The following is a 57,671-nucleotide window of genomic DNA, read 5'->3' as shown; positions in this document are numbered from 1 at the left end:
TTCATCCTTGAAAAAATTAAAACTGGATGTGAAGGTTCAAACGTTTGGCATTCCTGACCGACTTGAAGGAACGCTATCCTCAGAAGGCCGTGAGATCCTCATTCGGGCGGCATCCGGCTCTACACCAACTGAAGAAAAGGGCCTCAACGCTCCGCTTTATCACGCCGGTTTAGGATATCCTGATGATTTCTCCGCTGACGCCAAGGGGAAAATCGCTTTGATTTCAAGAGGAGACCTGACATTTTATGAGAAAGCCAGGAATGCCGAGACAGCCGGCGCAACGGCTGTGATCATTTACAATAATAAGGAAAGCCTTGTGCCTGTCACCCCAAATCTATCAGGAAATACAGTCAGCATTCCTGTCGTCGGAATTAAGAAAGAAGACGGTGAAACTCTTATCCAGCAAAAAGAAGCAACCTTACAACTAAAAGCATTCTCAAACCAAACCTCTCAGAACATCATCGGTATCAAAAAACCAAAGAACATCAAAAATCCTGATATTGTCTACGTTACAGCCCATTATGACAGTGTTCCTTTCTCGCCCGGCGCAAATGACAACGGATCAGGCACATCTGTCATGCTGGAAATGGCACGCGTCTTGAAAAGCATTCCTTCTGACAAGGAAATCCGTTTTATCGCCTTTGGCGCTGAAGAGCTCGGCCTGCTCGGCTCCTCTCATTATGTAGATCATCTATCAGAAAAAGAGTTGAAACGAAGCGAAGTGAACTTCAACTTAGACATGGTGGGTACAAGCTGGGAGAATGCGTCTGAGCTGTATGTCAACACATTGGACGGACAATCTAACGATGTTTGGGAATCCAGCCATACGGCCGCTGAAAAAATTGGATTCAACAGCCTGTCTCTGACACAGGGAGGCTCATCCGATCACGTGCCGTTCCATGAAGCCGGCATAGATTCCGCTAACTTTATTTGGGGAGATCCGGAAACAGAAGAAGTGGAGCCGTGGTACCATACCCCTGAAGACTCTATCGAACATATCAGCAAAGAACGCCTTCAGCAGGCTGGCGACCTTGTGACAGCCTCTGTCTATGAAGCTGTGAAAAAAGAGAAAAAACCAACCGGCAAGAAGGCACATATCAAGGCAAAAGCCTCTGATATTTATGAAGATATCAAATAAAAAAAGACGGCACATTGCTGCCGTCTTTTCTAATCCACTTCTTTCTTAATCCCCAGCATTTTTTCATCTAAATAGTGGGCAATCTCCGCCGCTTCCTTCAGTTCATCGGTTAAATGTTTAGGGACGTCGTTGTTCAGTTTATAGTAGATTTTATGCTCCAAGCTCGCCCAGAAATCCATGGCGATGGTGCGGATTTGAATTTCTGCTTTGACGTATTCCACTCTGTTCGTTAAGTTCACAGGCATTTCAATAATCAAATGCAGGCTTCGGTAGCCGTTCGGTTTCGGATTCTGAATATAATCCTTTACCTTTACGATCCGCAAATCCTCATGCTGCTTCAGGACGTTCACGACATTATAAATATCAGAAATAAAGGAACAAATGATACGCACACCGGCAATATCGTTGATATGTTCCTTCATTTCCTGTGTCGTAATCTCGCAGCCCTTTCTCATGAGTTTATTTACGATGCTTTCAAAGCTTTTCACACGTGATTTTGTATGCTCAATCGGATTGTGGCCGTGAATTAAATTATATTCCTGACTGATAATCGAAAACTTTGTATCAAGTGCATCTAGTGCAAATTTATAAACTAACAGTTCGTTTTTCCAGTCTTCCATGACGGTTTTTAAATCGTCCATATGTGTTACAGATAAATCCATTTTCGTCATCTCCTTTAACGGATCTTTATCCGCTGTCCATGTACTAGACGTGCCTGCCTGCTGCTAGGTTCTATGAATTTTTTTACAAAATCCTGTCGAATGTAACAAAAAAAGACCGCACGAAAAAGCGGTCTTCTTTCTTACCGGAAATAGCTGATCAATAATCCAATTGACAGCAGGAATCCGAAAAATGTATTGGTTTGCGCTGTGGATTTCATCGCCACAATCATATTCATTGGCAATTCTTTTTTGACGAAGCCTTTCACCGCCTGAACTGGTTTAGGCACGCTCAAAAAGACGACAAACAGCCATGGGCTTGCAGCTCCTGTAATGACCAAGCCGACAACCCAAATATAAGCGACAGCAAACGACGCAGCCAGCAGAGTGACGGCTCCTTTATGTCCCATCAGGATCGCCAATGTTTTGCGTCCGCCTTTTTTATCCTCTTCGATATCACGAATATTGTTCGACAGGTTGATCGCGCCGACAAGAATCGCAATCGGAATCGAAATGAAAATGCTCTGCTTATTGATCATGTCTGTCTGAATAAAAAATGAAATCAGCACAAACACCGAACCCATGCAAATGCCTGAGAATAACTCACCGAACGGTGTATATGCAATCGGCAGAGGCCCGCCTGTATACAGGTAACCGATCGCCATTCCCACGAGGCCGATGACAGCCAGCCACCAGCTGCTGCTCATGCAAATATACACACCGAGCAAAATGGCAATGCCGTATGAAGCGAGAGCTAATTGCAGAATCGTTTTGGGCTTCATACCATGTCTGACAATTGCGCCGCCGATTCCGACAGATTCAGCTGTATCTAACCCGCGTTTAAAATCGTAGTATTCATTGAATAAGTTCGTCGCGATCTGGATCCATAAGCAAGAAAACAGCATAGCCAGAAACAGCAGCAAATCAACCTTCACATAAAACATCGCCAAAACTGTTCCGAGAAGCACAGGAACAAACGACGCCGTTAATGTATGCGGTCGCGTTAATTGCCACAGGATCTGCCCCATACTTTCTTTTTCCGGCGCTGTCTGACCCTCACCCTTATTTGTTTGGTTCATCTTCCTCTTCCTTTCTATTAAAAGGCTTACTTTTTTTCAGCCGGCCACTTGATGAAACTTGCGTTTTGCTTCCTTATCTATCATAATGACTTCTCCACCATTTCACAAGATACCTTAAGCGGGCGTTTTCCTTCTTATTATACGCTTTCTGCCCTGATTTCATTAGAGTTCTGCCTGCGCCTTTACAAACAGGAGCGGAAAAATTTTTTTAAATCATTTACGCTTTTTAAAAGTTAAAAAGTTCTCTTCATAACATTTATTCTTTCCTTTATAATGAATCAGTCAGAGAAACTTCATTCATACTCTTTCAAAGATAAAAATTCACTTCTGAAGGCAGAAGCCGATATATAAATTTGAGGGATATTAGGGAAAATATGAAACTTTTTGCGCATCCGCTCGTCATATACTCATGTAATTGTCGAAAAAACGGGAAGGGAATTTGAATATGCTGCAATTGATGAAACAGCTGTATGAAAAACCCGCTGTCAAGTGGACATGTCATACAGGCTTTTATTTGTTGATACTGCTTGTTTTGTTTTTTATGTATGGTTTTCACACCGCGAATACCGGTTCTTATATTTATAACGATTTCTAATTGGAGAGAGAATAACAATGAAACTTTTAGATGCTATTCAAACACATGCGGAAACTTATCCGCAAACCGAAGCCTTCCGCTCTCAAGGCCAGTCGCTCACATATCAGGAACTTTGGGCGCTGTCTGACCGTGCGGCTGCCGCGATCAAAAAACGCGTTTCTGGAGAAAAGGGTTCTCCTGTTCTGGTGTACGGACATATGGAACCGCACATGATTGTCTCCTTTTTAGGAAGCGTCAAGGCGGGACACCCTTATATCCCGGTTGACTTGTCCATTCCGTCCGAGCGGATTGCGAAAATTATTGAAAGCTCGGGCGCTGAATTGCTGATTCATGTATCTGGTCTTCCTGTTGATATTGACAGCGGGCTGATTCAGACAGTTTCAGCGGAAGAACTGCTGGAAAACGAAGGCACTGTCAGCCGTGATCAATGGGTGACGGGACACGAAACGTATTATATCATTTACACTTCCGGAAGCACGGGCAATCCGAAAGGCGTGCAGATTTCTGCCGCGAACCTTCAAAGCTTCACAGACTGGATTTGCGCGGACTTCCCGATCAACGGAGGAAAAACGTTTTTAAACCAAGCGCCGTTTTCATTTGATTTATCCGTCATGGATCTTTATCCGTGCCTTCAGTCAGGCGGTACTTTACACTGTGTGACAAAGGACGCCGTGAATAAGCCGAAGATCTTATTCGAAGAGCTCAAAAAGTCCGGGCTGAATATATGGACATCGACGCCATCCTTTGTGCAAATGTGCCTGATGGACCCTGGATTTTCACAAGATCTGCTTCCTGAGGCGGACACATTTATGTTTTGCGGAGAGGTTCTCCCGGTTTCTGTAGCCGAAGCGCTGCTTGAGCGTTTCCCGAAAGCGAGAATCTTTAATACGTACGGTCCGACTGAGGCGACAGTCGCTGTTACGTCCGTTGAAATTACAAGTGACCTCATCAGCCGGCATGAATCTCTGCCAGTCGGCTTCGCCAAACCGGATATGAACATTTTGATTATGGATGAACAGGGGAATCAGCTCCCGGATGGAGAAAAAGGCGAAATCGTCATTGCAGGCCCGAGTGTAAGCCGCGGCTATCTCGGTGAGCCTGAGCTGACAGATAAAGCATTCTTCTCTTATGAAGGCCAATGGGCATACCGAACTGGCGATGCTGGTTATACACAAGATGGTCAGATTTTCTGCCAAGGCCGCTTGGATTTCCAGATTAAACTTCACGGGTACCGAATGGAGCTGGAGGAAATTGAGTTTCATGTGAGACAGTCTCAGTACGTGCGCTCAGCTGTTGTGATTCCGTATCAGCCAAACGGAACTGTCGAATATCTGATAGCTGCAATTGTGCCTGAGGAGCACGAATTCCAGAAGGAGTTCCAGCTGACGAGTGCGATTAAAAAAGAGCTTGCCGCTTTCCTTCCGGCTTATATGATTCCGAGAAAGTTCATTTATCAGGATCACATTCAAATGACGGCTAACGGCAAAATTGACCGGAAACGCATCCGCGAAGAGGTTCTTGTATGACGCCTTACAGCTCGTTTTTATTCTTTATATTGCTTGGCATTCTTCTTCTGCCGACCATTATTCTCGGCCTGAACGGGAAAAGATTCCAGGCATACAACATGTTTATATCCATCCTTATATTGGCTCTGATTTTCTCGCATGACTTACACGGCGTCATCGCCCTGTGTCTGTTTACCATATGGCAGGTGCTCCTGATCAGCGGCTACCTGGCGTACCGGCAGAAAGCGAACAGCGGCTTTGTCTTTTGCTCGGCTGTTATCGCGTCTATTCTGCCTTTATTCTTGTCAAAAATATGGCCGTTTCTTTCTCATCCGCAGCCGCATCATACGCCGCATAACCTGATCAGCTTTTTAGGGATTTCGTATTTAACCTTTAAGGGCGTTCAGCTGATTATGGAAGCGAGAGACGGGCTGCTGAAGGAACAGCTTCCGCTTCACCGCCTGCTGTATTTCATCCTGTTTTTCCCAACGATTTCTTCCGGTCCGATTGACAGGTACCGCAGATTCGTCAAGGATGAGCAGAAGGCATGGACAAAAGAGGAATATGCCGATCTGCTGTATACGGGGATTCACAAGATTTTCATTGGATTCCTTTACAAGTTCATTATCGGCTATGCGATCAACACGTATTTCATCATGAACCTTCCCGCGATCACGCACAATAAGATCATCGGGAATCTGCTATATATGTACGGCTACAGCATGTATTTATTCTTTGATTTTGCCGGCTACACGATGTTTGCCGTCGGGGTCAGCTATATTATGGGGATTAAATCGCCGGAAAACTTTAATAAACCGTTTATCAGCAAAAATATTAAAGATTTCTGGAACCGCTGGCATATGTCTCTGTCATTTTGGTTCAGAGACTATGTATTTATGAGATTTGTATTTTGGATGACAAAGAAAAAGTGGATCAAAAACCGTATGGCCGTCTCAAACATCGGGTATTTCCTGCTGTTTATGCTGATGGGGGTGTGGCACGGCCTTGCGCCGCAATATATCATCTACGGCCTCTATCACGCCGTCCTGATGACGTGTTACAACTTTTTCGAGAAGTGGAATAAGAAATATAAATGGCTCCCGTCCAACCGCTGGACAACGATTCTCGCTATTGTGATCACGTTCCATTTTGTGTGCTTTGGGTTTTATATTTTCTCAGGAAAGCTATTTCATCACCATCATTAAAGGAGATTAGAAAACTATGGATTTTAAACAAGAGGTATTAGACGTTTTAGCAGAGGTTTGCCAGGATGACATCGTAAAGGAAAACCCTGATATTGAAATTTTTGAAGAAGGTTTGCTTGATTCTTTTGGAACAGTAGAATTGCTGCTTGCGATTGAAAACCGTTTTGATATTCTGGTGCCTATCACTGAATTCGACCGGGATGTATGGAATACGCCTAATCACATTGTAAACCAGCTGTCTGAGTTGAAATAATGAAAAAGCGTTTTTTCGGTCCAATTATTTTGGCGTTTATTTTATTCGCAGGCGCCATCGCAGTTCCATCTTCATGGCTGACAGGCTTCATCACCGATAAGCGGGTGAAAGAATCAGCAACAGCCTTGAATCCGAGTATGTTTCAAGGGCTATATTTACAAGATCAAATGCTCAAAGATCCGACATATCTTCCGATTTACGGGTCTTCTGAGCTTTCCCGGCTGGACGAGTTCCACCCATCTAATTATTTTAAAGTAAACAATGAGGGATTTACGCCTTACCTTGTCGGCAAAGGCGGGTCCCAGTCATTGATACATTCCTTAAACTTCGCTGCCCATATGGATCAGCTGAAGGGCAAAAAAATTGTTTTCATCGTTTCTCCGCAGTGGTTTATTAAGCGCGGGTCTGATGAACAGCATTTTGCGCCGAACTATTCCGCGCTTCAAGGGCTGGATTTGGCTTTTAACGAGCAGATCGACCCTGACGTCAAAAAGAAAATGATGAAGCGTATGCTGCGCTTCAAAGCTGTTCAAAACGATGCTGTACTTTCCGAGCTTTATAAGGCGATGGTGAATGGCCAGACATGGAAAGTGAACGCGCTGAAGCCGGCGGCAAAAGTATATTACAAGATGCTAGAAAAGAAAGACCTTTATTATTCAGCGACGGAAACCACGGGACCAAAGCGGTATATCTCACAATCCGTGAAGGATAAGTCATGGTCTGAATTAAATAAACTGGCCGATGAATCAGGCAAACGCCACTCCGGGTCTAACGATTTTCACATCGACAATCCTGTTTATAAAAAGCTGAAGCCGAAAGTGCCTAAGCTGAAAGGGAAAAACAAAGGCAGATCGTATGCGAAGTCACCGGAATACGGCGATTTTGAGCTGATGCTTAGTATCCTGAAAGACGCGGGCGCAGAGCCTATGTTTGTCACCATCCCTGTTAACGGAAAATGGTATGACTACACAGGCTTCCCGAAAAAAGGGCGCACAGACTATTATGAAAAGGTCAATAAACAGATTAAAGCGAAGGGCTTCCAAGTCGCTGATTTTTCAGGTCATGAATATGACCCTTATTTTATGAAAGATACCATCCACATCGGCTGGAAAGGCTGGGTATATGTGGATAAGGCAATTGATGAATTCTATAAAACCGGAAAGGTTACTTCATCGTGAGCATCTATTAGGACGCGGCTGCATATTTCCTGCTAAGATTTGAAATAGTAAAGGAATCACAGCCAGCTTGATAAGAGGTGTTACATCAATGAAGATGACAGGCAATACGGTTTTGATCACAGGCGGTTCAGCAGGCATCGGGCTTGAACTGGCCAAACGGCTGCTTGAGCTCGGGAATGAAGTGATCATTTGCGGACGCAGCGAAACGCGTCTTGCAGAAGCGAAAAAACAGCTCCCAGCCCTCCATACAAAACAATGCGATGTCGCTGACCGCACGGAGCGTGAGGCATTGTTTGAATGGGCCCAGAAGGAATTTCCAAAGCTGAACGTTCTCGTTAACAATGCGGGCATTCAAAAGGAAATTGACTTTAAAAAAGGGACTGAGGAACTCTTTGTGGACGGGGATGAAATAGAGCTGAATATCCAAGCGCCTGTCCATTTATCAGCTCTTTTTACGCCTCACTTGATGAATCAGCCGGAAGCGGCAATTGTTCAGGTAACGTCCGGGCTCGCGTTTAACCCGTTAGCTGTTTATCCGGTGTACTGTGCAACAAAAGCGGCGCTCCACTCCTTCTCACTCACGCTCAGATACCAGCTTCGTGATACAAGCGTTGAAGTGATCGAGATGGCGCCGCCTATGGTTGACACGGGTTTAAATCAAAAATCACGCGATAAGCAAGGTCTGTCGTACCGCGGCATTACACCTGAAGAATATGTTCAATATTTCTTAGACGGCTTAAAAGAAGGCAAACAAGAGATTACAAATGAACGTGTCGAAGGTCTGCGGAATGCGGTCCGTGCCGATTACGACAGAGTATTTGAACAAATGAATGCGCAGGAGAATTAATTTCTCCTGCTTTTTCTTATAAATTTTTTACAAATTTGAGCAAACCTATTGCGATTATTTGGTGAAGGTATACAATAGAATATAAAATATTTTCAAATAAGTTTGATAATATAAACAATTTAACAACAGGGAGATTGACCATGACTAAACAAACGATTCGAGTTGAATTAACATCAGCCAAAAAACCGAAACCAGATCCACATCAGCTTTCTTTCGGAAGAGTGTTTACAGACCACATGTTTGTAATGGACTACGCATCTGATAAAGGCTGGTACGATCCGAGAATCATTCCTTATCAAGCCGTTTCAATGGACCCGGCCGCAATGGTATATCACTATGGCCAAACGGTGTTTGAAGGCTTAAAGGCTTACGTCACAGAGGATGACCATGTTCTGCTTTTCAGACCGGAAAAAAATATGGAGCGCCTGAATAAATCAAATGACCGCATCTGTATTCCGCAAATTGATGAAGAACAGGTTCTTGAGGGTTTAAAACAGCTGATCGCTATTGATAAAGACTGGATTCCGAATGCGGAGGGCACGTCCCTTTACATCCGTCCATTCATTATCGCAACCGAACCTTTCCTTGGTGTCGCGGCATCTCATACGTATAAGCTCTTTATCATCCTTTCTCCGGTCGGCTCATATTACAAAGAAGGCATTAAGCCTGTCAAAATTGCTGTGGAAAGTGAATTTGTCCGTGCGGTAAAAGGCGGAACGGGAGATGCGAAAACCGCAGGAAACTACGCTTCAAGCTTAAAAGCGCAGCAGGTTGCAGAAGAGAAAGGATTTTCTCAGGTTCTCTGGCTGGACGGCATTGAGAAAAAATACATCGAAGAAGTCGGCAGCATGAACATCTTCTTTAAAATCAACGGTGAAATTGTGACACCGATGCTGAACGGCAGCATTCTGGAGGGCATCACGCGCAATTCCGTCATCACCTTGCTTAAGCATTGGGGGCTTCCGGTATCAGAACGAAGAATCGCCGTTGATGAAGTCATCCAAGCCCATAAAGACGGCGTTCTTGAAGAAGCCTTCGGAACGGGTACGGCTGCTGTTATTTCTCCAGTCGGCGAACTGATCTGGAATGACGAAACACTGATGATCAACAACGGTGAAACGGGAGAAATCTCTAAAAAGCTGTATGACACGATCACAGGCATTCAAAAGGGTACAGTTCCTGATGAATTTGGATGGACGACTGAAGTCGCAACGCTCACTGAAAGCAAATAAACAAAAAACCGGCCCAAAACGGGCCGGTTTTTTTATGCTTCAATTTTGTTAAAGAACTGCGGCAGATGTGCTTTGTGCGCCTCCAGCATTTCGTCTAAGATCTGTTTGGCCACTGTGTCGGATGGTACGAGAGGATTAATCGTCATGGCAAGCAGCGCTGTTTGGTAGTCGCCTGTGACAGCCGCTTCCGCCGCGACACGCTCAAATGATTTGATTTGCTGGACGAGACCGCGGACAGATACTGGCAGATCGCCTACGGCGATTGGCTTAGGGCCGTTTTTCGTCATCACGCAGTTTACTTCAACAGCGGAATCATCTGGAATGCTTGCAATCGCACCGTTATTGACCGTGTTCACCGGCTGAATGTCGTGTTTATCATTGTAAATGGAGCTGATGAGGTTGCACGCTGCATCGCTGTAGTAAGCACCTCCGCGTTTTTCAAGCTGCGGCGGCTTGATCGCCAAATTTGGATCTTTATAAAGCTCGAACAGCTCTTGCTCTACCTTTTGCACTACTTCAGCACGGGTGCCTTCCGTTTGTGATGCTTCAAGCTCGTGCTCGAACATTTCTTTTGTTTTGAAATAGTAGCGGTGGTAGCCGCAAGGGATCATGTCGAGTGCTTTTAAGAATTCTGGCTCCCACTCAGCGCCGGAGATGTTTTTCATTGTCATCGCGTTTTTCGGATCACCCATCGCTTCAATGACTTTATCCTTCACGCTGACACCGTCTAAGAAGACGTCCATTCCGAACACCATATGATTCAATCCGGCAAATTGAACCTCTACCCGGTCAACATCTACATCGAGCGCTTTCGCTACGCCCATTTTGATGCCGATCGGGACATTGCAGAGACCGACGACTTTCTTCAGGTTGGAGTAGCGAAGCAAGGCCTCCGTCACCATACCTGCCGGATTTGTGAAATTGACAAGCCATGCGTTCGGACAAAGCTCCTCGATGTCCTTCGCAATCTCTAGGATGACCGGAATGGTGCGCAATCCTTTAAAGAGTCCTCCCGGGCCGTTTGTTTCCTGGCCGATGACGCCATATTTTAATGGAATGCGCTCATCCTTGGCTCTCGCCTGCAGCAGTCCGACCCGGAATTGAGTCGTCACAAAGTCTGCATCTTTCAGCGCTTCCCTCCTGTCCAAAGTGAGGTGAATGTCGATCGGGACACCGGCTTTTTCAACCATCCGCTTGGCGAGCGTGCCGACAATGTTCAATTTTTCCTCGCCTTCAGGAATATCAACGAGCCATAATTCACGTACAGGCAGCTCCTTGTACCGTTTGATTAAACCTTCCACAAGCTCCGGTGTATAGCTTGAGCCTCCGCCAATCGTTACAATTTTCAATCCTTTTGTCATATGCTTGCTCCCCCTTGCACGGTGATTTTTTCATATAGCTCAATGAATTCAGCCGCCAAATCCTTGACTGTCATGGCATTCATTAAATGATCCTGAGCGTGGACCATCAGCAGTGTCATTTCTGTTTTTTCTCCGCCTGCTTCACTTTGGATCAGTTCTGTCTGATAATGATGGGCTTTTGATAATTCATCCGCAGCTTCTTGAAGCTTACTCCGCGCCTCTTCGCTGTCGCCGTTTTTCGCGGCGGCGATCGCTTCCATTGCGGAGCTCCTTCCGTTTCCTCCGTGAAGAATGATTTGAAAAATAATTTGCTCCATTTTCTCATTCACGCGACTCACTCCTTTCTTTACAAAGCCGCCTCTTTGTCGTCTGAAACAGCAGGCGTTTGAACGAGCTCTAATTCGTTTTCTTCTTTCAGCTTCTGTTTATCCCACATTCTGAAGAACGGGTAGTAGACAACAAAGGAAACGGCAATATTAATGGCTTGCATGACCGCGCCTGATATTTTGCCTCCTGTCGCCAAGTAGCCTGAAAAGATCGGCGGCATGGTCCACGGGACTGCGATACCCGCAGGTTTGGCGACAAGTCCGGTGCTCATTCCGATGTATGTGAGTGTCAGTGTGATAAGCGGCGTGACGATAAACGGAATCAAGAGCATCGGGTTCATGACGATCGGCATTCCAAAAATGATCGGTTCGTTAATATTGAAGACCGCCGGGCCGATCGCAAGCTTTCCGAGCTGCTTCATTTGTTTGCTTCGGGCGCGAAGGAACATCGTGACAACCAGTGCAAGAGTGGCACCGCTTCCGCCGATATTGATCCAGATATCGAAAAATTGCTGGGTGAAAATCTTAGGCAGCTCCTCACCGGCTTGGAACGCGATCCGGTTGGCATCCATGGCGCCGTACCAAATCGGTGCCATGACGCCGCCGACAATGTTGGCGCCGTGAAGACCGCAGGCCCATAAAAGCATTTTGACGGCTTCTGCGATAAGGCTGCCCCCGAGGCTTCCGCCAAGAATGGAGAGCGGTGTTCCCAGTAAAACGCTTACAATATTATGAAGGCTTTCAAACGGCGTCGCTTCAACAATCAGTCGTGCTGCCCAAATCAGGAAGATGACGGCAAAGCCGGGGATTAAAGCGACAAATGACTTGCTGACCGCCGGCGGAACACCATCCGGCATTTTAAAAACCATATTGCGCTGGATAATGAGACGGTAAATCTCTGTTGACACCATCGCGATAATCATGGCGACAAACAGGCCTTTACTTCCCATCAGCGAAAGCGGAATACCGCCGCTGACCATTATCTCTTTCGTCGAGCCATCCGGCGTAAACGGCACTTGATACGGTGTCGCTAAGAGGAAAGCCGCAAGGGAGATGGCACCAGCTGACAAGGCATCGACCCCATATTTCTCCGCCAGCCTGTAGGCGATGCCGAATGCGGCGACAAGCCCCATAATTTCAAAGGTGGCATCAACCGGGTAAGCGAGCTTCTCAGACCAGGCGCTGCCGAACGTTTTTGCCATAAAATCGGCATATCCGGGAATCGGGAGGTTGCCGATGATGAGGAAAAAGGAGCCGATGATAATAAGCGGCATTGTTAAAATGATACCGTCACGGAGCGCCTGCAAATGACGCTGCCCCGCAATTCTTCCCGCTATAGGCATGACCTTCTCTTCTAACAACTGATTGACTTTATTCACATAGCCCGCCCCTCTCTATGACGCGTTTCCAAGCTGTTCAGCCGATTTCAGCACTTCCGCTCCGTTGCACGTCCCATAATGGACTGTGTTAATGACGTCTACCGGAACACCCTTTGATTCTCCTAGTTTTTTCAGCTGAGGAAGCATGTAACGGACTTGCGGGCCGAGGAGCAATACATCCGCTTTATCGATATGATTTTGTACAGAATCACCTGATACTGCCCAAATGGTATAGTCTTTTCCTTGTTCCTGCGCGCTTTTTTCCATCTTGCTGACGAGTAAGCTTGTTGACATGCCTGCTGCACAAACGAGTAATATATTCATATAAAAGACCCCCTAAGAGTTTGATAGAATTTGTATGTCCTGCTGTTGATAACATCATATTATGAAATCGCTTTCATAAACACTCAAGGTTTTTCCGCAGGAAACGGAAAAAAGGTATATCCAGGCTGTCAGTTTATCGTTTTTTGTCAAACACATCGGAGAGCTCTTGGTACGTGCGGCTTTTTAACAGCTGGCTTACCGCTGCCGGATCATCCAAAATACTGCCGAGCAGTTTATACATGCTTTGCAAATCCGCTTTGTTTTCCTTTTCGACACAAAGCAGGCAAACAAATTGAACCCGTTTATTCTCCCAGTCTATCGGCTTTTTGAGCGTACAGACGGCCCAAAATGTCGTTTGCGTCTGCGGGACGAGCGGGTGCGGAATGGCCACGAGGTTGCCGAAGCACGTTGGCGACATCTCTTCTCTATCAAATATAGAATCTATGATTTCCTTATTCGCATAGCCGCCGTCCACTGCTTTCTGACCTAAAAATTGAATCACCTCTTCTTTCGAACGCAGATCCTTCTGGAAAAAAACGAGATCCTTTTTGAGATAGCTGACAGCTTTTTCTTTCTCATCATTCAGGATGGATTCTATTTTTGTAAAATCGGTTCCGCCTAAGATGGTGTTTACCTTTAGTACAGGCACAGGGAGTTCTTTTTTGATCGGAATGGTGCTGACCACAAAATCAATCGATTCATAAGACAACTGGTCAAGACTGTAATATTCAGCCGTGCCGAGAATATCGATCCGTTTGCCGAAGTGGGAGCGAAGTTTTTCCCTCAGAAGCTGGGCACTTCCCGCACCTGACGCACAAACGATGATGCAGCGCTTAGGCGGGCTTTCTGTTTTCTTCCGTTCAATTGCGGCGCCGAAGTGCAGCGCTAAATAACCGACTTCATTTTCATGAATATCGATGCCCGTTTTTTCTTTTATGACGATTCCGGCGATGATTCCGGCCTCAAAGGCGAGAGGATAATTTTCTTTGATCGCTGCCAGCATCGGATTTCTCAGATTCATGCCATACCGGTTGCGGGTGATCGCGGGTTTTACATGCAGTGCCAAGCCAATTTTCAGCTCTTGATCATGCAGGATGCCGAGCTTTAATTCTCGGTCGACCGCTTCGATCATGGCGGCAGTCAGCCGATCTGTTTCTTCATCGATTGAAAATTCGCCTTCTCCGCACTGCGGCTGTGTCATTCGTTTCGTGCCGAGAAGATGCATGGCGATATAAGCCGTTTCATTTTCCGGAAACGTGACGCTAAGGGCTGATTCCAGTTCTTTCACAATTGCTTCAGCAGCCTGGTATTCTTTTTGATGCAGAATGTGATCCATATCTTCCGGGAAAAGAGAAACATAGTGTTCCGTTCTGATCCGCTTACAGGCGATGGCGATATGAATGATGAGGTTATTCAATCCAAGGTTAGACAGAGGAATCCGGTCGTTTTTAATCTTTCTCATAATCACAGAATGGATGATCTCAATTTCTTCCTTTGGCAAAATATCAGCCTTTTCATTCAGAAAATCAATTTCTGTTTCTCTTTCATCAACAATGTACTCCGCCATACAGTACCTCATCTGCACCTCGTCTCCGCGCAGCTTGAAGCCGTAATTCGGGCGTGTTTCCATGACAATGCGGTAAGGAAGCAGCCGTTTCTTCACTTCCTTTAAATCGGTTTGGAGTGTAGATTTTGAGATAAAAAGTTCTTCGGCCAGCTCATCCAGCTTGAGATAATGATCCGCCAGCAGCAGCCGTTTCATGAGATATGTAATCCTCTCCTCGGGAAATACCGGCAGCCCCTTTTTCTGCTGAAACACGTCTTGCAGCAGCGTTCTAAAGGTCTGCTCGTCATGAATGCGCAGCTTGTATCCCGAGCCTCTTACCGATTGAACCAAAGCGCCATGGCCGCTTATCACATCTTGGAGTTCCTTTATATCATTGCGGACCGTCCGCGTCGTCACATGTAAATGTGCGGCAAATACCGAGCTTGTCACCGGAACTTCAGCCGCCATCAATAAGCGCAGAATTTCACGAAGTCGCCCATGCAGCATGAGAAAAACCTCCTATCAAGATAGATGCAGGAATTACATAAGTAGGCAGAAAGGATGTGGTGAAGGGAAAGCGAAATGTATATAAATTCTATAATGGGGAGAAATGCAAGTCAATGAACATCGGGAGGACAAGAGGGAAAACAGACCCATAAAAAAACAGCCGGGATCAGCCGGCTGTTCGGGATGCGGACATGTTCTTTTGTTTAGACGCCTTGCGGTCCTTCATGATTTTTCGAACAACCGGGTAAATGACCGGCGCCCATTTGATAACGGTTTTGATCATTTTTTTCAAAGCTCCGATTCTCCCTTCTTTTTTCTCAACCATTCCCCTGATTCCCCTTTGTTTAAACATGCTAACGCGACACGTACCTGTTTCCCGTCACCCAGAAACGCCACGGATAATCGCGCGCCTCTCCGCTGTTGTCGATGCCGATGCGCGGGCCGGTTGACATGTCTTCCGGTGTGTACCCGCTTTCAATGTAAAGCGGCTGTTCCGTGATCCAGCGTCCGTAGTCATTCATCGTGACGCCAAGCGCTTTCGTTAACTTTCCGGGACCATTTGTCCATTCTCTCGGACGCCGGCCCGGCCTTCTTTCCTCCATTAACAGCTGGCCTTCATGAGGCTCAATCGCCCTGATCAATACCGCTTGCGGAACATCCTCTTCTGCGGCAACGACGTTCAGCAATGTATGGGTGTGCATCACATACGTATACACACGGCCAGCTTCACCAAACATAATCTCAGTCCGCTTCGTCCGGCGGTTGTTAAAGCTGTGGGCTGCTCTGTCCCCGGCTCCCATATAGGCCTCTGTTTCCACAATAAAACCTGAAGCTGTCCCTTCATCCGTTTCCTTTACCAAAAGACAGCCGAGAAGAGAAGGAGCCAGTTCTAGGGCCGTTTTTTGATAAAACGTGATGGGCAGCGGATTTCTTTTTCTGGTCACGAATGTCGTACTCTCCTTTTTTCGTTTTGGTAATTGTACCATTCCCGAAGCAGCTAAAAAAAAACTTCAGTTTTAAAATTCTTCCATTAAGGGAATATTGTTACCGTTCAAAAAGGAGGCTCAACCAATGAAAGATGATCATCAAAAAGAGTATCACGGCACAAATGTCGAAGGCAGTGAGGATGCGCTTTCTCATAAGACATCCGGGAAAAACGAGTCAGAGGATACCTTGACGAACAGACAGGGGCATCCTGTCACCGACAACCAGAATGTGAGGACGGTCGGGAACAGAGGGCCGACAACGCTGGAAAATTACGATTTTCTCGAAAAAATCAGCCACTTTGACAGGGAACGCATTCCCGAACGTGTTGTGCATGCCAGGGGTGCAGGCGCACACGGATATTTCGAAGCCTATGGCAGTTTTGGAGACGAGCCGATTTCAAAGTACACACGAGCGAAGCTTTTCCAGGAAAAAGGCAAGAAAACGCCGGCATTTGTCCGTTTTTCCACGGTGAATCACGGAAAACATTCACCTGAAACATTACGGGACCCGCGCGGTTTTGCCGTTAAGCTTTATACTGAAGACGGAAACTGGGATTTGGTCGGGAACAACCTGAAAATCTTTTTTATTCGCGATCCGCTGAAATTCCCGGATCTTGTACACGCGTTTCAGCCTGATCCGGTGACCAATATCCAAGATGGTGAACGTATTTTCGACTTCATTTCTCAATCTCCTGAAGCGACACATATGATCACATTCTTGTTTTCGCCTTGGGGCATTCCTGCCAACTACCGGCAGATGCAGGGTTCAGGCGTTCATGCCTACAAATGGGTGAATGAGGAAGGCAAGGCCGTTCTTGTAAAATACCATTTTGAACCGAAACAGGGCGTCCGCAACCTGACACAGAAGGAAGCAGAAAAGATTCAGGGGAAAAACTTCAACCACGCGACACAGGATTTGTATGAAGCGATTGAAAACGGCGATTATCCGGAGTGGGAGGTGTATGCCCAAATCATGAGTGATGACGAGCATCCGGATCTCGACTTTGATCCGCTTGATCCGACTAAGCTGTGGTATAAAGAGGACTTTCCGTGGAAGCCGATCGGCAAATTAGTGTTAAACAAAAACCCTGAGAATTACCATTCTGAAGTAGAACAGGCTTCATTCGGCACAGGGGTCCTTGTCGACGGACTTGATTTTTCTGATGACAAATTGCTTCAAGGACGGACGTTTGCCTATTCCGATACGCAGCGGTACAGAGTTGGCGCAAACTACCTGCAGCTGCCAATCAACTCACCGAAAAAACACGTCGCGACCAACCAGCAAGGGGGTCAAATGCAGTACCGCGTGGATATCGGCGAAGGTCAAAATCCGCATGTCAACTATGAACCGTCGATTATGGGCGGGCTGAAGGAAGCGAAGCAAGATGGTAAAGACCACACCCCGCATGTCGAAGGTAACCTGAAGCGGGAAGCGATTGACAGAACGAACAATTTCGGACAAGCCGGTGAAACGTACCGGAGATTTACTGAGTTTGAGCGTACTGAACTCATCACAAATCTGGTCAATACGCTTTCAACCTGCAGAAAAGAAATTCAGGAGCAAATGATTGAGAATTTCACAAAAGCCGATCCGGACTACGGAAAACGCGTGGCGGAAGGGCTGAAAAAGGCTTCAGAAAATAACAGCAACGGACCGGTCGGCACGACAGAAACGGCTCAAGCCGCCGAGCAGGCTGAACAGGAAAGCCATCCGTCTGATCCGTATTAACACCAAGAACAGGACTTTTTGAAGTCCTGTTTTTTCATTTCTCTATTGAAACGTTTCCACAAATTGTGTTGTACTGGAAGGAAAGAGGTGGTGAGAGCATGGAAATTCAGCAGCCGCTGATTCCTCAGCAAAAAACAATCGGCACTTTAGATCACGCCGTTTTCTTATGCATGGTATTTTGTTTTTGGTTTTCGGGCTATATTTACGTTCCTGTTTTCAGCCTGTATTTGGAGGATCTGCACTTTTCATACGGAGCGATCGGCATGATTCTCGGAAGCTACGGGGTGACCCAAATCCTGCTGCGGTTCCCGCTTGGGGTTCTGTCAGAAATTCTTTTTTCTCTGCGTAAGCCATTGTTAATCGCCGGCTTTGGATGTTCCATTCTCAGTAGCGTGCTTTTTCTTGCGTTTGATTCTTTTTTCTTCGTCCTGACCGCCCGGCTTCTCGCGGGGATTACAGCATCCATGTGGGTGATGGCGACGATTCTATACGCTCATTATTTCAAAGATGGCAGTGCCTCAAAAGCAATGGGCATCATGCAGTTTTTTACCGTCATGCCTCAGTTTGTCAGCATTGTGTTCTGCGGGCTTGCAGCAGCGCATTTAGGCAGGCAGGTTCCGTTTTGGATGGCACTGGCTGCCTCGTGCATCGGCCTTGTGATATGCTGCTTTATTAAAGATCCGTCCGTTTCTTCTGGGCAACGTAAGTCTCTCCGTATAACGCAACACATCAAAGACACATTGCGGCTGCCGAAGCTGAAGATTTTCACGATTCTATCTATGACTGCACATGCCGTGCTATTTATGACGGTGTTTGGTTTTACGCCGCTTTACACGAACCAGCTCGGAATGGGAGACATCGAACTGCTTTGGGTGATGACCGCCTTTTTTCTCCCTCATGCAGCGGCTACCCTGAGCTTTTTGTTTTTGCGTTTTACCGGAAGAATCGCCTATGGCACCATGCTGATCTGTTTTGCTGTCATTGGAGTCTGTTTGATGTTCGTTCCTTTTTCAGCTTCATTGCTCACAGTTTGCATGACCCATGCTTTCATCGGTCTGGCGCTTGGCTTTGTGTTTCCCCTATTGTTAAGCCGGGTCGTCGATATCAGCTCAGCGCGTTTAAAAATGTCAGCCATGGGATTTTATCAATCGTTTTATGCGCTGGGCATCTTTACCGGCCCCCTTCTCGCCGGAAAAATCGCACAGATTTTCGGTTTGGCCGAGGTATTTTATGGAGCCGGATTGATGGCATTGGCCGCTTTGATGATGATGCTGGCCACAAAGCGAAAACTGATCAGTTAATAGCTTTCATACCGGCGGAAGCGCCACACAGAAAAAACGGCCAGAAGCATGATGCACAGAATGGAGAATGTGAGCGACCATCCGAAAAAGTCCGCCCGCTCTCCATGAAGAAGAATATGCTCCGCCTGCTTGCAAAGCTCAGCCGGCAGCCATTTCGCACCATCAGGAAAAAGCGAGACAGCAAAGGAAACGGCAGCCGTCAGCCCAATTCCGGCTGCCGCGGCTGCTCCGAGAGACCGAAACATCGTGCTTCCGGCAAGCCCTGCAGTAACAATAAACATCATCCAAAGAGAGTAGAGCCCGAGGCTTGCTGCAAAGCGGCTGAACGATGCGTGCTCAAACAATATCCGAACGTAATAATAAGCAAGTCCGTACCCAGCTGCAAACGACGCGATCCCGATCATGCTTTGGGTGATCCATTTGTTCAATATATACTGGGCTGCAGTCACAGGCCGCGACATAATCAGAGCCGTTACACCTTGATTTCTTTCATTCGCCACACTGCCCATGACACTGAAGATGATCAGCGCCATGCCAAGCGTGTTAAATTGGGAAAGCGTGCTCACCATCACCTCAGATCCGGAAGGCATGGTAAAACTGATTTTCATACCGTCTGGAAGGTTCCCCCCATGCGCAATGATTTCCGGCATATAATAAATGGTCAGCGGCTGTGTCAGCCCCACGATCATCATCGCAATGGGCAGCCAGATCAGCTTTCCGCTTCTCCAGCCTTCCAGCCATTCCTTTTGTAATAGCGTCATCATGACATTCATGCGTGCACCACCTTAAGATAGACGTCTTCGAGAGACTCTGTTTTCTGTTCAAAACGGGTGACTGTCAATCCCATTTGGATACAATCACTCAGCAATATCCTGCCAGAGCCTGTATCGCTTAGCTCAAAAACAGCTTGGGACGGATTCATATAGACAACATCGGATATATAAGGCTTCTCTTCAAGCCAGCCTTTCAGTTTCTCTTTCACAGTAAGAGTGAAAACATTCGTTTGATGCTGTTCTTTGAGCTGCTGTAAAGCGCCTTTCCATGAAATCTCGCCGCTTTTCATGATCACGACTTGATCACACACCTGCTCCGCATCGTGCAAAACGTGAGTAGAAAACAAAACAGCCATATGTTTTTTCAGCTCCCGCATCATATCCAGCACCTCGATACGCCCTGAAGGATCCAGGGCAGAAACCGGTTCATCCAAAATCAAAAGCTTCGGTTTATGAAGCAGAGCCTGAGCCAGACCGAGCCTTTGTTTCATGCCGCCAGAATAACCGCCGATTCTTTTGTTTGCCGCGTCCTGCAAACCGACAAACTCCAGCATTTCGCCTATTTTCTCTTGGCATTTTTTCTTTGAAAGGCCAGACAGTCTCCCGGCAAAGGTTAAAAATTCATTTGCCGTCATCCATGAATAAAAAGCCGGGTACTGCGGAAGGTAGCCGATCATACTGCGATCTGCTTTTTGCTCCCCGTACAGCTTGACCGTCCCGGAGGTGGGTGACAGCAGTCCGGACAGCATTTGAAGCGTTGTGGTTTTACCAGCCCCATTCGGTCCTAATAGAGCGACACACTCGTTCTCCATGACTTGAAAGCTGACATTCCGTACAGCTTGATGATGCCGGTATGATTTGCATAATGACTCAATAGATAGCATGCTCGCTCACCTTTGCTTTCTGCCGACGGTAAAAAATAAAATCGGCCCAATAATATTGATGCATATAATTACTGCTGCCCACATCCATTTCGGCCCGTTTGTCCGCTCTTCTTTCACACAGCTGATCAGGGCAAACACTGCCAGCACGGCCTGTAACACAATCAGCGGTACAATCATTTCCCAAGAAATATTCATTAGCTGATCCTCCTATTTTTTCGGTCAGGCCTTATCACAAAAAAGTAATAGCAAATCAGAGGCATCGGCGCTTGAATCAGTCCGACAATTCCCCACACCCATGCCAGACGATCCCGTTTTTTCGCATCAATGAATAAAAAGATTCCCTGTGCCAATACAATCAGATAAGCAAACACAAAAATCGTCAAATCTGTTTGGGACATCAGTGTTTCACCTCACGTTCGCCAAGGTATCGTTTTTTCTCAGCTGCAATCAAAATCGGCAGGACAGCCAGCGCACAGACCTGAAGCACGACAAAAGCAGCGGGAACTTGAGTAAATGCCAGAGTCGCCGCGCTTACCACTACCAGTGCAGAAAACACAAATAAGATAACTTCTTTCAGCACGCTTTTTCTTCGTTCGGCTTTCATTTGTGACAGCTGATCAAGCAATTCTTTTTGACTCGGTATATTCGGGTTGGCGCATTGGTCAATTTTCTGCAATTCCGATTTTAAATGAACAGATTGCTTTTCTTTATTCATCAGTCCACTCCTTTCTGATTTGCTGGAGCCCTTTATGGACTCTGGACTTTACCGTGCCTTCTTTGATATGCAGCATCATTCCGATATCAGCATAGGTATAGCCGTAATAGTGCCTTAATAAAACGGGCGTGCGCAGCTTCGGGTCAAGCTGAGAAAAGAGATCAAGCGTCTCGCTCCACTCAGAGCCTTTCGTTGACACGTCCCACTTGATCTTGCGTATCGTTTCCTCTGTAACAGCCTGATTTCGTTTCCATTCTCTCTTTCTCTTTTTCTGGTGATCAAGGTAGAGTCTTGACGCGATAGAGATCAGCCAAGTGGAGAATTTGGATCGGCCTTGAAAACTCCCCAGATGGACGTATCCTTTCAGAAAGGTTTCCTGAACTAGATCCTCGCTGACGTCAGGGTGAAGGGAAAGCTTTAACAAGTATTTATATAGAAAAGAATAATAATGCTGAAAAAGGGCTGTAAACGCCTCGTCGCTTCCCTCTTTCGCCTGCTGAATCAATTGCTGTTCTTCATTTGTATCCAACGGCCGCGATCCCCCCTTTTTTTGTTATCTTGCCTTATGAGACGACACCGGATTCCAGAGCGTTCAACTTTTTTTATAATTCTTTTGATCTATTGACTTCACTGGCCTCTCATCAGTTTTCGTGAACATCTAAATTTGTAAAGCGAAGTACAGTCTGTTAAGCTATGTTTTTATGTCTATTTCAAAATTTCATTATATATGGAGGACGATGCATTGAAAGTAGAAAGGCGAACGATTGAATATATTCCGAATGAAGAAAGACATGGTAAAGCAAAAGATTTATTTCCCGTATGGTTCGGGGCCAATATGCATATCACCACGTTAGTGACCGGTACTCTTCCCGTTGCAATGGGACTTAATCTGTTTTGGAGTGTTGCCGCTATTATTTGCGGAACCTTAATCGGTGCCATATTTATGGCTTCTCATTCCGCGCAAGGACCCCAGCTCGGCATCCCGCAAATGATTCAAAGCCGTGCCCAATTCGGCGTAATCGGAGCGATTCTTCCCCTCTTCTTAGTCATGTTTATCTACCTTGGTTTCTTCGCAAGCAGTACAATTCTGGCGGCCGGGACCTTAAGCAGCTTTGTTCCCATCCCGGGATCATGGAGCATTATAGGCTTAAGCGCCGCATGTTTTTTACTCACCATTTTCGGTCATGATTTGATTCACAAAATGCAAAAAATCCTTTCTTGGACCTCTTTTGCCGTATTTTTTGCTGCAACGATACTCATTTTCCAATTACCGATTCCGGCAGGCAGCTGGATGCCCGGGACGATCGACTTGCCCGTTTTCTTGGTGGCAGTCAGCGCCGTAGCAACTTGGCAGCTTGCCTATGCGCCTTATGTCGCCGATTATTCCAGATATCTGCCAATTAAAACACCGGCGTCCCAAACGTTTTGGTACAGCTACGCAGGAACATCTGTCAGCTCCATCTGGATGATGCTGCTCGGCGCGCTGCTGACCACAGCACTTCCTGATTTTACGACAAACTCAGGGACCCAGATTGTGCAATTGTTCGGCCCCTTCTCGTTCATTATGCTGATCATTGTTTTATTTGGCCAGATGGCGATTAATGTCTTTAACTTGTATGGAGCTTTTATGTCCACGACGACTACGCTTGAGCCGTTTCTAAAATTAAAAGTCACACCGAAAATCAGAATCATCATGATCCTTGGCGTCACAATCGTCGGAACAGTCCTAAGCCTTCTCGGGCAAAGCAATTTTATGGAGCTGTTTTTGAATTTTATCTTTTTTATCAGTTATTTCTTAATTCCATGGACGGCGATCAATTTAGTGGATTACTACTTCGTCCGCCACGGGAACTATGAGGTCAAAGCGATGTTTGATGTCAACGGGCCATATGGAAGAGTCAATTGGATCACAACGATTGCTTTCATTCTATCCATCTTGTTAGAAATTCCGTTTATCAATACATCCTTTTACATCGGGCCATTGGCAAAAATGTTTGGCGGCGGGGATATTGCATGGATTATCGGCTTAGCCGTGCCTTCTGTTCTATATTATGTACTCATGAAACCGCGACTGAAAAAACGAGCGGGCTATCAAGAAAAGCTGTCTTCCCTATGAAGACAGCTTTTTTCATTCAAATCGTTTCCACACACGAGGCAACATGTCAGAGAGCTCGTGGGCGAGCAGCGTATGGGCAGAGTGTTCGTCAGTCCAAAGCTCGGCGCATGCACCGTGCAAGTATACGGCATTTAATACGGCATGTTTCGGGTCTTTGTGGCAGCAAAGCATGCCCAATATCATTCCCGTCAGTGTGTCGCCGGTTCCGCCTTTGGCGAGTGCCCCGTTTCCGGTCGGATTGCTCCAGCAGTCGCCATCGGGAAACGCGATGATGGTTTGATTTCCTTTTAACACGATCACCGTTTGCAGCTGAACCGCCCACTCCTTGGCATATTCTTCTCTTTTATTTTGCAAGTCTTTCACCGGAACCCCTGTCATTCGGGAAAACTCACCTGGATGCGGCGTAAGGATGACGGGCGCCTTCCGTTTCGGATACGTGCGCTTTGTCAGCGCCCCGGCATCCAAAATAACGGGGCAATCCTTCTCAAGGACTTGATCAACGGCCTGCTGCACCCTCTCTGTTTGCGGAAGCCCCGAACCGATCGCAATTGCCCGGTACGTCTCTTCAAGGCGAGAGCCCGCCGCTTTTTCCCAGCCGTCACGCCAATACGTGGCCTCCGGCAGAACCGGAACGATCAGCGGGATCACGCTTTCAGACGTGCCGATGACAAGCTTGCCGAGACCGCTCCGCATGGCACCAAGCCCGGCTAAAAGCGCAGCGCCCGGCATGTCGTCGCTTCCCGCCAGCAGCAAAGCCGTACCGTACGTACCTTTATGGCTCGCTGCATCTCTTTCAGGGAGCGCAGCCCTTACATGCTCTTCCGTCCAAATCGGAACATTCATATCCATACCTCCTCTTATTATCTCTTCTTATTTTTCCTGCACTACTTCCTTTTCAAACAAAAAAGACAGCCCCAGAGGCTGTCTTTTATTTTACAGGAACGTCGAGGTGATAAAGACGGCGATACCGTTCGTTCGTCGCCAGCAGTTCCTCGTGTGTTCCTTCCATTTCTGTTTTTCCATTTTCAAGAAAGACGATTTTATCGGCTGCTTCCACTCCCGCCAAGTGATGCGTAATCCAAAGAATCGTTTTACCTTTCAGCACCTCAAACACGGTTTCCATCAGTTCGCGTTCCGTGATAGGGTCCAAGCCTACTGTAGGCTCATCAAGTATAATGATCGGCGTATCCTGCAGCAAAATCCGGGCGAGCGCGATCCGCTGCCGCTCTCCTCCTGAAAATCGGATTCCGGTTTCTTGAACTGAAGTATGATATCCATCAGGCAGCGACTCAATGTAATCATGCAGCTTCACCTGCTTTGCGGCGCGGCGCACATCCTCGTCGCTCGCCTTTCCGTTTCCGAGCCTGATGTTATTCAAAATGCTTGTATCAAACAAGTGAGGCTTTTGATTTAACACAGCCACCGCATCAGCAATCTGATCCTTTACAAGCGCCGTGTCCACTCCGTTTAACGTTACCGAGCCTGAGTCAGGATTCAATGCGCCCTCAATTAATGCGAGTGATGTTGATTTTCCTGAGCCGCTCCGGCCGAGCAGCGCCATTTTTTCTCCTTGGCGCAGCGTAAAGGAAAAATGGTTCAGTACTTGGCTGCTGTTGTCATAAGAAAACGTCACATCACGAAACGCCAAAGTGACGTCTTTGAGATCAAGCCTGTCAGCCGCAGACTCTGTTTGTGAAGCCTCAGGCTGAGGAGCCACCTTGTTCATTCTTCTGATAGAATCCTGATAACCCGGCACTTCGCCCAAAGCATCAGAAAGCGGCAGAAAAGCTTCTGTCAGCGGGAACACAACAAGCACAAAGGCAGCAATCATCGTTTTGGCGAGTTCGCCATTTGCATGCTGCCCCGCCGTCCAAAACAGCATCAGCAAAATGAGGCCGGCGACAAGGCATTGCGCGGCAAAATCCCGCCATCTTGTAAAACGATGTTTTTTGCGTTCCAGCTCAAACCAAGCGTTTTCTTCTCTTTCATAGGAATCAATAAAAGCATGCCGGCGTCCGCTGAACATCCAGTCGCTGACACCCATCACGGCATCTGTGAGACGGCTGTACAGCACATTTCGCCCGCTTTTCAGCTTGGCATTCTTCGCCCGCGTCACAAGCAAAGACACGACCGGAAACAGCACAACCAGAACAAACAAATAAAGCGCCAGCAAAATGGCAAACGGCCAGGAGAAAAAGCCGAGCGCAATCACTGAAACAGCATACAAAAGCAAGGCTGAGATGGCAGGGAAAATGGTTTTTAAGAAGGCATCCTGCAAATGCTCAATATCCTCAGACAAAATGCCGAGCATATCTCCCGTGCGAAAACGGGACCGCAGCATCAAAGCGCCAGGCTCAAGCATGTTGTAAAGGCGGACGCGCATGTCTGACACGATTTTCAAAATGATATGATGCCCGATCAGGCGCTCCACATAACGTGACACAGACCGGGCGATCCCAAAGGTTCGAACGGCGACAATCGGCACATAAATGAGCAGGATGTTCTCCGGCCTTGTCGCCGCCTTTGAAATTAAAAACCCTGAAGTAAACATGAGAAAAGCAGCGGAAAAAATCGTCACCGCACCCAAAAAGACAACAAGAACAAACAGACGGGCATTTTGCTTGATATACGGCAGAATCCATTCTTCTTTCTTCATGCTCTTTCCCCCAGTTGTGCCTTCACGAGTTTGGTGTACACACCGTTTTTCGACAGCAATTCATCGTGAGTCCCGATTTCTGCTATACTGCCTCCGTCCAGCACGATAATTTCATCCATATCAAGCATCCAATGGAGGCGGTGTGTCGCGAGAAAGACGAGCTTGTCATCAAATAAATCCAGCATCGTTTCTTTTATTTCATATTCTGTTTCGATATCCAGATGGGCGGTCGGCTCATCCAGCAGCAGAATCGGGCGGTTACCCAAAAAAGCGCGGGCAAGCGCGACACGCTGAGCCTGACCGCCGCTGAGCGCCCGGCCGCCTTCTCCGATCCGTCCCTCTAATCCTTCAGGAAGAGTGTTTACAAACTCCGTCAATCCCGCTGAGGAAGCAGCGCGGGCTGTATCTTCAGCAGAAGCGCTTGGGTGATAAAACCGGATATTGTTCGCCAGCGTATCATCAAAAATATAAGGATGCTGCGGAATATAGAGCAGGTTTTTCTGCCAGTTCCCGTCCTGCAGATGCGAACGGCTTGAACCATTCACACTGATAACACCGTCATCCGGCTCCAAAAATCCTCCGAGAATATCGATTAAAGTTGATTTTCCGGCACCGCTTGCTCCAATGATGCCGAATTTTTTCTTCCCTTTAAATGAAAGAGTAATATCAGACATCGCTTGGCCGGCTGAGACACCTGACAGCTTCAGTTCATCCTGATTGGACCATGTTTCAAGCTGAAGCGGAGCCTCTTCTTTGAATCCCGGCTGAGATAATATGTCTTGAATCGTCTTGCCCGCTTCCTGACCATTAAGTGTCGCATGATAATCATTTCCCACTTCCCGCACCGGCAGAAAATATTCAGGTGCCAGAATAAGCGCTGTTAAAGCGGGGCCAAGCAAAATATCGCCGTCAATCAAACGCAAGCCTAAAAACACAGCAACTGTCGCCACCGACAGCATCGTGAAAAAATCGAGAGCAAATGAAGATAAAAACGCCACTCGCAGTGTGCTCATTGTCGCTTTGCGATACCGCTCACTGACGTGGAAAATGTTTTTGCTATGCGATTTGCTCAATCCTAAAAAACGCAAAGTCTCCAATCCGCGAAGAGAATCAACGAAATGGTTGGACAATGTCTGGTATGATTTCCACTGGCGATCCGCTTTTCGCTGTGCGACAAGGCCAAGAAGAATCATAAAAATAATCAGAATCGGCAGGGCCGCGACTAAAATAATCGCAGAAGTCCGATCCTGAAAAAACACGTAGATGACAACCGCAGCCGGCACAATCGTCATGCTGACCATTTTCGGCAAAAACAGCTCTAGATAGCGGCGGAATTGGCTGATGCCTTCCATCGCCAGCGTCACCATTTGCCCCGTCCCCTCTTTCTTTGCAAAGCGGGGGCCTAAGCGGAACAGCTGATCGAGAAAGCTTTTCCTCAAATCAGCTCCCGTCCGGGCGGCATAATGATAGACGATTTTCTGACGCGCCACTGTCACCCCGTGCCGCGCGACAAAAGCGATGAGGAAAAAGCCGATCACCGGAAACAGGGAGGCAATGCTCTTCCCGTTGAAAAGCCCGGTCACAGCTTCACTCAGCCACTCTGCCTGCATGATAATAGCGGCTGTCTGAATCAGCGTTAAGCAAGTAATCACGGTGAGAATCCGCTTCATTCCTTTATATCGAAACAGGTCTTTTCCCATTAATAAGTCATAGGCTCCTTATGACTGACGCGCTTCCGGAAGACATAATAGCTCCAGATCTGGCTGCCGATTACAAACGGCAATAGCGTTAATGCTGCAATTGACATGACTTTTAGCGAATAATCACCGGAAGAAGCGTTAGCTACTGTTAAATCGAACGCGCTTTGAATCGAGCTGACCATCACCCGAGGGAATAATGAAATGAAAATCATTCCTACGGTCAGAGCAAGCCCCGCGCCTGTCATCGCAAATGTCCAGCCGTCTTTTTTCTTGCGGATGAATAAAGCTGCAAGCATAAAGCAGATGACAATTAAAACAACAAGCGGTATTGTAATCTCGCCGCGGCGTGTAAACATGTCTGTCTCATAAGCAGAAAGGGCCGCGAAAGCAAGCACCGCCACAAAAACAACACCCATTATCTTTTGCGCCATTTGTCGGGCGCGCTGCTGCAAATCACCAATCGTACGCAGCGTGATGAACATTAATCCATGCTGGAAGCAAAGAAGTGTTACGGTCACGCCGCCTAGTACAGAATATACATTTATATAATCAGATAAGTGCGCGTGAATGTTCATATCGGCATCAATCGGCATACCGCGGAATAATGTCGTAAATAACACACCGAGCACAAACGGAGGAATCAGACTGCCGAAGAAAACCACCCAGTCCCAAACCTTTACCCATTTCAAATGATCAACCTTGCCGCGGAATTCAAACGCGACCCCGCGGCCCATTAACGCAAGCAGCACAATGACAAACGGAATGTAATAACCGCTCAGCATTGTTGCATACCAGTTTGGAAACGCCGCGAAGATAGCACCCGCACCAGTCAAAAGCCATACTTCATTCGCGTCCCAGAACGGTCCGATCGTGTTGATCAGCACTCTGCGCTCTAATTCATTATGGCCAAGAAAACGGGTCGCCATGCCGACCCCAAAATCAAAGCCTTCCAAAAAGAAGAAACCTACAAACAATACAGCAACGAGTATAAACCAAAGATCATGAAGAGATGCCATGGTATACCTCCTGACTAAATGGATCTGTTGATACAGGAACATCATGATGATCATCATACTCCGCGCCTTTTTTAATTTCACGGATGAACAAGAAGACGAGCAATGCGCCCAAAATCATATACATCACACCGAACGCGATGATTGAGAATAACAGGGAGCCCGCCGTTACGTTAGGCGACACGGATTGAGCCGTTGTCATTAAACCCATGACCGTCCAAGGCTGACGCCCGATTTCTGTCATAATCCAGCCCGCAGAGTTTGCAATAAACGGGAAGGAAATCAATGCGATCATGATGCGCAAATACCATTTGCTGTTTTCCAGCTTTTTGCGGCGGTTTAGCCAAAGGCCGCCTAACGCAGCAAGAATCATAACAACACCTGCTCCAACCATAATGCGGAAACTCCAGAACGTCGTTTTGACAGGCGGAATATAGTCGCCTTTTCCGTACACTTTTTCGTACTCTGCCTGAAGTGTTTTCATTCCTTTGACACTGCCGCTGAATTTTTGATAAGCCAGATAGCTCAATGCGTAAGGAACTTTGATTTCATTAGAGCTCTTTTCATTTTTCGTATCAATTGTGGCAAAGGCCGTCCAAGCGGCAGGGTCGCCGCTGTCTTCCCAAAGCCCTTCACTGGCAGCCATTTTCATTGGCTGTGACTCCATCAAGTGTTCAGCCTGCATGTGTCCGCTAAGGCCGACGCCAAGGCCTGCACAAAGCCCGACAATCATTGCGAGTTTGAAAGATTGTTTAAAGAATGGCACTTCTTTTTTCTTTAATAGTTTAAAAGCACTGACACCGGCGATAAAGAAAGCCCCGGTGGCAAGCGCACCGAAAATGACGTGCGGGAATTCAACCCAAAGCTGCGGATTTGTAATCAGCGCGCCAAAGTCATTCATTTCCGCGCGGCCGTTTTTGATCGTAAAGCCGACCGGCTCCTGCATAAAGGAGTTCGCTGTTAAGATCCAGAAAGACGATATAATCGTTCCGAATGACACGAGCCAAATGCAGAGCGCATGAATTTTTTTAGGCAGGCGGTCCCACCCGAAAATCCATAATCCGATAAAAATAGATTCCATGAAAAACGCCAATAATGCTTCAATCGCAAGTGGCGCGCCAAATACATCTCCGACAAAACGGGAATAATCAGACCAGTTCAGTCCAAACTGGAATTCTTGTAAAATCCCCGTAACAACACCGACTGCGAAATTTATTAAGAATAAGTGTCCCCAAAACTTCGCCATTTTGAGGTACAGCTCATTTTTCTTCACAAGATAAAGAGTCTCCATCAATGCAACCATAAACACAAGCCCGATAGACATTGGCACAAACAAGAAATGAAACAACGTTGTTGATGCAAATTGAATGCGGGCTAATACTAATTCACTCATGCTTTATCCTCCATTTCCGGTTGAGAATGTTATATTGTTCACTACTTCACAAGCAGAACCGAAGCTTTGATCAGTATTTCACAAAATAGACGAAAAAAATAATGCTCAACATTTCACAAATACGTCAAAAAGTCGTCCAATATGATTCAAGATTGCCAGACTGACGAATGGCACGATCCCTGAATGGTTCATATTAAGTACTTTACAACGATCTGCTTCAAAAATAAAGCCCAAAATACCCAAAAAGTACTGCGCTATGTGACGGATTATTGTCTATTTTGTTGCTGATTTATGACAGTCGCTAGGATAAATGACCCTTTATTATCGTACATCAATGCCTCGCTCCTTGCGAATAAAATGCTTGACCGGCATCAGCACTCGTTTCTCGGCACTCCGGCACATCCGGAATTTAGTCAGAACGTCTCTTTTCATCTGAATCATAAAGAAGAAACAGTTTGAATAGTAAATTTTTAATATATTAATAATTTCAATTTTTTAGTATACTTAACATAGTGAACAATTTCACTGCAACAAGAATAGGGGAGGTTTTTCAATGGGAGAGCTTCAAACTCAATTGCAAATGCAAACGGATACAATTCACGAAGGGGTTCGAAAAGAGAATTGGTTTGCGAAAGCTATGAATATAAAAGTAGGCATCATACCGCTTCCTGTATATGCCCTGCTGTTTATATTAATTACTATTTTTGTATTGCATCACGATGTGAAAAGCGACATCTTGACATCCATTGCCGTTATGGCGTTTTTCGGATTTACCTTTGCCCAAATCGGAAAATCGATACCGATTGTGCGCTCTATCGGCGGCCCGGCCATCCTTGCTACTTTTATTCCATCTGCTGTCGTCTACTATCACCTGCTGCCAAATGATATTGTCAAATCCACCACGGAATTTACAGAAAACTCAAACTTTCTTTATTTGTTTATTGCCGGAATTGTTGTCGGAAGCATCCTCGGCATGAAAAGAGAAACACTTGTAAAAGCATTTATGAAAATTTTTATACCGCTTATCGCCGGTTCTGTCGCGGCCGCTATTGTGGGACTGGCTGTCGGTACATTGCTCGGCCTCGGATTTCAGCACACCCTTCTGTACGTCGTGATTCCTATAATGGCTGGCGGCGTTGGAGAAGGCGCCATCCCTCTGTCCATCGGTTATTCCGATATCATGCCGATGTCTCAAGGGGAAGCGTTTGCACTTGTTCTTCCATCGATCATGCTCGGGAGCCTGTGTGCGATCATCTTAGCGGGCCTGCTCAACAGAATCGGCAAAAAAAAACCGGAATGGACCGGCAACGGTAAAGTTGACCGTTCAGAAGATTCACATGCGCTGGAGGAATCGCAAAACGGCCAGCACATGTTCAACCTTTCTCTGTTTGCGTCCGGCGGAATCCTTGCCGTTTCCTTGTATTTGGTCGGTATGCTCGCCCACGATTTTTTCGGTTTTCCGGCCCCTGTTGCCATGCTGCTGTTAGCTGTTTTGATCAAGCTGTTCAGACTGGTCCCTGCCTCAATTGAAAACGGCGCGTTTGGCGTGTCCCGCTTCTTTTCAACGGCAGTCACCTATCCGCTGCTCTTTGCAATCGGCGTGTCTATGACGCCATGGGACAAGCTTGTTGCCGCCTTTAATCTCAGCAATATCATTACGATCCTGTCTGTCGTAGTCACAATGATGACGGTCGGCTTTTTCACAGGAAAATGGCTGAACATGTATCCGATCGAAACAGCCATTATTAATGCGTGCCATTCAGGGCAAGGAGGCACCGGTGACGTCGCGATATTAAGTGCCGCTGAAAGGCTTGAGCTGATGCCTTTTGCCCAGGTGTCCACTAGAATCGGCGGAGCCATCACAGTGTCCTTGACCTTATTGCTGTTACACCAGTTTTATTGATACGCTGCAAGCAAGTTCTTCGTATAACGAAAGAGCTTGCTTTTTTGCATTTCCGTGTTTTTACAAATTCCTGCCGCATGCTATAGTAATAGTTGGAAAGATTACGATAGAAAGGACTCTAGCATGCCTATGGGAACCAGTCTTTTTCTCTTTATCATTCTCGGGCTGGGCATTCAGCTGATATCAGCCCTTGCAGCAAAGCTTCTTCCGGCATTAGAACTCTGGATTGATATTGTTCTATGGATCGGTGCTGCTAGCTTTATCTTCTCTCAACAGTCTTTCATAGATGGCATCGTCTCTCTGGCATTGATGTTCACCAGCTACTGGACCGCATTGGATCTGACTGTCCCCAGCCGTGTTGAAAAACCATCAGGCGAATGGCAGGAAATTGAGCTTGCAAGAGACCACACACGCCTCCTCTCGGACATTGCTCTGACTGTCATTGTGTTTGCGGGCGCTATTGTTTTCTTCATTTACGGGCCTGACACCAGTGTTCTAAAATATGTGATCCTGTTCGGTTTCATCTCGGGCGGCGCGGCACTGGTAAAACGCATATTAAATTTTCTAAGTGTAAAAGTCTTTTATTCATCGTCTTTAGAAACATGGCATATCAGTTCACGATATGAAAGCCGCACCTACCCGCTTTCAGACCTGAAAGACATCCGGCTTGAATCGACGGCAGATCTATTAAAGCTTCATCCGCTTTTGACCATGTATTCATCCCGGCTCGATATGACAACAAGCTTTCAGCAAGTCATAAGGCTCTCTCTTCCCGGAGAAACGCTGTTTCTGACCGTGAAAGATCCTGAAAAGTGGAAAGCGATTCTCGGGGAATTTCTAGATTCCGAAACCAAAGAGGAAACTGTTATTACTGTCCTGCCGATTTATCATCGGAAAAATGTGAAACGGCTTTTAGGTAAATTTTATTTTGCTGTAAGCGTAAAAGGGATATCTGCTTACGCCATATTGGTGCTCGGTTTATATGCCTTACACGCCTCCCCTTGGGTTATGGCTGGTGCCGTGATGTTGTACTGGGTTTTGAATATGTATCTATCTGACCGGGTGCTGCGGACGGCAATGGATGCCAGGCCTTGTCTGAATTCAGACGTTCAGGCAGCGGCAGATAAGATTTTTAGAAAAGCAGGCATTTCGCATGTGGAGATATACGAAACGGATAGCGATGAATACAACGGCATGGCAGTCGGAATGAATGTAGGAAGATCAATGGTGATTCTGACAAGCGCTACATTAACCCTTCCGCCGCATGTCATTGAGGGTATTCTTGCTCATGAGGCTGTTCATATTAAAAAACGTGATGTGCTGTCCATGCAGCTGTTGCGCTTTTTATACCTTGGGGCAGTCATCGGGATCATTCTTTTACTTGAGCATTACATCGCTCATCCCGGCGCTTACAAAATCGCACTTTGGGCGCTGATCATGGGAATCATCATTCTATTTCAGCTTTATCAGTCATTTTGTTCCCAATGGATGGAGGTGCGCGCCGATCACATTGGCGCTTCATTGCTGGAGGGCGGATACAGGCAGATGGCCGAATCCTTAAAGATCCTGGCGGTTCGCCAGGATGAAGATCTGCAAAAACAAAACAACTACTGCTCTGATATAGATGAAGACGAAGTTAAGGTGAACTCTCTCATCCGGGATAACAGCTGGCTTTTCAGAATCATAGATTTTCAGTTTTCTCCTCATCCGCCTATGTATTGGCGTGTCAGCGCATTGCTTTCAAACAAAGGACACGGCATGGTCAAGCGCTGGCTGAGAGATCGGCTGAAAGAATCCATCTCCCTTAAATGAAACTTTTCAGGCTTTAAAACGTATGAAAAATAACTGTTTAAAGGGGGACGCCATATGATTGTGATTCTTATCGCTTTGATCTTCGGTATTATCGTCATTTATCAATCGGCTCGATCAACCGCTTCAGAAAACAAAGGACGCCAGCGGGCGGACAGCGGTTTTTTCGGATTTTCCGATGGCGATTCCCGCCATGATGGATGCGGCAGTGACGGAGGCTTCGGGGATTCCGGCTGTGACGGCGGAGGGGGCGGCGGCGATTAATCGCCGCCATTTTTTATTTCATCGACTCGATGTACGCGCCAAATGACGCCCCTGACATCCCCGGGGATACACGTACGCGATGGAGGGCGTACATCCCCTGATCTCTGGAGGCTGCTCCCGGTTCAGTCGTCACTCCCATTTGATAACCGGTTTCTTCAGCGGCCTTCAGGGTAGCTTCGTTGTAGCGCCCAACCGGATAGCTGATGATGGCGGTTTGCTGATCGAACATCCTGTCAAACAGCTTTTTTGAATCTGCCATTTCGCTATGCTGCTGCTCTGGCGTTAAACCGTTCAGCTCAAGGTGGTCAATCGTATGGCTTTCAATCGATATGCCATGCTGTGACATTTCCTTCATTTGATCCTCTGTCAGATGATGTTTATGTCCAATCGATTTGCCGATCATAAAAATCGTCGCCTTCATGCCATACTTCTTTAATACCGGATACGCGTCTTTGTAATTATCGGTGTATCCGTCATCAAACGTGATAAGCACACATTTCTCACTCGGCTTCTTGTCATGAGTCAGCATGAGATACGCCTCTTTTGGAGTTAATGTCTGGTAGCCGTTATCGTGCAGCCATTTCATATGTGCCTCAAATTCTTCCTTTGGCACACGGAGGCTGTTGCCTGAAGAGATGCTGTGGTACATCAAAATCGGCAGCTTTGCCGGTTTCTCTGTTTTGATCCATGCGGATGTATCATCTTCTTTTTTTTGCACATGTATTGTCTTTTCTTCCGGTTTCTTTTGTTCCGCTTTTGGCATCTGCTGCTCTGCGATTGCTTCTTTTTCAGCGCAAGCGGCAAGAGTCAAACAACTAGCCAAAAGAAAACTGCTTAAGATAAAACGTTTCATCGTTTTCCTGCTTTCTGTCTATTTCTTCCTTCTTTTCATCGGTTGATTTGCGGAATTTTCAAGTGAAAAAACCAGACATGTAGCCATGTCCGGTGCAAATTAGGAAAACTGATTCAAAATCAAAGACGTTAAAAGACCAAGAGCAGCAATTAACCCTGTCATCGGACCGCTGTCTTCATACGCTTCGGGCATCATCGTGGATGCAATCATTGCGATGATTCCTCCGCCCGCAAAAGCGGCGATTGCCGACATCATCTCCTCAGGAGCGCCATCGAGGAAGTAATATCCTGACCATGAGGCAAAAATAGAAATCATCAGTACCGCCGCCCAAAGCAGCAAGATTTTCGCCTTTGAATATCCGCTGTTCTTCATGCCGGCCGTGCTGGACAGCCCTTCAGGTATATTGCTGATAAAAATCGCAATCACCAAAAGGAAGCTGACAGATTGTTTTTCAAGAAGGCTGGCTCCAATCATAATAGATTCGGGGACAGCATCCATGATGGTGCCGATAAAAATCGCGATCCCCCCGCTGCCTGCAGCTGCTTGTCCCGATCTTTTTCTTTGAGACGCGCCTCTTTTCGAAACCGCGTAATCAAATAGGGTAAACACGACAGCGCCTGCTATAAATCCGGCTCCTGTCGAGACAATTCCGCCATTCTTCACCGCGTCCTCAAGAAGTTCATAGGCGGCAGCGCCGATTAATACCCCTGTGCCAAAAGCCATGATATAACCGATGATACGCTTGCGAATCGGGAGAAACATAGACGCCAGCGCACCCAGCAAAACAGCAGAGCCGGAAATCCCGCCCCACATCGCCGCATTCCACATTTCTATCTCTCCTTTCTACAAACCACTACCCGCCGCGGTTTTTGCTGTAAACCTTGAAATAGAGAGGGAATGCAAAAAACCGGACATCGCTCCATGTCCGGTTCTCCAGCTTAACGGATTCTGATTTCAGTTTCACTGTCAAAGAAATGCCCTTTATTCATATCAAACGCAACTGTCAGCTCATCCCCTGACTGAATATCGAGACGGGCGTCGATCCTCGCAATAAAATCCTGGTTATCGATTTGCGAATAAATCATGATCTCAGACCCCAGCAGCTCCGCAACATTGATTTTCGCTTTAATTGAAGAGCTCTTATACGATTCCACGACAATCAATTCATCATGAATATCCTCAGGGCGGATGCCGAAAATGACCTCTTTGCCAATGTAGCCTTTTTCCCTAAGCACCTTCATTTTCCCCTCCGGCACACTCAACACGGAAGTACCGATTTTGATTGTGCCATCAGACAGCTTCCCTTTGAAAAAGTTCATCGCTGGTGACCCGATAAAACCGCCAACGAATACATTTTCAGGGAATTCGTATACATCCTTCGGCGTCCCGATCTGCTGGATTTTGCCGTCCTTCATGACCACAATCCGAGTCGCCATCGTCAATGCTTCTGTCTGATCATGCGTGACATAAATCGTAGTGGTTTGCAGTCTCTGGTGGAGTTTAATAATTTCCGCTCTCATTTGCACCCGAAGCTTTGCATCCAGGTTCGACAAAGGCTCATCCATCAAGAATACCTTTGCATCCCGAACGATCGCTCTTCCCAGCGCAACCCGCTGTCTCTGCCCGCCTGAGAGCGCTTTAGGTTTGCGGTGCAAATATTCTTCCAATCCGAGAATTTTAGCGGCTTCCTCCACTCTTTTTTTGATTTCAGGCTTCGGCATTTTGCGAAGCTTCAGCCCGAATGCGATATTATCGTATACCGTCATATGCGGATAGAGCGCGTAGTTTTGGAACACCATCGCGATATCCCTGTCCTTTGGCGCCACATCATTTACCCGTTTTCCTTCAATATAAAAATCACCCTTCGAAATTTCCTCAAGTCCTGCGACCATCCGCAGTGTTGTTGATTTACCGCAGCCGGACGGGCCGACAAATACGATAAATTCCTTATCCGCTATGTGAAGATTAAAGTCGTCTACCGCCGCTTCCTTCTGATCATAATATTTATAAATGTGCTCCATCCGCAATTCAGCCATCTAACATCCCCCTTTAGTATTGTAAGCGTTTTCTTAAATCAAGTGTATCAGCATTTATCCAACACTGAAATGGGCAGCATTCATAAAATCACACGGCCGTTTTCGTGCATATTTCCAGTTTATTCTGAACCTTCGCTTTGCAGGCAGATAAAATACGCAAGCAGAGCGCCTGTATACGTTTTAATGTCTATTCCTGACCGCTCGATAAATTTATCTATTCGGTACTGCAGGCTGTTGCGGTGCAGATGCAGTTTTTTCGCTGTTAATGTCACGTTTGAGTTGTTTTCAATAAACAGCTTGATCGTTTTTCTCAGCTCAGGTTCATTTACAAATAATAGCTCGGCTTCTTCACAAAGCAGTGATTTCAGCCGTCCCTTTTCTTCTTCCAATAATAAAAAAGGGAACATGATATCAAACGTCACACTCTGAACCTGCGGCAGCCGCTTTTCAGCAAATAGAAAATACGTTTGTTCACGGGCATAATGCTTTCGTAAGCGCTCATCTGTTTCATAAAACCTTCCGGCGTAAAAACGGACACTGAAGTAGAAATCACTTTCAAGAACCCTTGCGAGCGACTCCAGTTCGTCTTTCCCGGCCGCCGCTTCACTTTCCTGCTCGACAATCACGCCTCTGTCCTCATGCATCCAAACGATCACAAAAGACACCGGCCAAAAATGGCGCATCGCTTCCGCAAATGATGCCCGTTCAGTTTTGCCGATCAAATGAAAATGAATGAACCTTGTCCTCTTCTTGATATTCGGCGGCACTTCTCCTTTCGAGAATAGAAACGCAAACCACTTGTTTTCTTCCGGCGATTTGAGAGACATGTGCTCCGCCTCTTCCGCTAGCGTTAAAAATGACTGGAGCAGCAACGTCTCCTTTTGGCTGATCTCCGTTTTTGGGATCGAGATGTATTTCTGACTGTTTTCATCAAAAAAACATAGACAGTCTTCCTTTGTACAAAGCTTGTCAGACACAATCGAACCGGGATAAATAGCCAGCAGCGACTTCATATGGTCTCCTCTCCTATGTAAGGATATGTATTTTCAGTATAAGGCGAAATACACATGTTCTCCAGCTTCTTTTTCACATAAGATGGCCCTCTTTCGTTTACAGCCTTGCTTCAACGGCAATAGAGGATATGCATGAACTGAGACGAATGCAGAAACAATACCGCACATATCCGTTCTAAACAAATAAATCCCTCTGCAGATGCGCAGAGGGACCTCCTTATTTTGAAATATCCACAAACCCTTCACCAAACACATCGCGCACGTCATGGACAATCACAAACGCTTTTTTGTCACAGCTTCTGATGATTTTCTTCAGCATAGAAAGCTCCTGTTTGTTAATGACGATGTACAAAATCTCTTTTGACTGGCCGGTATAGTTTCCCTTACCTGATAAAATGGTGACGCCCCGGTCCATCAGCGTATTGACCTGCTCGGCAATTTCACCTTTATTTTCCGAAATGACAGTAATTGCTTTTTTTGTATTCAGTCCTTCAATAATAAAGTCCATCACTTTCGTTCCGATATACAGCATCACAATCGTAAACATCATGTTTTCCGCACCAATAATAAAATAAGAGCTGAAGACGACAATTAAATCAAAAAAGAGCAGCGCGTAACTGATATTCCAATCTAAATATTTATTGGCGATTCTTGCCAGAATGGCGGAACCGGCTGTTGTGCCGCCGACCCGAATGATCATGCCGATCCCGACACCCGCAAACACTCCTGCGAAAATCGTGTTAATGATCAGCTCATCAGACGGTGTGCTCCACCCGTGTGTCAAATGCAGAAAAAGCGAGTTTGCTGCCACGGCGATAATCGTATAAACCGTAGTTTTCCCGTCGAGAAATTTATATCCGACCAATAGCAGAAAAGCGTTTAATATAAAGTTTGTCACCCCGGGAGACCATTGAAACACATAGTACAAAATCAGCGTAATCCCCGTAACGCCGCCTTCCCCAAGATCATTGGGAATCGCGAATAAATTCACAGCAAGCGCGAAGAAAAAAGCGCCAATCACAAGCATCAGCACATCAAGCATTTTCTTTTTCATCACAAACTCCTCCTTCAGATCGTATCAACAAAAAAACCCAGGAGTACGCTCTTGCAAAAGAGCAGAAACTCCTGGGCTTTTATCCCACCGTGTCATAACAGCCAGGCTGTTATGTGTTTTCTCTCGGTCACAGGCCAATATGCATTGCGGAACCCTAGAAAACCAATGTTTTAGCATATCTTTTTCACTTTCCAATATTAGCATTATAAGGGACTGAGCAAATTGGTTCAAGGGGTATTTGCGGAGATTTAGTTGCAAGTGAAAATTCAAGAAAATACAAATTAGCTATTAACATATGTGCGATATAGACGATAAGAAAATAAGCATGTATTTTCACAAGAAAATATAACTATGAATGCTAAATAATATAATAAATTCATTATTTTGTATTGACTAAGTGAAATAATATAGGCATTATAGTACATATGTTTTGTGCATTTAATGACATAGGAGGAAATATAATGGCAGGAAAACTAGTCCCTTGTAAAGCTTGCGGTCAAGAAATTGCAAAAGGTGTAAAAAAATGTCCTAACTGTGGTAAGGATCAGCGTAACTTTTTTATGAGACATAAAATTATTACGTTTATTCTCGCAGTTGTTGTCATCATTATTATTGCTAACATTGGCGGCGGAGGCGGTTCAGAAGCCACTTCCAAAACATCAAGCAACAGCAAAGCAGAAACTGAAAAAACATACAATATCGGTGATACTGTTAAGACTGAGAAAACTGAAGTGACAGTTACGAAGGTAGAAAAACGAGATTCAGTTGGTAACGAGTTCCTAAACAAAAAGGCGTCTGACGGCGGTATTTTAGTTGCTGTACAATACACAGTAAAAAACGTGTCTAAAAAGCCTATAAGCTCTTTTTCAATTCCTACTGTTAAACTTGTAGATTCCACTGATACATCATATGATGCTGACATAGATGCATCTTCTAACTATGCGGCAGAAACAAAAATCGATGATTCAAAAATTTTAAGTGATCTAAATCCAAATATTAAAGTAACCAATGTTGAAGTATTCGAAGTGGACAAGGATGCTTACTCTAAAGGAACTTGGAAACTTAAATTCAGTAATGATGTTATTGTAAAAATTAAATAGTAGCTGAAAAGGGTGCCTGCGAAGGCACCCTTTTTTAGGAAAAAGGCCTTCTCTGTTGAGAAGACCTCCATTCTTATTCATGACTCTTATACCCATTCACATTAGAAGACTGCCATCTCCAAGAATCGGCACACATTTCCTCAAGGCCTCTTTTTGCTTCCCAGCCCAGTTCTTGCTTGGCTTTTGCAGGATCTGCGAAGCAGGTGGCAATGTCTCCAGGACGGCGGTCCGCAAAACGGTACGGAACCTCTTTCCCTGACACTTTTTCAAAGGCTTTGACCATTTCAAGCACACTGTAGCCTGTGCCTGTTCCGAGGTTGTATGCATCTGCTCCAGTGGAGTTCAATACTTTTTCAAGCGCTTTGACGTGGCCTTCTGCGAGATCGACGACGTGAATATAATCGCGCACGCCTGTCCCGTCTTTTGTCGGATAGTCATTGCCGAATACGCTTAATTGCTCCAGCTTGCCGACGGCTACCTGCGCCACATATGGCATGAGGTTATTTGGGATGCCATTCGGATCTTCACCGATTCGTCCGCTTGGATGTGCGCCGAACGGGTTAAAGTAGCGGAGCAGGGCAACACTCCACTCGTTGTCGGCCGTATGCAAGTCACGCAATATTTGTTCAAGCATGAGCTTCGTCTGTCCATAAGGATTTGTCGCGCCTAATGGAAAGTCCTCCGTAATCGGTGATGTTTCCGGAACGCCGTATACTGTTGCAGATGAACTGAACACGATTTTCTTGACGCCGTATTTCTCCATGACCTCACATAATATAAACGTTCCCGTGAGGTTGTTATGATAATATTTGAGCGGAATCGCAACAGATTCACCGACTGCTTTTAATCCCGCAAAATGAATCACAGCTTCAATTTCATTTTCCGCAAAAACCGAATCTACCGCTTCCCGATCCAATAGATCCGCTTCATAGAACGTTAACTCTTTTCCCGTAATCTCCTTGACGCGATTCAGCGCCTCAGCTGAACTGTTGGACAGATTATCAAGTACGACAATCTCATATCCGCTGTTCAATAACTCCACACATGTGTGACTTCCGATGTATCCGGCGCCGCCTGTAACAAGTATTGCCATGATGTAAACCCTCCTAAAAAATGACCTGCTATTATTATATAGTGTTTAGAACTGGTCTACATCCATTTTCATGAAGTTTAATCGTTTATTAATCGTTTCTTCATATTTTCTGCCCTAAACCCTTGCCAGCAATTCAATAGAGGCTTCAGCGAGAATGCGTTCTTTCATTTCTTGATAGAGCTGATTCATATAAAAGCCCTGCTGAAGATTCAGTTCAGCATCCAAAGCATAGACCGTCAGCGTATATGTATGATCCTCGTCAGGCGGCGTCGGCCCGCAATACTGGTGAATCACCTTTGGATTGATGCTTCCCGCAAGCGCTGAAGCAAAGCTGTTTTGCCCCTGTATCATCAAGTCCTGTCTTTCCTCACTTGCATGTTCAGGAAGCTCTCCGATGTGCGCCGGGATGTTCGCCGCTATCCAGTGAATCCAGCTGAATCCGCATACGGGAATGGCGTCATGGTCGATGAAAGTCAGTGCGAGCGTCTTTGCACCGAGCGGGACTTCCTCAAAGCGAATCGGAAAGGATACAAATGGATTCCCGTCTCTCTTATATTTTTCATCTGCATATTTTGAGTATTTGTCATGTAAATATGGATTTGCTTCTACGTATATGTTCATGTGATTCCCTCTCTCCATTTTTTCGTTCTATAGGTATACTAAACGAATGGAAGTATAATCAGTGATAAGCAAATACGCATTTTCAATTAACAATTTGTTATCAATTAGCAGTGAAGGAGGTATTTCATGGATTTAAAATGGCTGCAAACCTTTATTTCCGCAGCGGAATCAGAAAACTTCAGGGAAACGGCTGAGCGTCTTTATCTCACACAGCCTGCTGTTTCTCAACATATGAGGAAATTGGAAGATGAACTGGACATGCAGCTGTTTTTGCATAGCGGAAGAAGGGTTGTCCTGACTGACGAAGGCAGGTTGTTTTTGCCTTATGCCAAAGAAATGATCAATGCATACCAAGCCGGAAAGCACAAAGTCAGCCAATGGAAGCAGGGGTACAGCCGGGCACTTACGCTGGCCGTACACCCCTACATCGCGTCCTATATATTGCCTCGCTTTCTGCCCGCCTATATCCAAAAACATCCGCATGTCGAGCTTTCAACTCATGTAACTGAATCTGACGATATCAAACTAGCGGTAGAACACAATGAAGCTGATATTGGTTTGTCGCGAAAAGACCCGAACTCCGGCACTCTTTATTATCAGCACATATGCGAAGGTACGCTGTGTCTGGCTGCTCCTTTTCAAGAAAGCAGGCCTGCGGATGCTTCATCTGTCTTCAGCCGCTATCGGCTGCTAACACATGATCATCCGTCATATGGGGATGCCTTTTTGGACCGCATCCATTCACATTACCCGCATATTCAAACGATGGCTGTCGGGCAGACTGATACGGCTGTTCATATGATAAAAGCGGGAATGGGTGCCTCTTTCCTCCCCACCTACATCATCAAACAGGAAGAAGACGAAAAAAAGCTGATGGCTGTAATTACGCCGCCGCATCTTGAATTGCCGGCGTCCCAGACATTTATGATGTGGAAAAGAAATAGCGAGGACATTCAACATTTTCACGCCATGCTGCAGGATTTCATGCAGTCCGAACAGGTCTAAAATCAATCTGCCGGTTGACGTTTTCTTTTATTTTATCGATGTACCGAGAAAGAACTGTAAAGCCCGGGAAACTGCCCGCTGCTGCTGTTATGTCCAAATGCCGTCCTGCTCAGGCATTGAAGCGGCCAAGGACATCATGTCCGCCCTCCCGGATACAAAAATCGTCATTTTAACGACCTTTGACACTGAAGAATACGTATTTGAAGGCATCCGTGCCGGCGCTGTCGGCCACCTGCTGAAGGACAGCTTCCTGAAGAACTGATAGACGCCATTCGGGCTGCCTTCAGAGGCAAAGCGATTTTCCGCACAGTCACAGCCGCTAAAATCATCACTGAGACATTCCGCGCAAAGCAACAGCCTCATGCTGAAGAGCTGGCAGAGCCATTTACCAAAAGAGAGCTTGAGGTTCTTCAGCAAATGGCCTATGGCTTGAGAAATGAGGATATTGCCGAAAAGCTTTTTGTCAGTGAAAGCACCGTCAAAACCCACGTGCATCGAATTCTGCAAAAATGCAATGCCCAAGACCGGGCTCAGGCAGTCGTTTTTGCCATTCGAAACGGCATTGTGAAATAGATATCTCTCATCACGGCATGGTAGAATAAAACAAAGGAGATGATTGGAAATGAAACAAGACATCATTGAACGGTTTACTACATACGTAAAAGTCGACACGCAGTCCGATGAATCAGTCGACACCTGCCCTTCCACACCCGGCCAATTGACGTTAGGAAACATGCTTGTTGAGGAATTAAAGTCAATCGGCATGGAAGACGCAGCCATTGATGAAAACGGCTATGTCATGGCAACCCTTCCTTCCAATACTGACAAAGACGTGCCGACGATCGGCTTTCTCGCCCACGTCGACACCGCCACAGACTTTACCGGCAAAAATGTGAATCCGCAAATCGTTGAAAGCTACGATGGAAAAGACATCACGCTCAACGAAAAGCTGCAGGTCATCCTATCGCCTGATCAATTCCCTGAACTGTCGGGCTACAAAGGCCACACCCTGATCACCACAGACGGTACAACCCTTCTCGGCGCTGACAATAAGGCTGGCATCGCCGAAATCATGACAGCCATGGATTATCTCATCAAACATCCTGAAATCAAGCACGGCACCATCAGAGTTGCATTTACACCTGATGAAGAAATCGGCAGAGGCCCGCACAAATTTGATGTTGGGCGATTCAATGCCTCCTTTGCCTATACCGTTGACGGCGGCCCGCTCGGTGAGCTTGAATATGAAAGCTTCAATGCTGCCGCGGCGAAAATCACGATCAAAGGCAACAATGTACATCCCGGCACGGCAAAGGACAAAATGGTCAACTCTGCGAAGATCGCAATGAAGCTGAACAGCATGCTGCCGGCAGATGAGGCACCTGAATATACAGAGGGCTACGAAGGCTTCTATCACCTGCTTTCCATTCAGGGAGATGTAGAAGAGACCAAACTCCACTACATTATCAGAGACTTTGACAAAAACATCTTCCAAAACAGAAAAGAAACCATGCAGCGCATCGTTGAAGAGCTCCAGAACGAATACGGACAAAATCGCATTCAGCTTGATATGAACGATCAATACTACAATATGAGAGAAAAAATTGAGCCTGTCATCGAAATCGTCAACATTGCCAAACAAGCGATGGAAAACCTCGGCATCGAACCGAAAATCTCTCCGATCCGCGGCGGCACGGACGGTTCGCAGCTTTCCTATATGGGACTTCCAACGCCGAACATCTTTACCGGCGGGGAAAACTTCCACGGCAAATTTGAATACATCTCAGCCGACAACATGGTCAAAGCCGTAAATGTCATCGTTGAGATTGCAAAGCTATTTGAAGAACAGGCGTAAGCTGAGAAACCAGTCCAAAAAAGGACTGGTTTTTTTGCGTGAAAATGAAACATTTTAAAAGCTCTGTCCGTAAAACAACTATCAACGGATGAGGAGGAAATGCAAAGATGAAGAACACAATTGCCGCAAAAAGCCTGTTCAAAAAATGGATGATTTCCCGCCCGCTCAAAATGCAAACAAAACGATCAAACCCATTTAAAAAAATAAGAAGAATGTTCAAACGCTTTTTCTGACCCTTCGCCGGACTCCCCCTCAAATCAGCCAACCATTCCAAATTTCCGCCCAAATGCTCCGTAATTTGGGTTTTTTGTGTTCAATTCCTCAAAATAGGGTATACATCAAACAAAGAAGAACACATTATCCATATATAGTTAATTTGAATTACAGAAATTTAGGTTAAAAGTTATATAAAGGAATTCATTTTAACGTCGATAGTAACTATAGAACCAATCAAAAGGAAAAACAACAGCTTAATGCAAGACTATTTTCAGGTCATCGGCGAAAAGGATTTTTGAGGGACACGCATTTAATATTATTGGATTTAGAATTTTTTGAATACTTTTAGACGTTTTATCCGTACAATAGAGAATACCAAAACTTTTTTTGGGAGGTATGTAAAATGATCCTATTTATTATCATCGCATTATGTGGCTATCTTCTCTTTTCATTCAGCAAAGACAATAGACGAAAACCGCAAAAGACAAGCCCTCTTCCTGCACCCGTTCCTCATCATAATAACCTAATCGACCTTGACGCCATCCGCCAAAAACGCCGGATGCATCTTTCCTAAGACATACCATATAAAATGAAAAGGCTGCAGATATATGCAGCCTTTTCGTTATTCCTGGAACCTATCCAAACAAAAGGAGACTTCAGTAATGATCGAATGATTGATGAAACAACGGATCTTTTCGTTTAAAGATGCTTTTCACATTTACAGCCAGAATGTGCGGATGTCTGTCAGCAAAAAGCGGCTCAGCTGGGGTGATACGTATCGCCTCCAGATTGGACATGAGGCAGATATGCTGATTTGCACAGCCATCGCGATTGTGCTGGATATGGTATTGTATGACGGTGAAGATAAGTCAATTTTCTAAAAAACTGTTGACAATTCATGCAAAAATACTAATATTAAGATAATTGAAAATCCAATAAGAAGATTTACCTTATCAAGAGAGGTGGAGGGACTGGCCCTATGATACCCGGCAACCGCTGTTTATACAGAATGGTGCTAAATCCTTAAGAACATCGCGTTCTTGCAGATGAGGCAGAGATTTGATCGTTCAAGCTCTTCCTTACACAAAGGAAGAGCTTTTTTCATGCAGCAAACATTTTAGAAAAGAGGCGAATGATATGGCTCAACAAGTAAACCTTGCAGCACAGAAATCAGAAAAACAAAAGAAAGCCCCTTTCCGCGCCGATCATGTCGGCAGTTTATTACGATCCGCCCCAGTAAAAGAGGCGCGGCAAAAACAAGCGGCCGGCGAGATCACGGCAGAACAGCTTCGTGATATTGAAAATAAAGAAATCACCCGTATTGTCGAAAAGCAAAAGGAAATCGGCCTAAACGTTGTAACCGACGGAGAGTTCCGCCGTTCGTGGTGGCATTACGATTTCCTGGAAGGGCTCGACGGAGTGGAACCGTTCATCCCGGCTGAAGGAATTCAGTTCCATAACGCGAAAACAAAAGCCCGCAGCATTAAGGTGACGGGAAAACTGGATTTCACCAGCCATCCGGCGCTTGCCGATTATCAATTTTTACACAGCATTGCCGGAGATGCGACAGCAAAACTGACAATTCCAAGTCCGAATATGCTGTTTTTCGGTGAAAAAGCTGATCAAGGCGTATATCCCGATCAGGAGGAATATTTTCATGATCTGGCCCAGGCGTACAAAAAAGCGATTAACGCTTTCTATGATGCGGGCTGCCGCTATCTTCAGCTCGATGATACGTCATGGTCTCTCTTCTTTGAAGAAAAAGGCAGAGAGGTTGTCCGAGCCCTCGGCGGTGATCCGGAAACATTGCCTGCGTTGTTTGCCAAAACGATTAACGATGCAGTGGCGGACCGTCCTGACGACTTAACGGTCACGATGCACATTTGCCGCGGCAACTTCCGTTCAACTTGGGCGGCATCTGGAGGCTACGACGCTGTAGCGGAAACGATTCTTGACGGTTTAGACCTTGACGGCTTGTTCCTGGAATACGATGATGACCGCTCCGGAAACTTTGACCCGCTTCGTTTTGTCAAACGCAAGGATCTGCAGATTGTCTTAGGCTTGATTACATCCAAATACGGAGAACTTGAGGACCCAGAGGATGTCAAACGCCGAATCAGCGAAGCTGCGCGCTTTGTCAGCTTAGATCAGCTTTGCTTGAGCCCGCAGTGCGGTTTCGCTTCAACAGAAGAAGGAAACCTTTTGACTGAGGAGCAGCAGTGGGCGAAGCTCCGTCATGTGGTCGACATTGCCAATGATGTGTGGAAATAATCTATCATTGACAGAAAAGAGAAATGTGTGAATAATAGATACTATCAGAAAATTTCATAAAAATGTTTTCCTTATCAAGAGAGGTGGAGGGACTGGCCCTGCGATACCCGGCAACCGCTGTTTAACAGAATGGTGCTAAATCCTTTAGAGCAGATTTTTGCTCTAGAAGATAAGGTTGAGATTGTTCACGCAAGCTCTTCCTTATCCAAAGGAAGAGCTTTTTTATATTCGAATGGAAAGAAGGAATGAACAACATGTCACAGCAAACAACACCCGCAGAACAAAAACAATCGCTTCAGAGAAAAAAAACGCCGTTTCGCGCGGATCAAGTCGGAAGCCTGCTGAGATCTGAGCCCGTCAAAAAAGCGCGGCTGCAAAAGGCGGCCGGCGAAATCACTGCCGAACAGCTTCGCCAGATTGAAAACGATGAAATCATCCGCATTGTGGAAAAACAAAAAGAAACCGGCCTGAACGTCGTGACAGACGGGGAATTCCGCAGAGCGTGGTGGCATTTTGATTTCCTTGAAAATCTGGATGGCGTTGAGCCGTTTATACCTGAACAGGGTATTCAGTTCCATAATGTGCAGACAAAAGCACGCGGCATCAAAGTAACAGGCGATATTGATTTCTCAAATCACCCAATGCTCGAAGATTACTCATTTTTACATGGCATCGCTGGTGATGCAACGCCAAAAATGACAATTCCAAGTCCGAATATGCTCTTTTTCCGCGGCAGATTGGAAAAGGATGCATACAAAAACGATTATGCTCTTTTCCAGCATGATGTATCAAAAGCGTATAAAAAAGCGATTCAAGCGTTTTATGACAGAGGCTGCCGTTACCTCCAGCTTGATGATACAGCATGGGCTGTTTTCTTATCTGAAAAAGGCTTGAAACAAGTGGAAGCATTCGGAACAACGCCTGACGAGCTTCGCCAGCTGTTTGCGAAGTCGATCAATGACGCAATTGCCGACCGTCCGGATGATATGACCATTACCATGCATATTTGCCGCGGCAACTTCCAGTCCACTTGGACAGCTGAAGGCGGTTATGATGCGGCGGCGGAAACCATTTTTGACGGCTTGAATCTGGATGGGCTTTTCTTAGAGTATGATGATTCACGCTCAGGCGGATTCGAACCGCTTCGTTACGTGAAACGCTCTGATCTTCAGCTTGTCCTAGGCTTGGTGACATCTAAATTCGGTGAGCTTGAACATCCTGATGACGTGAAACGCCGTATCGAAGAGGCGTCCCGTTATGTCAGCCTAGATCAGTTGTGCCTGAGCCCGCAATGCGGATTCGCTTCAACTGAGGAAGGCAACAAGCTGACCGAGGAACAGCAATGGGCGAAGCTGCGCCATGTTGTTGAGATCGCTAACGATGTTTGGAAATAAGGAACAGAAAAACACACTTGATTCCCTGGCGGGGCAAGTGTGTTTTTTTATGCCTGCTCAATTTGATAGGCTTTGCATTTTTCATATAAGCTTGTTTTTCCTATGCCTAATAGCTTTGCTGCCTTTATTTTATTGCCGTCTGCTGCGGCAAGCGCCTCGATAATCGCGTTTTTTTCCGCCTCAGCGATTGTCTCTTTTAATGGCTGTATAGATTGATATTCCCGGATTTTGATTGTTCTTTGGATGGGTTGATCTTCAGGAGTGAGATTCAGGTGTTTCGGTTCGATTCGTTTGCCGTCGAGGACGTTGACAGCCCGTTCTAGGACATTTTCCAATTCTCGTATGTTTCCCGGCCAAGAATAGCTCTGAAGCACTGCAATTGCTTCTTTAGAAAGCTCCAAGCCATCAAAGCCAAATTTCCGTTCAAGTTTTTTTAATAGAAGCCCCGCGATCGGCACTACATCCTCTATGCGCTCTCTTAAGGACGGGATTTGAATGTTGATCACATTCAGTCGGTAATAGAGGTCTTGCCGGAAGTCTCCTTCCCGGACCATTTCTTCGAGATTTCGATGTGTCGCCGCAATCACTCGTACATCTATTGGGACCGGGCTTCTTGCGCCGATCCGCTCTATCTCTTTCTCCTGCAGTACGCGAAGGATTTTGCTTTGCATATGCAGCGGCATATCACCTACCTCATCAAGGAAAATGGTTCCTTGATGCGCAAGTTCGAATTTTCCTTTTTTCCCGCCTTTTTTTGCCCCCGTAAAAGCGCCGTCTTCGTATCCGAACATTTCTGATTCAAACAAATGCTCTGGGATCGAGGCGCAGTTGACGCGCAGAAAGGGAGCATACCGGCGGCGGCTGTTCTGATGGATGGCGTGTGCAAACAGCTCTTTTCCCGTGCCTGATTCTCCTAAAAGCAAAACGGCCGATTGGCTGTCAGATACCCGTTCAGCCAGCCGTTTCGCTTCCATAAAGAGAGAGCTGTTTCCGATCAAATCGCCAAAATGGTATTTACTGAAAAGCTCTTTTTCGTATCTATTTTTGTAGTAATTGAGTTCATTGAGGAGGGGTTTAATTTTTCTTGAATAATCCATCCATTCCTGCGGATTGCGAAACATAACGGTTCCGACCGCTCCTACAAGCTGCTGATTCACATAGAGCGGATACCGGTTGGCGATCATTTCGCTGCCGTTAATCGGATGAATAGCGGCAGCCTCTGTCCGCCCCGTCTTCGCCACGATGTGCATTCTCGAGTTTTCAATCACGTCCTGAACGGGTTTTCCTATCGCTTCTTCCTCTGTTTTTTTAAGAAAGTCACAGTACGCCGGATTGATATAGAGAATTTTCCCCTCATGATCAACCACAACAATACATTCCGCTGCAAGGTTGATGATTTCATCCAGCCATTCAAAGGGTAATCTTTTAATAGAATGTTTCATCTCCCTGTCGCTCCCGTCACATTTTGTAATCGCTTTCAACCTTATGATAAACGAGAGCCTCCTATGAATACAAGAATCTATTATTGAGCTGTGTAGCCTCCATCCAGCACGACCGCCTGCCCTGTGACGCCTTTCGCCTTTTCACTCGCCAAAAATACGGCATAATCAGCAATTTCTTTCACCGAGAGAAGACGTTTTTGCGGCACAAGCGGAAAAATCACCTCTTCCAGAACCGATTCATAGGGAACATTTCTTGTTTTAGAAAGATCGCTCAGCTGATTGCGGACAAGCTGTGTGTCCACATATCCCGGGCAGAGTGCATTCACCGTAATCCCGTGGGGCGCGCCTTCCAGCGCCCCCACCTTTGTCAGCCCAATGACGCCATGCTTTGCGCTGTTATAAGCGGCTTTTCCCGCAAACCCCACCAGTCCGTTCACAGACGCGATATTGATGATCCTGCCGAACTGCTGTTTTTTCATAAGGGGAAAGACATGCTTCATTGCGATGAATGGCGCGGTCAGCATGACGCGAATAAGCTGTTCAAACCGTTCTGTCGGAAACTCTTCAATCGGCGCGACATGCTGTATGCCTGCGTTATTCACCAAAGTATCCAAACGTCCGTATCTGGTCTTGATAGTATGGACGATATCAGCGATTTGCTCTTCCTTTGTTACGTCACATGGAATGCCCGTGGCGCTAAAGCCTTCCTCGTTCAGCTTGGCAGCGGCCTCACCGCACGCTTTTGGATTTACATCTGAAATAATGACATCGGCGCCTTCCCGGGCGAATTCCTTTGCGATTTCAAATCCGATTCCGCCGGCTGCGCCTGTCACAAAAGCGACTTGTTTTTTCATGACATACACCTTCCTGCTCAAGATTTTTGCCGGATGACTGACTGGCTTACGGCGAAGTCAGCTTCAGTTTTCTCATATACCTCTTCCAGCGTGACGCCGTCCTGGAGCTCAGTCAGTGTCATATGTCCATTATCAAAATCAAAAACTGCTAAATCAGTAATTAGCCGATGAACGACTTTCTGTCCTGTCAGCGGGAGGGAGCATTGTTTTTTCACCTTCGATTCCCCATGTTTATTGACGTGCTCCATGATGACGACGATTCGCTTAGCCCCGTTGACCAAGTCCATAGCGCCGCCCATTCCCTTCACCATTTTGCCCGGAATCATCCAGTTCGCCAAATCCCCTTGCTCAGAAACCTCCATACCCCCAAGGATGGCCAGGTCGATATGCCCGCCTCGTATCATCGCAAAGGATTCCGCGCTGTCAAAATAGGATGCGCCTGTTACGGCGGTGATCGTTTCTTTCCCCGCATTTATCAGATCCGGGTCTTCCGTTCCTTCCAGCGGATACGGGCCGATCCCGAGCAAACCGTTTTCTGATTGAAGCATTACATGCACGCCCTCGGGTATCTCATTTGCGACAAGTGTCGGCATCCCTATCCCAAGATTGACGTTCATACCGTCTTTTATTTCCTTTACAGCACGTTTGACCATTCGTTTTCTGGCTTCCTTCATTGTGCCGCCTCCTTTCCCTTCGCTTGCCGAACGGTTCGTTTTTCAATCCGCTTTTCATGTGTGCCGAGCACAACATGCTGTACGTAAATACCAGGCGTGTGGATGTGGTCGGGATCGAGCTCTCCCGTCTCAACAATTTCTTCTGCCTCGGCAATTGTGATCTTTCCCGCCATGGCGGCAACCGGATTGAAGTTTCTTGCCGTTTTCCGAAAAACTAAATTTCCCATGGTGTCCGCTTTCCACGCTTTTACAATGGCGACGTCCCCAGTAATTCCTTTTTCTAACACATATGTGCGTCCGTCAAAGGTTTTATGCTCTTTCCCGTCAGCGATGGTGGTTCCGACGCCTGTGGCTGTATAAAATCCCGGTATGCCTGCTCCGCCTGCTCGGATTCTTTCAGCGAGCGTTCCTTGGGGAACCAATTCCACTTCCAATTCTCCGCTTAAAAATTGCTTTTCAAAAATTTTGTTTTCACCAACGTAGGAGGCGATCATTTTTTTGATTTGCTTGTTTGCCAGCAGAAGGCCGAGCCCCCAATCATCGACTCCGCAATTATTGCTGACGACGGTTAAATCTTTTACCCCTTTATCCCTTATCGCCAGAATGAGCTGCTCGGGAATTCCGCACAGGCCGAATCCGCCCGCGATCAGTGTATCCCCCTCCCGAATGAGTTCTGCGGCTTCCTTACTTGATGACAGCACTTTTCCCATATCTGATTCCCCTTTCGTTTGTCCTATACAAGGCCCGTCAAACTGTAAATCGCGATAATCACAAATACGGCGGCGGTTTTGATGAGAGTAATCGCAAAAATATCCCGATACGATTGGCGATGGGTCAGACCCGTCACAGCCAGCAGGGTGATTACCGCCCCATTATGCGGAAGCGTATCCATGCCTCCTGATGCCATTGAAATGACCCGGTGCATCACTTCAGGCGGTATGTGATAGGTCTGAATCGCTTTTAAATATTGATCAGACATCGCGCTTAACGCGATTCCCATTCCCCCTGAGGCCGATCCGGTGATCCCTGCCAGCGTTGTTGTCGTCACAGCTCCGTTTACAAGCGGATCCGTAAACGTATGTGAAATGCCGCTGCTCAGCTTATGAAACCCCGGCAGCGCAGCAACGATACCGCCGAAACCATACTCGGCGCCTGTATTCATCGATGCAAGCAAAGCGCCGCCGATCCCTTCATTCAGCCCTTCCTTTAGCTGTCCAAACACTTTTCTCCAATCAAACAAAATGGTTGCGATGATTCCGATCAGGAGGGCCAGCTCCACTGACCAAATGGCAACCGCGGAGGAGATATCAAGTTTCCCGAACTCTCCCAATCCTATGGCGGAAAAATCAAATTCATTCGGATACCACTTGGGAAGGAACGTGGTGAAACATTTGTTCATCAAACCAACGAGAATAAGAGGAACAAAAGCGAGTGCGTGCCGGACCTTACTTGTGTCAGGCTCTAAGACCGGCGGGCTTTGTTCCGGGGCAAGATCAGATGGCTCACGCGCGGCAGAAATCTCCGATTGAAAACCGGCGTAGCCTTCGCCCGTTTTCTCTGCTTTTTTGCGCCTCGATTCCAAGTAGAACATACCTGCCGCCAGCACAAACACCGCACCGATCATACCAAGCCAAGGGGCGGCGTAAATGTCTGTTTTGAAAAACGTCGTAGGAATTACATTTTGGATTTGCGGTGTACCCGGCAGTGCGTCCATTGTAAAAGTAAATGCCCCGAGAGCAATCGTTCCCGGTATGAGGCGCTTCGGGATGTCAGCTTCTTTGAACATATTTTTCGCAAAGGGGTATACAGCAAAGACGACAACAAACAGGCTGACTCCGCTGTACGTTAAAATGGCGCCCATCAATACGATAGCGAGTGTTGCTCGTTTCGCCCCGACCAGTCTGACAATTGTCTTCGCAATGGAAGCCGCCAAGCCGGACATCTCGACAACCTTTCCGAAAATGGCGCCAAGCAGAAATACTGGAAAGTACAGCTTAATAAACCCCGCCATCTTTTCCATAAATATGGTTGAGAAAAAAGGAAGCACAAAGCTTGGATCTGTCAGCAGTACAGCAAATAAGGCGCAAATCGGAGCAAACAAAATGACTGAAAATCCCCGATAGGCGACAAACATCAGCAAACCCAAAGCCAAAAGAATAATAATAATGTCCACAAACATCCCTCTTTTCCGCTTGTCTGAGAAAAGGAAAGCGTTTACAAAATATCCCCTCCCTTTCCGTCATTTCTAATGCAAGTTCTGTGCCAGTTGCCAGAAGACCATTTCAAGCCTTTCCTCTTCCATATTTACGGAAAATGAGCGATAACTATTCCAATCCAGTGGAAAATTCCGTTTTTGCGGAAAACAAAAGGAAAGCTCTTTATGGGAGCTTTCCTCTTTCACTCATTTCGTTCCGATTAATATATCAACATCAACTGTCAGCTGAGCCGATTTCATTTCTCTAAACTGGTTGATTTTTTCAGCCGATGCGGACCAGGCTAACGGTGTCATGTTCAGAAGCCATTCTACGCCTTGCTGATGAAGCGTTTTGGTATAGCGCATCCTCATCAGATGATCGAGCTGAAAATGTGTGGTAAAGCGCTCAATTGCAGGTGTATTGGAATAGGTTCGTCTTTCTGAATCTGCGTATAAAACCTGCCTTAGTTCTGTTAAGTAATCCTTTTGAGGGACAACCTTTATAACCAAACCATCTTTTTTCAGCAGTCTGTGAAACTCTGCATAATTTGAAGGTGAGAAAATCGATAGAATGACATCAAATTGCCGGTCTTGAAAGGGCGCATTAGCTACATCAGCTACGGCCCACAGCTTTCCGCCAATATTTTTTGCCGCTCGTAATATGCCATCCTTGGCAATATCAATCCCAATTCCGTGAACCGTTTTCTTCTCTTGAAGCAGCTCGCAAACCGCTTTCAAGTGGGTCCCCTCACCGCATCCGCAGTCTAAAATGGTTAACGTCTCTTTTTCAGACTTCCGGTCACTGATCAAGTCAGCTAATGCCTGATGAAGCGGTGCAAAAAAGTGATATTCTGCCATCAGCCGGCTTCTTGCTTCGAAAAGCCCCGCCCGATAGCTGCTTTTGACCGGCTTTGTCAGGAAATTTACGTACCCATGCCGGGATATATCAAACGTATGCCCGCTCTTGAAACAAACCAAACTTTTCCAAGATGTGACCTTCATTGAAGAATCGCAGATCGGGCATCGAAATAAAGAGACAAATTGATTCATATAAGCAGCATGCTTCTTTATGTTTGACACAAAAAACACCTCATTCATTCGTTTTTAAATAAATGAAAAAGGCATAGACAAATAAACCTGGGCCTATCTAACTTTTTGGCCAGGTCTGGAAAGTCGTCTATACCTGTCATTATCTATAACGAATGAATTGAATAATCATAAAAAAGAACTCCTTTTTGCTGCATAGAGGGTTTCCCCACTAATATGATACATCAATCATCCAGGAGTAGAAACTAGATTCTCAACGACAGGCGGCTGCCCGAACTCCTCACTGTTTAGAAGATCAATTAATAAGCGGGCTGTTTCTTCAGCTCCTCCGTTTTGTTGTTCGATCGGCCCAATGACGCCAGTACACCGGCATTATTGATTACATAAATGCCTTCCGGCTCCGTATCAAGGCTAACGCGCTGAAACAATTCATCAAAGAGCGCCTCGATCCCGTGGCTATCTCTCAAATCACTGCTGTCCAAGTCGATCAGCTTTTGATTATTCTGTCTTGAAATACAGTAAAGCCGATGGTCAGCATGCATTGGCGTGCCTGTGATGATGATATGCTTCGTTTTTTCCTCCTGATCACAATTTCAGCATAGCAATCCAATAAGAATTTCCTTTATTTTCTCGACTTCGAAATATAAATTTATTATTTTGAAAATAGTTAAAAAGGTTGATTTTCAAAAAGTGAAAGGATAAAATACTGCTATCATCTTAGAAAAAAGACATTCTTGTATATGATCAGTAATATGGTCTGATTGTTTCTACCTAGTAACCGTAAAAAACTAGACTACAAGAAAGTTTGAATAAATTTGAACGAGTTGAAAAGGACAAGTTCTTTTCTGTTTGCTCTTATTTTTCACACTTTCTGCACTTCCAGAATTTGTGAAGGATAAGGGCTTTTTTCATTTCCATAATAAACCTCATAGGAGTTGCTATCATGTACTTTTTATTAAACCTTGTCGGTCTCATTGTGATTATGGCAGTTGTGTTCCTATGCTCCCCGCAGAAAAAGAAAATCCAGTGGCGTCCGATCATTACGTTAATTGTTCTGGAGCTTTTGATTACGTGGTTTATGCTGGGGACAAAAATTGGCAGCTGGGCCATCGGACAAATTGGAAATTTCTTCACTTGGCTGATTGCTTGTGCCAGTGACGGGATCGCGTTTGCCTTCCCTTCTGTGATGGCAAATGAAACGGTAGACTTTTTCTTCAGCGCACTTCTTCCAATTATTTTCATCGTCACATTCTTTGACATCTTAACATATTTCGGCATTTTGCCATGGCTGATTGATAAAATCGGCTGGGTGATCTCAAAGGCTTCCCGCTTGCCGAAATTAGAAAGCTTTTTCTCTATTCAAATGATGTTCTTGGGAAATACAGAAGCTCTGGCAGTCATTCGCCAGCAGCTCACAGTATTAAACAACAACCGCCTGCTCACATTCGGCTTAATGAGCATGAGCAGCATCAGCGGTTCTATTATCGGATCTTACCTGTCAATGGTGCCGGCGACATACGTGTTTACAGCCATTCCATTAAACTGCTTAAACGCACTGATTATCGCAAACCTGCTGAACCCTGTGCATGTGCCGGAGGATGAAGACATCATCTATACGCCGCCTAAAGAAGAGAAGAAAGACTTTTTCTCTACAATTTCTAACAGTATGCTTGTCGGCATGAACATGGTCATCGTTATTTTGGCAATGGTGATTGGATATGTGGCATTAACGTCAGCAGTCAATGGCATTCTTGGTGTTTTCGTACACGGCCTGACCATTCAGACGATTTTTGCTTATCTCTTCAGTCCGTTCGCATTCCTGCTTGGGCTGCCGGTACACGATGCGATGTATGTCGCTCAGCTGATGGGAATGAAATTGGCAACGAACGAGTTTGTTGCGATGCTTGACTTGAAAAATAATCTTAAAACACTGCCCCCTCACACAGTTGCGGTAGCAACGACATTCCTGACGTCATTTGCCAACTTTAGTACAGTCGGCATGATTTACGGAACGTATAACTCGATCCTTGACGGCGAAAAGTCAACCGTGATCGGGAGAAACGTGTGGAAGCTGCTCGTCAGCGGAATTGCGGTATCTTTACTAAGTGCTGCGATTGTCGGCCTGTTTGTGTGGTAGAAACATTGAGCCATATCCCTTTTAAGGATATGGCTCTTTTGATTATTGATAAATAGAGGAAGGCACCTGTACATCCCGGATTCCGGCTGCATATGGTCCTAAGTCATACTGGCCGAAGACGATGGCGATTCCGTTTTTCGTAAAGTAAAACGTTGTGTCTTGGTTAAGGGTAATATCCTCTTTCTTTACATCAGGGAAAAACAGCGTGTCATGTTTTTTGATATAGCTGTATAGGTAATCTTTCGTTTTGCTGACTTTTGTTTTGGTATTCAGAATCTGATTCAGTGTCACCCGCTTTTGTGTGTTCAAGTCATAGTTGAAGGACTGAACAGACGTTAAACCATGGGCGCCGCCTGAATAGATATAATTGAGCGTTTGTATGCTGAGCTTGCCAGCCGCATTATATTTGACGCTGAAGGATGTTTGATATTCCGCG

56 protein-coding genes, 3 pseudogenes and 4 riboswitches (2 of these 63 running past the window's edge) are annotated in these 57,671 nt (G+C 46.1%); of the genes and pseudogenes, 24 read left to right on the top strand and 35 right to left on the bottom strand.

The genetic code is table 11. The annotated features are described in order from the left end of the window. Window positions 1-1,138, top strand: partial view of a M28 family metallopeptidase gene (locus tag KXD37_RS07225; protein WP_151174612.1) — the 3' portion only. It extends 230 nt beyond the left edge of the window; only the last 1,138 of its 1,368 coding nucleotides appear in the window; the start codon falls outside the window, past its left edge; its stop codon occupies window positions 1,136-1,138. A 29-nt stretch (window positions 1,139-1,167) separates the two neighbouring features. Here KXD37_RS07225 and ywaC read toward each other — a convergent pair whose 3' ends face one another. Both ywaC and KXD37_RS07215 read right to left on the bottom strand, forming a co-directional pair. Beyond that, window positions 1,168-1,800 carry a GTP pyrophosphokinase YwaC gene (gene ywaC / locus KXD37_RS07220; RefSeq protein WP_010332385.1) on the bottom strand — a complete coding sequence of 211 codons (633 nt, stop codon included), beginning with the start codon at window positions 1,798-1,800 and terminating at the stop codon, window positions 1,168-1,170. 140 nt (window positions 1,801-1,940) lie between these two features. Continuing rightward, window positions 1,941-2,876, bottom strand: coding sequence for a 1,4-dihydroxy-2-naphthoate polyprenyltransferase (locus KXD37_RS07215; protein WP_059292251.1), 936 nt, complete (start codon window positions 2,874-2,876; stop codon window positions 1,941-1,943). A gap of 445 nt (window positions 2,877-3,321) precedes the next feature. Here KXD37_RS07215 and KXD37_RS07210 point away from each other — a divergent pair, with 445 nt between their 5' ends. The 7 genes from KXD37_RS07210 to KXD37_RS07180 all read left to right on the top strand — a co-directional run bounded on the left by KXD37_RS07210 (window position 3,322) and on the right by KXD37_RS07180 (window position 9,691). Next, window positions 3,322-3,471, top strand: coding sequence for a teichoic acid D-Ala incorporation-associated protein DltX (locus KXD37_RS07210; RefSeq protein WP_010332387.1), 150 nt, complete (start codon window positions 3,322-3,324; stop codon window positions 3,469-3,471). Window positions 3,472-3,488: 17 nt separating this feature from the next. Further along, window positions 3,489-4,997, top strand: a complete 1,509-nt coding sequence (gene dltA / locus KXD37_RS07205; RefSeq protein WP_188323373.1) for a D-alanine--poly(phosphoribitol) ligase subunit DltA — start codon at window positions 3,489-3,491, stop codon at window positions 4,995-4,997. Then, window positions 4,994-6,181, top strand: coding sequence for a D-alanyl-lipoteichoic acid biosynthesis protein DltB (gene dltB, locus KXD37_RS07200; RefSeq protein WP_188323374.1), 1,188 nt, complete (start codon window positions 4,994-4,996; stop codon window positions 6,179-6,181). The genes dltA and dltB overlap by 4 nt, the downstream gene beginning before the upstream one ends. Window positions 6,182-6,197: 16 nt before the next feature. Further along, window positions 6,198-6,434, top strand: coding sequence for a D-alanine--poly(phosphoribitol) ligase subunit DltC (dltC, locus tag KXD37_RS07195; protein WP_024123329.1), 237 nt, complete (start codon window positions 6,198-6,200; stop codon window positions 6,432-6,434). After that, window positions 6,434-7,612: a D-alanyl-lipoteichoic acid biosynthesis protein DltD gene (dltD, locus tag KXD37_RS07190; protein WP_254517933.1), complete on the top strand. Its 1,179-nt coding sequence runs from the start codon at window positions 6,434-6,436 to the stop codon at window positions 7,610-7,612. Before dltC ends, dltD begins: the two co-directional genes overlap by 1 nt. A gap of 88 nt (window positions 7,613-7,700) precedes the next feature. Further along, on the top strand, window positions 7,701-8,459 hold the full coding sequence (locus KXD37_RS07185) for an SDR family oxidoreductase (RefSeq protein ID WP_254517934.1): 759 nt from the start codon (window positions 7,701-7,703) through the stop codon (window positions 8,457-8,459). Between the two features lie 140 nt (window positions 8,460-8,599). Further along, window positions 8,600-9,691, top strand: coding sequence for a branched-chain amino acid aminotransferase (locus KXD37_RS07180; RefSeq protein ID WP_095712711.1), 1,092 nt, complete (start codon window positions 8,600-8,602; stop codon window positions 9,689-9,691). A gap of 32 nt (window positions 9,692-9,723) precedes the next feature. Here the strand turns inward: KXD37_RS07180 and licH are convergent, their stop codons facing one another. From licH to KXD37_RS07145, 7 genes are all read right to left on the bottom strand, one after another. Further along, window positions 9,724-11,052, bottom strand: coding sequence for a 6-phospho-beta-glucosidase LicH (gene licH / locus KXD37_RS07175; RefSeq protein WP_044159985.1), 1,329 nt, complete (start codon window positions 11,050-11,052; stop codon window positions 9,724-9,726). Beyond that, complete coding sequence (gene licA, locus KXD37_RS07170; RefSeq protein ID WP_024123334.1) at window positions 11,049-11,381, bottom strand: PTS lichenan transporter subunit IIA; 333 nt, start codon at window positions 11,379-11,381, stop codon at window positions 11,049-11,051. The genes licH and licA overlap by 4 nt, the downstream gene beginning before the upstream one ends. 17 nt (window positions 11,382-11,398) lie before the next feature. Continuing rightward, the gene (gene licC / locus KXD37_RS07165) at window positions 11,399-12,757 is read right to left on the bottom strand and encodes a PTS lichenan transporter subunit IIC (RefSeq protein WP_024123335.1); all 1,359 of its coding nucleotides are present in this window, start codon (window positions 12,755-12,757) and stop codon (window positions 11,399-11,401) included. Between the two features lie 15 nt (window positions 12,758-12,772). Next, the gene (gene licB / locus KXD37_RS07160) at window positions 12,773-13,081 is read right to left on the bottom strand and encodes a PTS lichenan transporter subunit IIB (protein WP_024123336.1); all 309 of its coding nucleotides are present in this window, start codon (window positions 13,079-13,081) and stop codon (window positions 12,773-12,775) included. Window positions 13,082-13,214: 133 nt separating this feature from the next. Beyond that, window positions 13,215-15,134 carry a transcriptional regulator LicR gene (licR, locus tag KXD37_RS07155; protein WP_024123337.1) on the bottom strand — a complete coding sequence of 640 codons (1,920 nt, stop codon included), beginning with the start codon at window positions 15,132-15,134 and terminating at the stop codon, window positions 13,215-13,217. Between the two features lie 166 nt (window positions 15,135-15,300). Beyond that, window positions 15,301-15,459, bottom strand: coding sequence for a hypothetical protein (locus KXD37_RS07150; RefSeq protein WP_044159993.1), 159 nt, complete (start codon window positions 15,457-15,459; stop codon window positions 15,301-15,303). Window positions 15,460-15,487: 28 nt separating this feature from the next. Next, window positions 15,488-16,078: a DNA-3-methyladenine glycosylase gene (locus KXD37_RS07145; RefSeq protein ID WP_101859756.1), complete on the bottom strand. Its 591-nt coding sequence runs from the start codon at window positions 16,076-16,078 to the stop codon at window positions 15,488-15,490. Window positions 16,079-16,205: 127 nt separating this feature from the next. Between KXD37_RS07145 and katX the strand changes: the two genes are divergently transcribed. Both katX and KXD37_RS07135 read left to right on the top strand, forming a co-directional pair. After that, the gene (gene katX / locus KXD37_RS07140; protein WP_106019788.1) at window positions 16,206-17,849 is read left to right on the top strand and encodes a catalase KatX; all 1,644 of its coding nucleotides are present in this window, start codon (window positions 16,206-16,208) and stop codon (window positions 17,847-17,849) included. A gap of 98 nt (window positions 17,850-17,947) precedes the next feature. After that, window positions 17,948-19,150: an MFS transporter gene (locus tag KXD37_RS07135; protein WP_101864291.1), complete on the top strand. Its 1,203-nt coding sequence runs from the start codon at window positions 17,948-17,950 to the stop codon at window positions 19,148-19,150. Here the strand turns inward: KXD37_RS07135 and KXD37_RS07130 are convergent. The 6 genes from KXD37_RS07130 to sigY are packed head-to-tail and all read right to left on the bottom strand — an operon-like array spanning window position 19,147 to window position 22,051. Next, window positions 19,147-19,923 carry an ABC transporter permease gene (locus tag KXD37_RS07130; RefSeq protein WP_024123342.1) on the bottom strand — a complete coding sequence of 259 codons (777 nt, stop codon included), beginning with the start codon at window positions 19,921-19,923 and terminating at the stop codon, window positions 19,147-19,149. The genes KXD37_RS07135 and KXD37_RS07130 overlap by 4 nt on opposite strands. Beyond that, complete coding sequence (locus KXD37_RS07125) at window positions 19,920-20,807, bottom strand: ABC transporter ATP-binding protein (RefSeq protein WP_105990997.1); 888 nt, start codon at window positions 20,805-20,807, stop codon at window positions 19,920-19,922. The genes KXD37_RS07130 and KXD37_RS07125 overlap by 4 nt, the downstream gene beginning before the upstream one ends. A gap of 6 nt (window positions 20,808-20,813) precedes the next feature. Further along, a complete protein-coding gene (gene yxlE, locus KXD37_RS07120) occupies window positions 20,814-21,002 on the bottom strand; it encodes a sigma Y negative regulator YxlE (RefSeq protein ID WP_024123344.1) in 189 nt (62 codons plus the stop codon). After that, window positions 21,002-21,205, bottom strand: a complete 204-nt coding sequence (yxlD, locus tag KXD37_RS07115; protein ID WP_059292240.1) for a sigma Y negative regulator YxlD — start codon at window positions 21,203-21,205, stop codon at window positions 21,002-21,004. Before yxlD ends, yxlE begins: the two co-directional genes overlap by 1 nt. Further along, window positions 21,205-21,522, bottom strand: coding sequence for a YxlC family protein (locus tag KXD37_RS07110; RefSeq protein WP_188323377.1), 318 nt, complete (start codon window positions 21,520-21,522; stop codon window positions 21,205-21,207). The genes yxlD and KXD37_RS07110 overlap by 1 nt, the downstream gene beginning before the upstream one ends. Further along, window positions 21,515-22,051 (bottom strand): RNA polymerase sigma factor SigY, encoded by a 537-nt coding sequence (gene sigY / locus KXD37_RS07105; protein ID WP_095712702.1) that lies wholly within the window; start codon window positions 22,049-22,051, stop codon window positions 21,515-21,517. Before sigY ends, KXD37_RS07110 begins: the two co-directional genes overlap by 8 nt. 213 nt (window positions 22,052-22,264) lie before the next feature. Between sigY and KXD37_RS07100 the strand changes: the two genes are divergently transcribed. Continuing rightward, a complete protein-coding gene (locus KXD37_RS07100; protein WP_103672464.1) occupies window positions 22,265-23,638 on the top strand; it encodes a purine-cytosine permease family protein in 1,374 nt (457 codons plus the stop codon). A 12-nt stretch (window positions 23,639-23,650) separates the two neighbouring features. On the opposite strand, the gene KXD37_RS07095 is transcribed toward KXD37_RS07100, so the two are convergent. From KXD37_RS07095 to cydA, 5 genes are all read right to left on the bottom strand, one after another. After that, complete coding sequence (locus KXD37_RS07095; protein WP_254517935.1) at window positions 23,651-24,481, bottom strand: NAD(P)H-hydrate dehydratase; 831 nt, start codon at window positions 24,479-24,481, stop codon at window positions 23,651-23,653. Between the two features lie 85 nt (window positions 24,482-24,566). Next, window positions 24,567-26,294: a thiol reductant ABC exporter subunit CydC gene (cydC, locus tag KXD37_RS07090; protein ID WP_024123350.1), complete on the bottom strand. Its 1,728-nt coding sequence runs from the start codon at window positions 26,292-26,294 to the stop codon at window positions 24,567-24,569. Then, window positions 26,291-27,994 carry a thiol reductant ABC exporter subunit CydD gene (gene cydD, locus KXD37_RS07085; protein ID WP_263463448.1) on the bottom strand — a complete coding sequence of 568 codons (1,704 nt, stop codon included), beginning with the start codon at window positions 27,992-27,994 and terminating at the stop codon, window positions 26,291-26,293. The genes cydC and cydD overlap by 4 nt, the downstream gene beginning before the upstream one ends. Then, entirely contained in the window at window positions 27,994-29,010 is a 1,017-nt protein-coding gene (gene cydB, locus KXD37_RS07080) for a cytochrome d ubiquinol oxidase subunit II (RefSeq protein WP_105954492.1), read from the bottom strand. The genes cydD and cydB overlap by 1 nt, the downstream gene beginning before the upstream one ends. Beyond that, entirely contained in the window at window positions 28,994-30,400 is a 1,407-nt protein-coding gene (gene cydA / locus KXD37_RS07075; RefSeq protein ID WP_263463447.1) for a cytochrome ubiquinol oxidase subunit I, read from the bottom strand. Before cydA ends, cydB begins: the two co-directional genes overlap by 17 nt. A 553-nt stretch (window positions 30,401-30,953) precedes the next feature. Between cydA and cimH the strand changes: the two genes are divergently transcribed. From cimH to KXD37_RS07060, 3 genes are all read left to right on the top strand, one after another. After that, window positions 30,954-32,303 (top strand): citrate/malate transporter CimH, encoded by a 1,350-nt coding sequence (gene cimH / locus KXD37_RS07070; protein ID WP_127696334.1) that lies wholly within the window; start codon window positions 30,954-30,956, stop codon window positions 32,301-32,303. Window positions 32,304-32,426: 123 nt separating this feature from the next. Then, entirely contained in the window at window positions 32,427-34,115 is a 1,689-nt protein-coding gene (locus KXD37_RS07065; protein ID WP_151174623.1) for a M56 family metallopeptidase, read from the top strand. A 57-nt stretch (window positions 34,116-34,172) separates the two neighbouring features. Beyond that, window positions 34,173-34,376, top strand: a complete 204-nt coding sequence (locus tag KXD37_RS07060; protein ID WP_240671145.1) for a hypothetical protein — start codon at window positions 34,173-34,175, stop codon at window positions 34,374-34,376. Window positions 34,377-34,389: 13 nt separating this feature from the next. On the opposite strand, the gene KXD37_RS07055 is transcribed toward KXD37_RS07060, so the two are convergent. The 5 genes from KXD37_RS07055 to KXD37_RS07035 form a co-directional block, all read right to left on the bottom strand. Beyond that, on the bottom strand, window positions 34,390-35,229 hold the full coding sequence (locus KXD37_RS07055) for a polysaccharide deacetylase family protein (protein ID WP_127696332.1): 840 nt from the start codon (window positions 35,227-35,229) through the stop codon (window positions 34,390-34,392). Window positions 35,230-35,328: 99 nt separating this feature from the next. After that, complete coding sequence (locus KXD37_RS07050) at window positions 35,329-36,057, bottom strand: ZIP family metal transporter (protein ID WP_024123356.1); 729 nt, start codon at window positions 36,055-36,057, stop codon at window positions 35,329-35,331. 110 nt (window positions 36,058-36,167) lie between these two features. Further along, window positions 36,168-37,265: a maltodextrin ABC transporter ATP-binding protein MsmX gene (gene msmX / locus KXD37_RS07045; protein ID WP_024123357.1), complete on the bottom strand. Its 1,098-nt coding sequence runs from the start codon at window positions 37,263-37,265 to the stop codon at window positions 36,168-36,170. Window positions 37,266-37,384: 119 nt separating this feature from the next. Next, window positions 37,385-38,278 (bottom strand): PucR family transcriptional regulator, encoded by an 894-nt coding sequence (locus KXD37_RS07040; protein WP_229148457.1) that lies wholly within the window; start codon window positions 38,276-38,278, stop codon window positions 37,385-37,387. A gap of 217 nt (window positions 38,279-38,495) precedes the next feature. Next, entirely contained in the window at window positions 38,496-39,332 is an 837-nt protein-coding gene (locus tag KXD37_RS07035) for a YitT family protein (protein WP_263463446.1), read from the bottom strand. Window positions 39,333-39,398: 66 nt separating this feature from the next. Beyond that, window positions 39,399-39,501: riboswitch (guanidine-I (ykkC/yxkD leader) on the bottom strand. Between the two features lie 391 nt (window positions 39,502-39,892). Here KXD37_RS07035 and KXD37_RS07030 point away from each other — a divergent pair. Continuing rightward, on the top strand, window positions 39,893-40,432 hold the full coding sequence (locus KXD37_RS07030) for a DUF4352 domain-containing protein (RefSeq protein WP_128568461.1): 540 nt from the start codon (window positions 39,893-39,895) through the stop codon (window positions 40,430-40,432). A 73-nt stretch (window positions 40,433-40,505) separates the two neighbouring features. On the opposite strand, the gene galE is transcribed toward KXD37_RS07030, so the two are convergent. Further along, window positions 40,506-41,525, bottom strand: a complete 1,020-nt coding sequence (galE, locus tag KXD37_RS07025; RefSeq protein ID WP_229148456.1) for a UDP-glucose 4-epimerase GalE — start codon at window positions 41,523-41,525, stop codon at window positions 40,506-40,508. Between the two features lie 114 nt (window positions 41,526-41,639). After that, complete coding sequence (locus tag KXD37_RS07020) at window positions 41,640-42,146, bottom strand: YbhB/YbcL family Raf kinase inhibitor-like protein (RefSeq protein ID WP_010332425.1); 507 nt, start codon at window positions 42,144-42,146, stop codon at window positions 41,640-41,642. A 126-nt stretch (window positions 42,147-42,272) separates the two neighbouring features. Between KXD37_RS07020 and KXD37_RS07015 the strand changes: the two genes are divergently transcribed. The 8 genes and pseudogenes from KXD37_RS07015 to KXD37_RS06980 all read left to right on the top strand — a co-directional run bounded on the left by KXD37_RS07015 (window position 42,273) and on the right by KXD37_RS06980 (window position 48,887). Then, on the top strand, window positions 42,273-43,151 hold the full coding sequence (locus tag KXD37_RS07015; RefSeq protein WP_263463445.1) for a LysR family transcriptional regulator: 879 nt from the start codon (window positions 42,273-42,275) through the stop codon (window positions 43,149-43,151). A gap of 91 nt (window positions 43,152-43,242) precedes the next feature. Then, window positions 43,243-43,724: pseudogene (locus KXD37_RS07010) on the top strand (LuxR C-terminal-related transcriptional regulator); the annotation flags it as partial. A 49-nt stretch (window positions 43,725-43,773) separates the two neighbouring features. Further along, window positions 43,774-45,006, top strand: a complete 1,233-nt coding sequence (gene pepT / locus KXD37_RS07005; protein ID WP_255002333.1) for a peptidase T — start codon at window positions 43,774-43,776, stop codon at window positions 45,004-45,006. 107 nt (window positions 45,007-45,113) lie between these two features. Further along, on the top strand, window positions 45,114-45,239 hold the full coding sequence (locus tag KXD37_RS07000; RefSeq protein WP_010332428.1) for a hypothetical protein: 126 nt from the start codon (window positions 45,114-45,116) through the stop codon (window positions 45,237-45,239). A 278-nt stretch (window positions 45,240-45,517) separates the two neighbouring features. Beyond that, window positions 45,518-45,796: pseudogene (locus KXD37_RS06995) on the top strand (hypothetical protein). A gap of 151 nt (window positions 45,797-45,947) precedes the next feature. Then, window positions 45,948-46,103, top strand: a pseudogene (locus KXD37_RS06990) (hypothetical protein); the annotation flags it as partial. A 66-nt stretch (window positions 46,104-46,169) separates the two neighbouring features. After that, window positions 46,170-46,275: riboswitch (SAM riboswitch) on the top strand. An 84-nt stretch (window positions 46,276-46,359) separates the two neighbouring features. After that, entirely contained in the window at window positions 46,360-47,493 is a 1,134-nt protein-coding gene (locus KXD37_RS06985) for a 5-methyltetrahydropteroyltriglutamate--homocysteine S-methyltransferase (protein ID WP_185848453.1), read from the top strand. Window positions 47,494-47,561: 68 nt separating this feature from the next. Then, window positions 47,562-47,669, top strand: a riboswitch (SAM riboswitch). Window positions 47,670-47,747: 78 nt separating this feature from the next. Further along, window positions 47,748-48,887 carry a 5-methyltetrahydropteroyltriglutamate--homocysteine S-methyltransferase gene (locus KXD37_RS06980; RefSeq protein WP_059335375.1) on the top strand — a complete coding sequence of 380 codons (1,140 nt, stop codon included), beginning with the start codon at window positions 47,748-47,750 and terminating at the stop codon, window positions 48,885-48,887. A gap of 47 nt (window positions 48,888-48,934) precedes the next feature. Here the strand turns inward: KXD37_RS06980 and KXD37_RS06975 are convergent, their stop codons facing one another. From KXD37_RS06975 to KXD37_RS06945, 7 genes are all read right to left on the bottom strand, one after another. After that, window positions 48,935-50,329: a sigma-54 interaction domain-containing protein gene (locus KXD37_RS06975; protein ID WP_101859850.1), complete on the bottom strand. Its 1,395-nt coding sequence runs from the start codon at window positions 50,327-50,329 to the stop codon at window positions 48,935-48,937. 80 nt (window positions 50,330-50,409) lie between these two features. Further along, a complete protein-coding gene (locus KXD37_RS06970; protein ID WP_106019795.1) occupies window positions 50,410-51,183 on the bottom strand; it encodes a 3-hydroxybutyrate dehydrogenase in 774 nt (257 codons plus the stop codon). 17 nt (window positions 51,184-51,200) lie between these two features. After that, entirely contained in the window at window positions 51,201-51,857 is a 657-nt protein-coding gene (locus tag KXD37_RS06965; protein WP_024123370.1) for a CoA transferase subunit B, read from the bottom strand. Further along, entirely contained in the window at window positions 51,854-52,567 is a 714-nt protein-coding gene (locus tag KXD37_RS06960; RefSeq protein ID WP_101864273.1) for a CoA transferase subunit A, read from the bottom strand. The genes KXD37_RS06965 and KXD37_RS06960 overlap by 4 nt, the downstream gene beginning before the upstream one ends. Before the next feature lie 23 nt (window positions 52,568-52,590). Continuing rightward, window positions 52,591-54,030, bottom strand: a complete 1,440-nt coding sequence (locus tag KXD37_RS06955) for a GntP family permease (protein WP_106021886.1) — start codon at window positions 54,028-54,030, stop codon at window positions 52,591-52,593. A gap of 228 nt (window positions 54,031-54,258) precedes the next feature. Further along, window positions 54,259-55,101 (bottom strand): methyltransferase domain-containing protein, encoded by an 843-nt coding sequence (locus KXD37_RS06950; RefSeq protein ID WP_263463504.1) that lies wholly within the window; start codon window positions 55,099-55,101, stop codon window positions 54,259-54,261. A 296-nt stretch (window positions 55,102-55,397) separates the two neighbouring features. After that, on the bottom strand, window positions 55,398-55,640 hold the full coding sequence (locus KXD37_RS06945; protein WP_263463444.1) for a hypothetical protein: 243 nt from the start codon (window positions 55,638-55,640) through the stop codon (window positions 55,398-55,400). 172 nt (window positions 55,641-55,812) lie between these two features. Beyond that, a riboswitch (purine riboswitch) is annotated at window positions 55,813-55,914 on the top strand. Window positions 55,915-56,041: 127 nt separating this feature from the next. On the opposite strand from KXD37_RS06945, the gene KXD37_RS06940 reads away from it, so the two are divergent. After that, on the top strand, window positions 56,042-57,235 hold the full coding sequence (locus tag KXD37_RS06940; protein ID WP_095712686.1) for a NupC/NupG family nucleoside CNT transporter: 1,194 nt from the start codon (window positions 56,042-56,044) through the stop codon (window positions 57,233-57,235). Between the two features lie 42 nt (window positions 57,236-57,277). Here the strand turns inward: KXD37_RS06940 and KXD37_RS06935 are convergent, their stop codons facing one another. Continuing rightward, on the bottom strand, window positions 57,278-57,671 hold the 3' portion of the coding sequence (locus KXD37_RS06935; RefSeq protein WP_151174627.1) for a DUF3298 and DUF4163 domain-containing protein. Its footprint extends 281 nt past the window's final position; only the last 394 of its 675 coding nucleotides appear in the window; its start codon lies beyond the right edge, outside the window — the gene reads right to left on this strand; it ends in the stop codon at window positions 57,278-57,280.

The sequence above is a fragment of the Bacillus sp. XT-2 genome (assembly GCF_025696525.1).
Classification (GTDB): domain Bacteria; phylum Bacillota; class Bacilli; order Bacillales; family Bacillaceae; genus Bacillus; species Bacillus halotolerans.
The sequence above is the reverse complement of the archived record's forward strand: the minus strand, read 5'-3'. Positions and strand labels throughout refer to the sequence as shown.

Coding starts and splice junctions, on each gene's coding strand:
- ywaC (WP_010332385.1), bottom strand. CDS start 1,800: ATGGATTTATCTGTAACACATATGGACGATTTAAAAACCGTCATGGAA.
- KXD37_RS07215 (WP_059292251.1), bottom strand. CDS start 2,876: ATGAACCAAACAAATAAGGGTGAGGGTCAGACAGCGCCGGAAAAAGAA.
- KXD37_RS07210 (WP_010332387.1), top strand. CDS start 3,322: ATGCTGCAATTGATGAAACAGCTGTATGAAAAACCCGCTGTCAAGTGG.
- dltA (WP_188323373.1), top strand. CDS start 3,489: ATGAAACTTTTAGATGCTATTCAAACACATGCGGAAACTTATCCGCAA.
- dltB (WP_188323374.1), top strand. CDS start 4,994: ATGACGCCTTACAGCTCGTTTTTATTCTTTATATTGCTTGGCATTCTT.
- dltC (WP_024123329.1), top strand. CDS start 6,198: ATGGATTTTAAACAAGAGGTATTAGACGTTTTAGCAGAGGTTTGCCAG.
- dltD (WP_254517933.1), top strand. CDS start 6,434: ATGAAAAAGCGTTTTTTCGGTCCAATTATTTTGGCGTTTATTTTATTC.
- KXD37_RS07185 (WP_254517934.1), top strand. CDS start 7,701: ATGAAGATGACAGGCAATACGGTTTTGATCACAGGCGGTTCAGCAGGC.
- KXD37_RS07180 (WP_095712711.1), top strand. CDS start 8,600: ATGACTAAACAAACGATTCGAGTTGAATTAACATCAGCCAAAAAACCG.
- licH (WP_044159985.1), bottom strand. CDS start 11,052: ATGACAAAAGGATTGAAAATTGTAACGATTGGCGGAGGCTCAAGCTAT.
- licB (WP_024123336.1), bottom strand. CDS start 13,081: ATGAATATATTACTCGTTTGTGCAGCAGGCATGTCAACAAGCTTACTC.
- licR (WP_024123337.1), bottom strand. CDS start 15,134: ATGCTGCATGGGCGACTTCGTGAAATTCTGCGCTTATTGATGGCGGCT.
- KXD37_RS07150 (WP_044159993.1), bottom strand. CDS start 15,459: ATGGTTGAGAAAAAAGAAGGGAGAATCGGAGCTTTGAAAAAAATGATC.
- katX (WP_106019788.1), top strand. CDS start 16,206: ATGAAAGATGATCATCAAAAAGAGTATCACGGCACAAATGTCGAAGGC.
- KXD37_RS07135 (WP_101864291.1), top strand. CDS start 17,948: ATGGAAATTCAGCAGCCGCTGATTCCTCAGCAAAAAACAATCGGCACT.
- KXD37_RS07130 (WP_024123342.1), bottom strand. CDS start 19,923: ATGAATGTCATGATGACGCTATTACAAAAGGAATGGCTGGAAGGCTGG.
- KXD37_RS07125 (WP_105990997.1), bottom strand. CDS start 20,807: ATGCTATCTATTGAGTCATTATGCAAATCATACCGGCATCATCAAGCT.
- yxlE (WP_024123344.1), bottom strand. CDS start 21,002: ATGAATATTTCTTGGGAAATGATTGTACCGCTGATTGTGTTACAGGCC.
- yxlD (WP_059292240.1), bottom strand. CDS start 21,205: ATGTCCCAAACAGATTTGACGATTTTTGTGTTTGCTTATCTGATTGTA.
- KXD37_RS07110 (WP_188323377.1), bottom strand. CDS start 21,522: ATGAATAAAGAAAAGCAATCTGTTCATTTAAAATCGGAATTGCAGAAA.
- KXD37_RS07095 (WP_254517935.1), bottom strand. CDS start 24,481: ATGAATGTTCCGATTTGGACGGAAGAGCATGTAAGGGCTGCGCTCCCT.
- cydC (WP_024123350.1), bottom strand. CDS start 26,294: ATGAAGAAAGAAGAATGGATTCTGCCGTATATCAAGCAAAATGCCCGT.
- cydD (WP_263463448.1), bottom strand. CDS start 27,994: ATGGGAAAAGACCTGTTTCGATATAAAGGAATGAAGCGGATTCTCACC.
- cydB (WP_105954492.1), bottom strand. CDS start 29,010: ATGGCATCTCTTCATGATCTTTGGTTTATACTCGTTGCTGTATTGTTT.
- cydA (WP_263463447.1), bottom strand. CDS start 30,400: ATGAGTGAATTAGTATTAGCCCGCATTCAATTTGCATCAACAACGTTG.
- cimH (WP_127696334.1), top strand. CDS start 30,954: ATGGGAGAGCTTCAAACTCAATTGCAAATGCAAACGGATACAATTCAC.
- KXD37_RS07065 (WP_151174623.1), top strand. CDS start 32,427: ATGCCTATGGGAACCAGTCTTTTTCTCTTTATCATTCTCGGGCTGGGC.
- KXD37_RS07055 (WP_127696332.1), bottom strand. CDS start 35,229: ATGAAACGTTTTATCTTAAGCAGTTTTCTTTTGGCTAGTTGTTTGACT.
- KXD37_RS07050 (WP_024123356.1), bottom strand. CDS start 36,057: ATGTGGAATGCGGCGATGTGGGGCGGGATTTCCGGCTCTGCTGTTTTG.
- msmX (WP_024123357.1), bottom strand. CDS start 37,265: ATGGCTGAATTGCGGATGGAGCACATTTATAAATATTATGATCAGAAG.
- KXD37_RS07040 (WP_229148457.1), bottom strand. CDS start 38,278: ATGAAGTCGCTGCTGGCTATTTATCCCGGTTCGATTGTGTCTGACAAG.
- KXD37_RS07035 (WP_263463446.1), bottom strand. CDS start 39,332: ATGAAAAAGAAAATGCTTGATGTGCTGATGCTTGTGATTGGCGCTTTT.
- KXD37_RS07030 (WP_128568461.1), top strand. CDS start 39,893: ATGAGACATAAAATTATTACGTTTATTCTCGCAGTTGTTGTCATCATT.
- galE (WP_229148456.1), bottom strand. CDS start 41,525: ATGGCAATACTTGTTACAGGCGGCGCCGGATACATCGGAAGTCACACA.
- KXD37_RS07020 (WP_010332425.1), bottom strand. CDS start 42,146: ATGAACATATACGTAGAAGCAAATCCATATTTACATGACAAATACTCA.
- KXD37_RS07015 (WP_263463445.1), top strand. CDS start 42,273: ATGGATTTAAAATGGCTGCAAACCTTTATTTCCGCAGCGGAATCAGAA.
- pepT (WP_255002333.1), top strand. CDS start 43,774: ATGAAACAAGACATCATTGAACGGTTTACTACATACGTAAAAGTCGAC.
- KXD37_RS07000 (WP_010332428.1), top strand. CDS start 45,114: ATGAAGAACACAATTGCCGCAAAAAGCCTGTTCAAAAAATGGATGATT.
- KXD37_RS06985 (WP_185848453.1), top strand. CDS start 46,360: ATGGCTCAACAAGTAAACCTTGCAGCACAGAAATCAGAAAAACAAAAG.
- KXD37_RS06980 (WP_059335375.1), top strand. CDS start 47,748: ATGTCACAGCAAACAACACCCGCAGAACAAAAACAATCGCTTCAGAGA.
- KXD37_RS06975 (WP_101859850.1), bottom strand. CDS start 50,329: ATGAAACATTCTATTAAAAGATTACCCTTTGAATGGCTGGATGAAATC.
- KXD37_RS06970 (WP_106019795.1), bottom strand. CDS start 51,183: ATGAAAAAACAAGTCGCTTTTGTGACAGGCGCAGCCGGCGGAATCGGA.
- KXD37_RS06965 (WP_024123370.1), bottom strand. CDS start 51,857: ATGAAGGAAGCCAGAAAACGAATGGTCAAACGTGCTGTAAAGGAAATA.
- KXD37_RS06960 (WP_101864273.1), bottom strand. CDS start 52,567: ATGGGAAAAGTGCTGTCATCAAGTAAGGAAGCCGCAGAACTCATTCGG.
- KXD37_RS06950 (WP_263463504.1), bottom strand. CDS start 55,101: ATGAATCAATTTGTCTCTTTATTTCGATGCCCGATCTGCGATTCTTCA.
- KXD37_RS06945 (WP_263463444.1), bottom strand. CDS start 55,640: ATGCATGCTGACCATCGGCTTTACTGTATTTCAAGACAGAATAATCAA.
- KXD37_RS06940 (WP_095712686.1), top strand. CDS start 56,042: ATGTACTTTTTATTAAACCTTGTCGGTCTCATTGTGATTATGGCAGTT.